At 62.6% G+C, this 57671-nt stretch carries 47 protein-coding genes, 3 tRNA genes, 2 pseudogenes and 1 riboswitch (1 of these 53 running past the window's edge); of the genes and pseudogenes, 21 read left to right on the forward strand and 31 right to left on the reverse strand.

The features are described 5' to 3' along the window. Nucleotides 1–96: 96 nt before the first annotated feature. The 7 genes from GJA_RS23235 to GJA_RS23265 form a co-directional block, all read right to left on the reverse strand. Nucleotides 97–171 (reverse strand) — tRNA-Thr (locus tag GJA_RS23235). 45 nt (nucleotides 172–216) lie between these two features. After that, a tRNA-Gly gene (locus tag GJA_RS23240) sits at nucleotides 217–290 on the reverse strand. A gap of 58 nt (nucleotides 291–348) precedes the next feature. Further along, nucleotides 349–433, reverse strand: a tRNA-Tyr gene (locus tag GJA_RS23245). Nucleotides 434–622: 189 nt separating this feature from the next. Beyond that, on the reverse strand, nucleotides 623–2269 hold the full coding sequence (locus GJA_RS23250; RefSeq protein ID WP_038497165.1) for a tetratricopeptide repeat-containing response regulator: 1647 nt from the start codon (nucleotides 2267–2269) through the stop codon (nucleotides 623–625). 146 nt (nucleotides 2270–2415) lie between these two features. Beyond that, nucleotides 2416–4011, reverse strand: coding sequence for a DUF3369 domain-containing protein (locus GJA_RS23255; protein ID WP_038497170.1), 1596 nt, complete (start codon nucleotides 4009–4011; stop codon nucleotides 2416–2418). Between the two features lie 114 nt (nucleotides 4012–4125). Further along, nucleotides 4126–5109, reverse strand: a complete 984-nt coding sequence (locus tag GJA_RS23260; RefSeq protein WP_038497173.1) for a J domain-containing protein — start codon at nucleotides 5107–5109, stop codon at nucleotides 4126–4128. Nucleotides 5110–5414: 305 nt separating this feature from the next. Continuing rightward, a complete protein-coding gene (locus GJA_RS23265) occupies nucleotides 5415–6566 on the reverse strand; it encodes a class I SAM-dependent methyltransferase (RefSeq protein ID WP_038497176.1) in 1152 nt (383 codons plus the stop codon). A 121-nt stretch (nucleotides 6567–6687) separates the two neighbouring features. Here GJA_RS23265 and GJA_RS23270 point away from each other — a divergent pair, with 121 nt between their 5' ends. From GJA_RS23270 to GJA_RS28020, 4 genes are all read left to right on the forward strand, one after another. Next, nucleotides 6688–7476, forward strand: coding sequence for an SDR family oxidoreductase (locus GJA_RS23270; protein ID WP_038497179.1), 789 nt, complete (start codon nucleotides 6688–6690; stop codon nucleotides 7474–7476). Between the two features lie 57 nt (nucleotides 7477–7533). After that, entirely contained in the window at nucleotides 7534–7932 is a 399-nt protein-coding gene (locus tag GJA_RS23275) for a dihydroneopterin aldolase (protein WP_038497182.1), read from the forward strand. Next, a complete protein-coding gene (ttcA, locus tag GJA_RS23280) occupies nucleotides 7929–8882 on the forward strand; it encodes a tRNA 2-thiocytidine(32) synthetase TtcA (RefSeq protein WP_038497185.1) in 954 nt (317 codons plus the stop codon). The genes GJA_RS23275 and ttcA overlap by 4 nt, the downstream gene beginning before the upstream one ends. 221 nt (nucleotides 8883–9103) lie before the next feature. Beyond that, the gene (locus GJA_RS28020; RefSeq protein WP_156484129.1) at nucleotides 9104–9358 is read left to right on the forward strand and encodes a hypothetical protein; all 255 of its coding nucleotides are present in this window, start codon (nucleotides 9104–9106) and stop codon (nucleotides 9356–9358) included. Between the two features lie 418 nt (nucleotides 9359–9776). Here the strand turns inward: GJA_RS28020 and kefC are convergent, their stop codons facing one another. Beyond that, a complete protein-coding gene (gene kefC, locus GJA_RS23290; protein WP_051781270.1) occupies nucleotides 9777–11639 on the reverse strand; it encodes a glutathione-regulated potassium-efflux system protein KefC in 1863 nt (620 codons plus the stop codon). 142 nt (nucleotides 11640–11781) lie between these two features. On the opposite strand from kefC, the pseudogene GJA_RS28550 reads away from it, so the two are divergent. Then, nucleotides 11782–12114, forward strand: a pseudogene (locus GJA_RS28550) (aldehyde dehydrogenase family protein); the annotation flags it as partial. 36 nt (nucleotides 12115–12150) lie between these two features. Next, nucleotides 12151–12261 (forward strand): annotated as a pseudogene (locus tag GJA_RS28750) (AraC family transcriptional regulator); the annotation flags it as partial. Here GJA_RS28750 and GJA_RS23300 read toward each other — a convergent pair. The 4 genes from GJA_RS23300 to GJA_RS23315 all read right to left on the reverse strand — a co-directional run bounded on the left by GJA_RS23300 (nucleotide 12258) and on the right by GJA_RS23315 (nucleotide 22293). Further along, nucleotides 12258–14024: a M14 family metallopeptidase gene (locus GJA_RS23300; RefSeq protein WP_038497194.1), complete on the reverse strand. Its 1767-nt coding sequence runs from the start codon at nucleotides 14022–14024 to the stop codon at nucleotides 12258–12260. The pseudogene GJA_RS28750 and the gene GJA_RS23300 sit on opposite strands and share 4 nt — an antisense overlap. A 143-nt stretch (nucleotides 14025–14167) precedes the next feature. After that, complete coding sequence (locus GJA_RS23305) at nucleotides 14168–16849, reverse strand: TonB-dependent receptor plug domain-containing protein (RefSeq protein WP_038497197.1); 2682 nt, start codon at nucleotides 16847–16849, stop codon at nucleotides 14168–14170. A gap of 178 nt (nucleotides 16850–17027) precedes the next feature. After that, nucleotides 17028–18560 carry a S41 family peptidase gene (locus tag GJA_RS23310; RefSeq protein WP_051781271.1) on the reverse strand — a complete coding sequence of 511 codons (1533 nt, stop codon included), beginning with the start codon at nucleotides 18558–18560 and terminating at the stop codon, nucleotides 17028–17030. 145 nt (nucleotides 18561–18705) lie between these two features. Further along, nucleotides 18706–22293, reverse strand: a complete 3588-nt coding sequence (locus GJA_RS23315; protein ID WP_038497200.1) for an indolepyruvate ferredoxin oxidoreductase family protein — start codon at nucleotides 22291–22293, stop codon at nucleotides 18706–18708. 303 nt (nucleotides 22294–22596) lie between these two features. Here GJA_RS23315 and GJA_RS23320 point away from each other — a divergent pair, with 303 nt between their 5' ends. Further along, nucleotides 22597–23121 (forward strand): Lrp/AsnC family transcriptional regulator, encoded by a 525-nt coding sequence (locus GJA_RS23320; RefSeq protein WP_038497203.1) that lies wholly within the window; start codon nucleotides 22597–22599, stop codon nucleotides 23119–23121. A 72-nt stretch (nucleotides 23122–23193) separates the two neighbouring features. Here GJA_RS23320 and GJA_RS23325 read toward each other — a convergent pair whose 3' ends face one another. From GJA_RS23325 to GJA_RS23350, 6 genes are all read right to left on the reverse strand, one after another. Further along, the gene (locus GJA_RS23325) at nucleotides 23194–23895 is read right to left on the reverse strand and encodes a GNAT family N-acetyltransferase (RefSeq protein ID WP_051781490.1); all 702 of its coding nucleotides are present in this window, start codon (nucleotides 23893–23895) and stop codon (nucleotides 23194–23196) included. A 181-nt stretch (nucleotides 23896–24076) separates the two neighbouring features. Beyond that, a complete protein-coding gene (locus tag GJA_RS23330) occupies nucleotides 24077–25441 on the reverse strand; it encodes an anthrax toxin-like adenylyl cyclase domain-containing protein (protein ID WP_081905545.1) in 1365 nt (454 codons plus the stop codon). Between the two features lie 16 nt (nucleotides 25442–25457). Further along, nucleotides 25458–26708 (reverse strand): multifunctional CCA addition/repair protein, encoded by a 1251-nt coding sequence (locus GJA_RS23335; RefSeq protein WP_038497209.1) that lies wholly within the window; start codon nucleotides 26706–26708, stop codon nucleotides 25458–25460. A gap of 20 nt (nucleotides 26709–26728) precedes the next feature. After that, complete coding sequence (locus GJA_RS23340) at nucleotides 26729–27445, reverse strand: glutathione S-transferase family protein (protein ID WP_038497212.1); 717 nt, start codon at nucleotides 27443–27445, stop codon at nucleotides 26729–26731. A 28-nt stretch (nucleotides 27446–27473) separates the two neighbouring features. Then, nucleotides 27474–28469, reverse strand: coding sequence for a complex I NDUFA9 subunit family protein (locus tag GJA_RS23345; RefSeq protein WP_242404613.1), 996 nt, complete (start codon nucleotides 28467–28469; stop codon nucleotides 27474–27476). A gap of 43 nt (nucleotides 28470–28512) precedes the next feature. After that, on the reverse strand, nucleotides 28513–30507 hold the full coding sequence (locus GJA_RS23350; RefSeq protein WP_081905546.1) for a lytic transglycosylase domain-containing protein: 1995 nt from the start codon (nucleotides 30505–30507) through the stop codon (nucleotides 28513–28515). Nucleotides 30508–30510: 3 nt separating this feature from the next. Here GJA_RS23350 and GJA_RS23355 point away from each other — a divergent pair, with 3 nt between their 5' ends. Beyond that, a complete protein-coding gene (locus GJA_RS23355) occupies nucleotides 30511–31122 on the forward strand; it encodes a 5-formyltetrahydrofolate cyclo-ligase (RefSeq protein WP_081905547.1) in 612 nt (203 codons plus the stop codon). 18 nt (nucleotides 31123–31140) lie between these two features. Here GJA_RS23355 and metF read toward each other — a convergent pair whose 3' ends face one another. The 4 genes from metF to metK all read right to left on the reverse strand — a co-directional run bounded on the left by metF (nucleotide 31141) and on the right by metK (nucleotide 35185). Then, nucleotides 31141–31971: a methylenetetrahydrofolate reductase [NAD(P)H] gene (gene metF / locus GJA_RS23360; protein ID WP_038497224.1), complete on the reverse strand. Its 831-nt coding sequence runs from the start codon at nucleotides 31969–31971 to the stop codon at nucleotides 31141–31143. Continuing rightward, nucleotides 31958–32314 carry a phage holin family protein gene (locus GJA_RS23365; protein ID WP_038497227.1) on the reverse strand — a complete coding sequence of 119 codons (357 nt, stop codon included), beginning with the start codon at nucleotides 32312–32314 and terminating at the stop codon, nucleotides 31958–31960. Before GJA_RS23365 ends, metF begins: the two co-directional genes overlap by 14 nt. A gap of 81 nt (nucleotides 32315–32395) precedes the next feature. After that, nucleotides 32396–33820, reverse strand: coding sequence for an adenosylhomocysteinase (gene ahcY, locus GJA_RS23370; protein WP_038497230.1), 1425 nt, complete (start codon nucleotides 33818–33820; stop codon nucleotides 32396–32398). Between the two features lie 26 nt (nucleotides 33821–33846). Next, nucleotides 33847–33916, reverse strand: a riboswitch (S-adenosyl-L-homocysteine riboswitch). Between the two features lie 102 nt (nucleotides 33917–34018). Next, nucleotides 34019–35185, reverse strand: a complete 1167-nt coding sequence (metK, locus tag GJA_RS23380; RefSeq protein ID WP_038497235.1) for a methionine adenosyltransferase — start codon at nucleotides 35183–35185, stop codon at nucleotides 34019–34021. Between the two features lie 176 nt (nucleotides 35186–35361). Here metK and GJA_RS23385 point away from each other — a divergent pair, with 176 nt between their 5' ends. The 3 genes from GJA_RS23385 to dapF are packed head-to-tail and all read left to right on the forward strand — an operon-like array spanning nucleotide 35362 to nucleotide 38025. Beyond that, a complete protein-coding gene (locus tag GJA_RS23385) occupies nucleotides 35362–36282 on the forward strand; it encodes a lysophospholipid acyltransferase family protein (protein ID WP_277914426.1) in 921 nt (306 codons plus the stop codon). After that, a complete protein-coding gene (locus GJA_RS23390) occupies nucleotides 36279–37154 on the forward strand; it encodes an LpxL/LpxP family acyltransferase (protein WP_038497241.1) in 876 nt (291 codons plus the stop codon). Before GJA_RS23385 ends, GJA_RS23390 begins: the two co-directional genes overlap by 4 nt. A 7-nt stretch (nucleotides 37155–37161) precedes the next feature. Then, nucleotides 37162–38025: a diaminopimelate epimerase gene (dapF, locus tag GJA_RS23395; RefSeq protein WP_038497243.1), complete on the forward strand. Its 864-nt coding sequence runs from the start codon at nucleotides 37162–37164 to the stop codon at nucleotides 38023–38025. Between the two features lie 64 nt (nucleotides 38026–38089). On the opposite strand, the gene GJA_RS23400 is transcribed toward dapF, so the two are convergent. Continuing rightward, nucleotides 38090–39643, reverse strand: a complete 1554-nt coding sequence (locus GJA_RS23400; RefSeq protein WP_244888332.1) for an SEL1-like repeat protein — start codon at nucleotides 39641–39643, stop codon at nucleotides 38090–38092. Nucleotides 39644–39941: 298 nt separating this feature from the next. On the opposite strand from GJA_RS23400, the gene GJA_RS27905 reads away from it, so the two are divergent. The 10 genes from GJA_RS27905 to GJA_RS23445 all read left to right on the forward strand — a co-directional run bounded on the left by GJA_RS27905 (nucleotide 39942) and on the right by GJA_RS23445 (nucleotide 48588). After that, entirely contained in the window at nucleotides 39942–40115 is a 174-nt protein-coding gene (locus GJA_RS27905) for a hypothetical protein (RefSeq protein ID WP_156484127.1), read from the forward strand. Nucleotides 40116–40185: 70 nt separating this feature from the next. Continuing rightward, nucleotides 40186–41220: a porin gene (locus tag GJA_RS23405; protein WP_038497249.1), complete on the forward strand. Its 1035-nt coding sequence runs from the start codon at nucleotides 40186–40188 to the stop codon at nucleotides 41218–41220. Nucleotides 41221–41406: 186 nt separating this feature from the next. Then, nucleotides 41407–42084 (forward strand): DUF484 family protein, encoded by a 678-nt coding sequence (locus GJA_RS23410; RefSeq protein ID WP_038497252.1) that lies wholly within the window; start codon nucleotides 41407–41409, stop codon nucleotides 42082–42084. Nucleotides 42085–42103: 19 nt separating this feature from the next. Beyond that, on the forward strand, nucleotides 42104–43057 hold the full coding sequence (gene xerC / locus GJA_RS23415; RefSeq protein WP_038497255.1) for a tyrosine recombinase XerC: 954 nt from the start codon (nucleotides 42104–42106) through the stop codon (nucleotides 43055–43057). 138 nt (nucleotides 43058–43195) lie between these two features. After that, nucleotides 43196–44299 carry a CobW family GTP-binding protein gene (locus GJA_RS23420; protein WP_038497258.1) on the forward strand — a complete coding sequence of 368 codons (1104 nt, stop codon included), beginning with the start codon at nucleotides 43196–43198 and terminating at the stop codon, nucleotides 44297–44299. 472 nt (nucleotides 44300–44771) lie between these two features. Then, nucleotides 44772–45224 (forward strand): RNA polymerase-binding protein DksA, encoded by a 453-nt coding sequence (gene dksA / locus GJA_RS23425; protein ID WP_038497261.1) that lies wholly within the window; start codon nucleotides 44772–44774, stop codon nucleotides 45222–45224. Nucleotides 45225–45443: 219 nt separating this feature from the next. Continuing rightward, a complete protein-coding gene (hslV, locus tag GJA_RS23430) occupies nucleotides 45444–45980 on the forward strand; it encodes an ATP-dependent protease subunit HslV (protein WP_038500901.1) in 537 nt (178 codons plus the stop codon). A gap of 35 nt (nucleotides 45981–46015) precedes the next feature. Beyond that, on the forward strand, nucleotides 46016–47353 hold the full coding sequence (hslU, locus tag GJA_RS23435; protein WP_277914410.1) for an ATP-dependent protease ATPase subunit HslU: 1338 nt from the start codon (nucleotides 46016–46018) through the stop codon (nucleotides 47351–47353). Between the two features lie 24 nt (nucleotides 47354–47377). Next, on the forward strand, nucleotides 47378–47572 hold the full coding sequence (locus GJA_RS23440; RefSeq protein ID WP_038497263.1) for a hypothetical protein: 195 nt from the start codon (nucleotides 47378–47380) through the stop codon (nucleotides 47570–47572). Nucleotides 47573–47802: 230 nt separating this feature from the next. Further along, nucleotides 47803–48588 (forward strand): helix-turn-helix domain-containing protein, encoded by a 786-nt coding sequence (locus GJA_RS23445; RefSeq protein ID WP_051781273.1) that lies wholly within the window; start codon nucleotides 47803–47805, stop codon nucleotides 48586–48588. Here GJA_RS23445 and GJA_RS23450 read toward each other — a convergent pair. The 8 genes in view from GJA_RS23450 to gspL are tightly spaced (at most 36 nt apart) and all read right to left on the reverse strand, a layout consistent with a single transcriptional unit that may run on beyond the window. Beyond that, the gene (locus GJA_RS23450) at nucleotides 48558–50810 is read right to left on the reverse strand and encodes a patatin-like phospholipase family protein (RefSeq protein WP_038497265.1); all 2253 of its coding nucleotides are present in this window, start codon (nucleotides 50808–50810) and stop codon (nucleotides 48558–48560) included. The two genes, GJA_RS23445 and GJA_RS23450, sit on opposite strands and share 31 nt — an antisense overlap. Nucleotides 50811–50841: 31 nt before the next feature. Continuing rightward, nucleotides 50842–51417, reverse strand: coding sequence for a type II secretion system protein N (locus tag GJA_RS23455; protein WP_051781274.1), 576 nt, complete (start codon nucleotides 51415–51417; stop codon nucleotides 50842–50844). Between the two features lie 36 nt (nucleotides 51418–51453). Beyond that, complete coding sequence (gene gspF / locus GJA_RS23460) at nucleotides 51454–52674, reverse strand: type II secretion system inner membrane protein GspF (RefSeq protein WP_038497268.1); 1221 nt, start codon at nucleotides 52672–52674, stop codon at nucleotides 51454–51456. Nucleotides 52675–52687: 13 nt separating this feature from the next. Continuing rightward, on the reverse strand, nucleotides 52688–54109 hold the full coding sequence (gspE, locus tag GJA_RS23465; RefSeq protein WP_038497270.1) for a type II secretion system ATPase GspE: 1422 nt from the start codon (nucleotides 54107–54109) through the stop codon (nucleotides 52688–52690). Between the two features lie 10 nt (nucleotides 54110–54119). Next, nucleotides 54120–56348, reverse strand: coding sequence for a type II secretion system secretin GspD (gspD, locus tag GJA_RS23470; RefSeq protein WP_051781275.1), 2229 nt, complete (start codon nucleotides 56346–56348; stop codon nucleotides 54120–54122). Next, nucleotides 56345–57121, reverse strand: coding sequence for a type II secretion system protein N (locus GJA_RS23475; RefSeq protein ID WP_038497273.1), 777 nt, complete (start codon nucleotides 57119–57121; stop codon nucleotides 56345–56347). Before GJA_RS23475 ends, gspD begins: the two co-directional genes overlap by 4 nt. Further along, entirely contained in the window at nucleotides 57118–57639 is a 522-nt protein-coding gene (gene gspM / locus GJA_RS23480; protein WP_038497275.1) for a type II secretion system protein GspM, read from the reverse strand. The genes GJA_RS23475 and gspM overlap by 4 nt, the downstream gene beginning before the upstream one ends. Beyond that, nucleotides 57636–57671, reverse strand: partial view of a type II secretion system protein GspL gene (gene gspL / locus GJA_RS23485; protein WP_038497279.1) — the end only. 1197 nt of this gene lie beyond the right edge of the window; the window shows 36 of its 1233 coding nt (coding positions 1198–1233); its start codon lies beyond the right edge, outside the window; the stop codon is at nucleotides 57636–57638. Before gspL ends, gspM begins: the two co-directional genes overlap by 4 nt.

Below are 57671 nucleotides of genomic sequence, written 5' to 3' on the forward strand. Positions count from 1 at the left end.
GAACTCCTAATGATTTGATTAGATTGCTCAGGCACGCGCCCGACGGTCTGGTTAGATTTGCTGCTTGTTGTAACGTACTGCGCATACTGCGAATTCTGGTGCCCTTGACGTGGATTGAACACGTGGCCTCTCCCTTACCAAGGGAGTGCTCTACCACTGAGCTACAAGGGCTTGTTTGTATTGCTAGCGATGCATACCGAGCATCTGAACGGAAACTGGAGCGGGTGAAGGGAATCGAACCCTCGTCGTAAGCTTGGAAGGCTTCTGCTCTACCATTGAGCTACACCCGCGAGGTATCGTTCATTTTTCTTCACTTGTTACTACTACCCAGTTTTCCTTGCAAAAACTTGGTGGAGGGGGCTGGATTCGAACCAGCGTACTCATAGAGAACAGATTTACAGTCTGTCGCCTTTAACCACTCGGCCACCCCTCCGCGAGGAACCGCAGAGTATGAAGCATCTACTCACAACTGTCAACTCTATTCGCTACTGCTTTTGCGTTAAGAGAAGAAGTTGGCTGCTTCGGGGCGTGATTGTAACCGTACGAATAAACAAAGCGCAAGGGTCGCCGCAAAAATATTTGAAATTTTATGCGCGGCCCCTTTTCACCCCGCCAACGGCCGCTATACCGGCCGCGCCAGGCCGCCGCCGCGCACATTGTATTTACGCAGGATTTGCTGGTGCAAGCCGGCCAGCACCGGCAATTTCGGATTGGCCGGATCGAGCCGGCGCACCCCGCCGATGAAGTTCAGCGCATGCTGGCCGAGCCGGGAATCCCAGCCGCGGTGCTCCAGGCATTTCAGTACCGCCACCGCGGCGTTGAACACCACTTGCGGATTGTCCGGCAGCTTGCCGACCGCTTCCAGCATCAATTCGACGGCGCCGCCGAAATCGCCCTCTTTGGCCCTGGCCGCGCCGGCCGCCACCATGTCGGCCACTTCCTGGCGGCTGAGCCGCGCCAGCGCCAGCGCCTGTTCGCCGCGCCCGGCCGATTGCAGCACCGCCATCGCCTGTTTCATCGCCGCACTGTCCGGCGCATTGCGCATCACGTCGCGCAGCACCTCGCCCGCCTCTTCTTCGCGGCCATGGTCCAGGCAAGTGCGCGCCAATTCCATCTTCATCGCGCTCGACAAGCCGACGCTCTGGCGGCACGCCGCCAGCGCCAGGTCCAGCGACGCGTTCATGCGCACCATATTGCCGGTGTGACCGTGCAGCGCCGCCGACGCGATCGCGCTGCATAGTTCGGTATTCTTTTGGCCGCCCATCGACTTGTCGAGTTCGCGGATCGCGGCGCCCGCCTGCAGCGGGTCGCCCTTGCGCACCAGCATCAGCACCAGCCGCGCATGGTCTTCCGGGTCGCGGAATTCGGAATACTTGGCCTTGGTAACCACTTGTTTTTGCGCCTGCGCGGCGGTATCGATATCGCCGGCCGCCAGCGCCACCTCACCCAGCTTGCGCAAGCGGCGCACCGCATGCGGCGACAGCGCCACCGCTTCCGACAAGGTGGCTTGCGATTGCGGCAAGTCGCCCAGCGCAAAATGGGCCCGCGCCAGCCAGTCGTAGGCGTCGACGAATTTCTTGTTATTTTCCAGCAAGGTTTCCAGCATCTGCCTGCTTTCTTCGTAGCGGCCGCGCATGAACAGCGTCTTGGCCTGGCCCAGTCTGGCCCAGCCGATCGCCTTGCTGTCGTACAAGCCGGCGTAGAGCGGCTCGGCATGCTCCGCCTCGCCTAGCACGATATGCAATTCGGCGCGCAGGCGCATGAAGTCGGTGGCGTAACGGGGATATTGCTGCGCCCCCTCGGTGCAGGCGTCGATCGCGGCACGCTCGCTGCCCACATCCATCAATTGATAGACCGGCATCAGCGCGTTGCGCTTGTCCAGCGCGCGGGCGATACGCTCCAGCATATTGTCGGCGGTGAACGGCTTTAAGATGTAATCGGTGGGCAGCAATTCGGCGGCGCTGACCACCTTGCTGAAACTGCCTTCGCCGGTGACCATGAAAAACATGGTGCTGGCGTGTATCAGTTTATGGTGGCGCAAGTCTTCCAGCATTTGCTGGCCATCCTGGCCGCCTTCCAGGTCGTATTCGCACAGGATCAGGTCGAATGACTTCATGCTCAGCTGGCGGATCGCCTGGCCGGAACTGGCGGCGTCCTCGATCTTGGCCAGGCCGCACAGGTTCAACATATTATGCAGGCTGGCGCGCATGCCCGGATGCGGCTCGATGATCAAGGCGCTCAGGCCGCTCAAGCCATTCAATTGTTTCATGTTTCACTATCTCCGACGCGGCCTCCGGGCAACATTCTCCAGGGTGGTCCGGAAGATAAATGGCACGGCGCCGGAGGTGATGATACTTCCTTCAAGGTCATAACGCTCGCCACGGCGGGAATTTATTACTGCATCGCAACAAGTATTCAGGCTGTCAGCGCGGCCTTTAAGTCGGGGGTCCACGATGCCGGTTCGCTATCGACCAACGCCATCAGCGCGCTCACCACTTCCGGATCGAACTGGCTGCCGCTGCGCTCTTCGATGTACGAACGCACTTGCGGATACGGCCAGGACTCCTTGTATGGCCGTTCATGCAACAGTGCATCGAACACATCGACCACCGCGACGATGCGCGCGGCCAGCGGGATCGCCCGCCCGATCAGCCCCTGCGGATAACCGGCGCCGTCGAAATGCTCGTGATGGCCGCCGGCGATTTGCGCGCCGTAACTGAGGTAGCTGACGCCGTCGACCATATTGGCGGCGCGCTCCAGGATGGTCTGGCCCACGCTGGCGTGCAATTGCATTTGCGCGCGTTCCTCGTCGTTGTGGCGGCCCGGCTTGAGCAAGATGTTGTCCGGCGTGGCAACCTTGCCGACGTCGTGCAAGATACTGGCCAGTCCTATCATGTCCAGCAGCTGCGGCGTCAATTCGTCCGGATAGACGCCGTGCTGCTTCAAGCTGGCGGCGATCGCGCTCGACAGCGTCTGCACCCGCAGCACATGGTCGCCGGTGTCGCCGTCGCGAAATTCCGCCAGCCCGGCCAGCGCCACCACCGTGGCTTCCTGGGCCTTGCGCAACTGGCCGTACATATACAGGTTGTCGAAGGCGGCGGCGATGCGCTGGCAAAACACTTCCAGCAAATCGCGCTGGATTTGCGCCAGCGGCCACGGCGGCGTGACGGAGATCGCCAACTGGCGGTCGCCCTCGGTCTGGATGAACAGGACATTCGCCGGATGCTCGAACTGACTGCGCTTTTCGGCAAACGCCTTGCGGATGGTCGGCGCCAGCGCGTGATCGTCCGGCATGGTTTCCAGTTCGGCCAGGGCGGCGTAACTGCCGGTGGCAGCCACTACCGACGGCTTGCCGCTGCCGCCCTGCATCAGGCACAGCACGCCGTCGGCGCCGACGTCGAGGATGGCGCTGACCTGGTTCAGCACGCCGGACGCGAACTCGCGCAGCGAATGGATCTGGTACAGATTAGTGGCGCCGGCCAGGATCTTGCCCAGCCCGATGCGGCTGCGCTCCAGCATCATCAGGCTTTCATAGGCGCGCAACGCGGAAATGACGGTGGTGAACAGCTTTTGCGTGGTCAGCTCGGTTTTCGCCTTGTAATCATTGATATCGTATTCAATGATCACGCGCTGTTCCGGCGCCTGTCCCGGCTGGCCGGTGCGCAACACCACGCGCACGATCTGGTTATTCAATTCTTCGCGGATGCGCCGCGCCAGTATCAGGCCGGCGTCGTCGGTTTCCATCACCACGTCGAGCAGCACCAGCGCGATATCGGGCGTGTCGCGCAAGATGTCAAACGCTTCGCGGCCGCTGTAGGCGGAAAACAATTCCAGCTCGCGCTCCTTGAACACCACGTTGCGCAACGCCAGCCGCGTCACCGCATGCACATCGACATCGTCGTCGACGATCAGCACGCGCCAGTGGCGCTGGTCGGGTCCGGCCAGGCCGGCGGGAACGGCCATTGCCTCATCCTCTTCTAACAGCCAGTTGTCGTCGTTGGAATCGGTCATGGGTGAAGCTCCCTGGATCACATCGATGCTGATGCAAGCCAAGGATAATCAGATTTTGTCATGCTTACAACCATAATTTGCTGATGTGCCAGCGCCTTACGTCAGTGTCGTAAGTCAGGGTCTTAATGCGGCACGGCAATCATCTGCGCCGCCGGCGATTTTCTGGTAGCGCACTTCATATTTTCCGAAGGCCAATTTATCGACCGTCAATTTATCATTGGGCAAGATGAACAGATAGCGCACATTCGCGCGCCGCTCGATATCGTAGAGTTTGATGAAGGCCGGCCACGGATTGCCGCTGTTATCCAGGGTCACTTCCAGCGCATCGCCTTTATTACCGATCGGGAAGCCCGGCACATAACCGGATTGTTCCGGCCACGCTTCGCCATTCGGCGCCACCAGCGCCTGCGATTCGCGGTCGCGCTCGCAGTTGATATCGGCCGGGCCACTTTGCAGGATCAGCTGCGCTACCGCCATCACCTTGACTTCAGGCGGCCTGGCCAGCGCCGGTTCGGGCGCATACGGCTTGCCGACGGCCCAGCTATCGATGCTGGTGTCGGCTTTCGGTTCGGACTTGACGGCGGCCGGCACGGATAGCATGTCGGCCGGCGGCGCGCCGGCGTGCGCCAGGCTGCCCAGCGCCGACGCCAGCGCGGTGCCGCTCAATGGCGACCTGTCGAGCATCAGCATTGCGCCCAGCCAGCCGAGCAGCAGACACAGCAGCAGGCTGACGCCCCACAGCACGCTACGCCAGGCCGAACGGGCGCGGCGCGGCGGCTGGGCGACATCCCTGGCCCAGCCTGGCTCGGCGCTATCCTGGCGTTTGTTGCGGTTTTCTTCCTGATGGGTGCTTTCCAGCCACGCGATTTCCCACTCCTCGGCGGCGATCCACTCATCGTGTTCCTTGCGCCGCTGCGGATCGGACAGCGTGCCGTAGGCGCTGTTGACGATGGCCATGATGCGCGCCGCCTTTTCATCGCCGGGATTCTTGTCCGGGTGATATTTCTGGCTCAGCGCCTTGTACGCCGCACGTATGACTTCCTGCGGCGCCAGGCGCGCCACTTTCAGGTTGTCATAATGTGTGTGTATCTTTCCCATCGATTTATTTTTACCAAGCAGCGCCGCGACGGGGATTCTCGTTTGCTCAGGCGCTCCAAACCAGCCCGCGCGCCTGTGTAAACATCATATCCGATTTGACAAGTAAAAATCCGTCCGGGACCAGCAAAAACACCCTTATTCCACTTAGAGCCTATCCCAGTAGATGAATACGCCCTGTTCTGGCGCTCCTCAGGAACGGGGACTGCGTTGATCGTCGTCGCGTGGCCCGCCACGCGTCCTCCTCACGCCTGGTCCGCGCTCCTGATGCGCCGCCAGAACAAGACGCTCACTACTGGGATAGGCTCTTACAAGCGGTGACTCCGGTCAGCCGCCAGCAAGACTTCCGGTAACTCGATGGCGCGGCCGACCACCAGCACCTTGAATAATTCGCCCATCTCGGCCGGGGACACCAGTTTTTGCAGCGCGTTCGATTGCGGCAAGTAGGCCATCGCTTCGGATGGATCGGTACGCAGCAGCAAATCGCCGATGCCGGCGCCGAGCAGGAATGCCGCCTGATTCATATAGGCCAGCACATCCAGGCCGGCGTCCTGGGCGGTCAGCGCCATCGCCGTGAAGTCGACGTGAGCGGTGATATCCTGCAAACCGGGCAAATAAAACGGATCGGCATGCGCATGGTGGCGGTAATGGCACATCAGCGTGCCGGCGGCGCGCTGGCCGACATAATATTCATGGGCCGGGAAACCGTAATCGAGCAAGATCGCCGCGCCGGCCTTACCGGCGTTCAACATGCGCGCCAGCGACGCCATGAAACCGCAAGCGACGCCATGGATTTCCGTCACATAGCCTACCGGCAAGTCGTCGGCTTGCGGCACCTGGGCCGCGATTTGCGCCAGCACGGCCTCACCGGCCGGCTGTTCGATAAAGGCAAATGCCTGCTCCTTGATGCCGACAAACAATTCGCACCAGCCATCGGGCGTCTTGCTGATCAGATTGACCGGCATCGCATCCAGCACTTCATTGCCGATCACCGCACCGTCAAAGGCGTCCGGAAAGCCATCCAGCCACACCACTTGCGGGAAATCAGCCAGCGCCAGCTCTTGCCGCGCGCGCAATTCGCCGGACAGCTCGACGATCGCGTATTGCTCGATGGCGACGCCGGAGCGGGCCAGTTCGGTCAGGATATCGCACGCCAGCTTGCCGGTGCCGGCGCCGAATTCGAGGATGCGGGGGGCGCTTTGCGCCATAATAGCGGCTGCCGCATGGGCCAGCGTGGCACCGAACAGCGGCGTGATTTCCGGCGCGGTTGTAAAATCGCCATCTTTGCCGAGCTTGGCGGCGCCGCCGCTGTAATACCCCAGGTCGGGCGCGTACAGCGCCAGTTCCATATAGCGGGCGAAGGAAATGGCACCCGATTGCCGCGCGATCTCGGCGGCGATCAGGTGCTGCAAGGCGAGTGACGCGGCCAGCGCGTCGGGATCAGGTGTAGGGAGAGACATTCCGGCATTGTAGCGAATCGGCGCGGCCCGGCACACATCCGGCGCCCCGATTCAGTAGATTTGCATCAACACTTATCGCATCAACACTTAAATAGAAGCACATATATATGGCGCAACAGACATGACACAGCACACCACGCCGCAACAGAACGCCCCCGCCAAGGTCGCCCTCGTGACGGGCGCCGCGCGCCGTCTCGGCCGCGCCATCGCGCTCGGCCTGGCGCAAGACGGCTGGGATGTCGCCGTGCATTTCCGCTCGTCCGAAGCGGACGCGCTGAGCCTGGTGGCGGACATCGAGGCGCTGGGACGGCGCGCCGCGGCCTTGCAATGCGACCTGGCCATCGAAGCGCAGGTGCAACAATTATTGCCGCGTGCGATAGCCAAGCTGGGACCGGTCACTTGCGTGGTCAACAATGCATCGTTGTTTGAATACGACAATGCCGCCGATTTTTCCTACCAGGCACTGGACGCCCACATGCATGCCAATCTGGCCGCGCCGCTGCTGCTGGCGCAGGCATTGCACCGCGCCACGCCGCCAGACGGCCAGGCGGTGGTGATCAACTTGCTCGACCAAAAACTGTACAATCTCAATCCTGATTTTTTGTCATACACCATGTCCAAGGCCGCGCTGCATACCGCGACGACGGTGCTGGCCCAGGCGCTGGCGCCGACCGTGCGCGTGGTCGGCATCGCCCCCGGCATCACCCTGGTCTCAGGCGACCAGAGCGAAGCGGCGTTTGTCGCGGCGCACCAGGCCACGCCGCTGGGCCGTTCCAGCACGCCGCAAGACGTGGCCGACAGCGTATGTTATGTGGCCGGCGCGCGCGCATTGACCGGCACCACGCTGCTGGTCGACGGCGGCCAGCACCTGATGCCGCTGGTCCGCGACGTGATGTTTCTCGCAAAATAACTAACCGAATAATCCTGCAACCGCATTCCTATCCTGCATCCCCACAAAGGTAAAATTATGTTGTCCGCCCTGTCCCACCCTCGCTTGTCCGACTGCCGCCGCCTGTTCTTGCGCAACTATGAAGTCATGATCAACATCGGCGTCTACGAATTCGAGAAAAAGGGCGAGCAGCGCGTCCTGATCAACGTCGACCTGTATATTCCGTTGGAACTGTCGACGCCAAAGGCAGACAACCTGGAAGAAGTGGTCGATTACGACTTCATGCGCGAAACCATCGCCAAACGCATGACCCAGGGCCACGTGCAATTGCAGGAAAGCCTGTGCGACGACGTGGTGACGGCGATGCTGGCCCACCCGCGCGTGCGCGCGGTGCGCGTCTCGACGATGAAACCGGACGTCTATCCCGACTGCGAAGGCGTCGGCGTGGAAGTCTTCAAGATCAAGGACAATGTATGAACACCGAAGTAATCGAGGCGCCTGAGGCGCAGGATGCTGCAGCCGAGGCACAACAGGCGGCGCGCAAGAAAGCCGACAAGATCGCGCTGGAAAACAACAAGCTGCACAAGCGCCTGTGCCGCCTGGTCGGCCAGGCCATCGGCGACTTCAACATGATCGAAGAAGGCGACAAGGTCATGGTCTGCCTGTCCGGCGGCAAGGATAGCTACGCCCTGCTCGATATCCTGATGACGCTGCGCGAGCGCGCGCCGATCAATTTCGATATCGTCGCCGTCAACCTGGATCAAAAGCAGCCGAATTTCCCGCCAGAGATCTTGCCGGCTTACCTGACCGAACTGGGCGTGGCTTTCCATATCGAAAACCAGGATACCTACAGCATCGTCAAGCGCCTGATCCCGGAAGGCAAGACCACTTGCTCGCTGTGCTCCCGCTTGCGGCGCGGCATCCTGTACCGCGTGGCCGACGAACTGGGCGCGACCAAGATCGCGCTGGGCCACCACCGCGACGATATCCTGGAAACCTTCTTCCTGAATATGTTCTTCGGCGGAAAACTGAAAGGCATGCCGGCCAAGCTGCAATCGGATGACGGCAAGCACATCGTGATACGCCCGATGGCCTACGTCAAAGAAGCCGACACCGAGCGCTACGCCGAAGTCAAGGGTTTCCCGATCATCCCTTGCGACCTGTGCGGCTCGCAGGAAAACTTGCAACGCAAGCAGATCAAGGGCTTGATGCGCGAATGGGACAAGAAATTCCCGGGCCGGGTCGAAAGCATCTTTTCAGCGCTGTCGAATGTCGCGCCATCGCACCTGATGGACCCGAAACTGTTCGGCTTCAGCGACTTGAAAGCGGACGGTATCGCCAATCCGCTGGGCGACATCGCCTTCGACGAAGAGCCATGCTCGACGCCGACCACGTTCGGCTCGACGATTCCGCTGCAGCCGCTGTAACTACGCATAGACTGTTGTATTGCCGCCACCGTCCAGGTGGCGGCATCTTGCCCCTCTCCCTTGCCCAGCGCGCCCCGCTTGCCGGCCGCGGCAGAAACAATAGGCATGGCCGCGCAATCCAGTACCGTGAGCAGCTCAGCTGGCGAGCCGTGTGCCGTCCTGCCCGCATCGCTGCCCCGGCGGACAGTATCCTCTCGATCACCTGACCATGGAACGGAACTATGACGACTCTTGTGCTCCAGCGCCCTGTATTTGCCTTGCTAACCATCAGCCTGGCGATTTCCTGTGCTTTTCCGGCACTCGCTGCCCCCACGCTGGCGGCAGCGGCCGCACAGGGCGCTTCGTCCGATCCGCATGACCTGGTCAAGGCGGCCGGCGTCGACCTGGCCAGCCCGAAACCTTACCAAGCCCTGGCGGCGCGCATGAACAGCATCATGGAGCAGATCGAAGCGATCAAAAGCAAGCGCGGTAAATAAACTGCCGTGCCGGCAAGCAAAACGGGGAGCGCCATGGCGGCTCCCCGTTTTTTCGTCTATCTGTTCTTGGAGCCTATCCCAGTAGATGAATACGCCCTCTTCTGGCGCCCCTCAGTAGCGGGGACTGCGTTGATCGTCGTCGCGTGGCGCGCCACGCTTGCTCCTCATGCCTGGTCCGCGCTCCTGATGCGCGGCCAGCAGACGACGCGCACTACTGGGCCAGGCAGACCAACAGGCGCATCGTGTCGGCGATGCGCAATTCCAGCTCACCCAGCTGGCTGTAAATCAGTTCGCGGTGATCGGCAATGGCAGACATGGAAGCATGCTGTGCTGTGATGGTCAGCACAGCATGCGACTGATGGGGAATCCCGGTTTGATACGCCGCAATGAAGCGGCGCTCTTAAAAGACGGTCAGTTTTCAGGGTTGCCGGGTATCATTTTCCGGCGCCGGGCGTGGCGGTTTATTATCCTGCTCCTGCTCCTGCTCCTGCCCGGCGGCCGCAAACGCGGCGGCGTCGGCCTCGAACATGTCTTCCAGTTCTTCGCGCGCCTGGCGGGTCAGCGACATCACTTTTTGCTGGTCCTGGAAGTGTGGCGCCACGGCCAGCAGCGTCTTCAGATTATGCGTGCGGAAGATGCCGGCCGCGCGGTGCGCGCGCTCGGCGCTGAAACCGGCTTGCAGCAAAGTCTGCTGGCCCAGCAGCAACGCGGCCTCGAAGGTCTCGCGCTCGATCAGCGTCACGCCGCGCTTCATCAATTCATAATAATGCGTGACGTTGCGCGCCCGCGCCAGGATGGTCAGCGCGGGAAAACGATGGCGCACCGCGTCGACCAGCGCCAGGCTGTCGTCCGCATTGTCGATCGCGATCACCAGCGCACTGGCCTTGTCGATGCCGGCCGCCACCAGCAAATCGACGCGGGTGGCGTCGCCATAAAACACCTTGAAGCCGAACTTGCGCAGCAGTTCGATCTGGTCCGGGTCGTGGTCCAGCACCGTCACGCCGATGCGGTTGGCGGCCAGCAGGCGGCCGATGATCTGGCCGAAACGGCCAAAACCGGCGATGACGATGGGGTTGTCCTGCGCCTCGATCCGGTCGTCCGGACGGCGTTTTTTCAGCGCCTGCAAACGCGGCGCCACCAGCTTGTCGTGCAACAGCAGCAACAGCGGCGTGGCCACCATCGACAGCGTCACCGCGACCACCAGGATGGCGCCAATTTCCGGCGTGAAGACGTGCGCGGCGACGGCCGCGGCAAACACCACGAAGGCGAACTCGCCGCCTTGCGACAGCAGCAGCGCAAAGAACAGTTGCTGGCCGCGGGGAATATCGAAGAATTTCGACAAGCCGTACAGCAGTGCGATCTTGACGGCCAGCAAGCCGGCCACCAGCCCCAGTATCAGCAGCGGCTGGGCGCGCAGCACGCCGAAATCGACCGACATGCCGACCGCGATGAAAAACAGTCCCAGCAGCAGTCCCTTGAACGGTTCCAGGTCGCTGACCAGTTCATGCCGGTATTCGGAATCGGCCAGCAGCACGCCGGCGATGAAGGTGCCCAGCGCCATCGACAAGCCGACCGATTCCATCAGCACGCAAATGGCGATCACCAGCAGCAGCGCGAACGCGGTGAAGATGTCGCGCAGTCCGGTTTTGGCGATGAAGCGCAGGATCGGATTGACCAGGAAGCGCCCGCAGATCACCAGCGCGGCCAGCACGCCGGCCAGTTTCAATGCGCGCCACCAGGCCGGTTCGCCGCTATGGGCGTTGATGCCCGCCAGTAGCGGCACCAGCGCGATCATCGGGATGGCGGCGATATCCTGGAACAGCAGGATCGAAAATCCGGCCGAGCCGGCCGGCGTCGGCATCAGCTTGCGTTCGCCCAGCGTGGCCAGCACGATCGCGGTCGACGACAGCGACAAGCCCAGCGCGCCGACCAGCGCGGTGCGCCAATCGACGCCCAGCACCAGCGCAACCGCGCACAGGCCGGCGCTGACCAGCGCCACCTGCGCCCCGCCCCAGCCGAAGATCGGCCGGCGCAGCAGCCACAAACGCTTCGGCTCCAGTTCCAGGCCGATCAGGAACAGCAGCAGCACCACGCCGAATTCCGAAAAGCCGAGGATCACCTCGACATTGTTGATCAAGCCCAGCCCCCACGGACCGATGACGACGCCGGCCACCAGGTAGCCCAGCACCGCGCCCATGCCGAGGCGCTTGGCGAGCGGCACCATGACGATGGCGGCGACCAGGTAAAACAGCAGGTTCAACAAATAACTGTGATGTTGCATGGAAATGTACGAAAAAACGGGTGAAGGGAAACGGAGAGCGCGGCAGGGGACGCCTGTCGCGGATGCCAGCGGCATCGCGCCGTCGGGACAAAAAGGAAGCATAGCATTTCTTTAATTCCCGGTACTGGATTCGAGCACTGCGGTGCGCTGGATCACATCAAGGTTTTGCAGAATCAGGCAGATTTACATCAACGGCCAATTCGTCACGCCGCATGGCACCGACGTGCTGGAATTGATCAACCCATCGACCAAACAGCCAGGCGGCCGGGTCACGCTGGGCGACCGACAGGACAGCCGCGACGCCATCGCCGCCGCCAAGGCCGCCTACCTGACGTATTCGCGCAGCAGCAAGCAGGAACGCATGGATATTTTGCAGCGCCTGCATGATGCGGTGGCCGCGAAAAGCGAAGAACCGACCCGGGTGATGGCCGAAGAATTCGGCGGCAACCTGCAATTTTGCCGCGCCAGCGCCAAGCGCGCCGCCAAGCTGGAAGCGGCCAGCGTGGCGTTCCAGGTCGGTTATGAAAGCCCGTCCCAGTTCAGCCGCGAATACCGGCGCCTGTTCGGCGCCTCGCCGCTACAGGATATCGACTACCTGAAACATCACGAAGCGGTGATTTAAAGTGCCGGCGCCACCGCCGTGCGCATCACCGGATACAGGTTCAGATGCTCGTCCCACGACGAATGGCGGCGCGCAAAAAACTCCAGCCGCGCTTGCGGATTCGCGGCGAAGGCCGGCTCGCTTTCCAGCTTCTTCCTGAACTGCGCCGCCAGCGCAGGATCTGCCCCCAGCTGTTCGCGCGCGACATCCTCGGCCACATAATCTTCCATGTATTCCTTGCGCTCGAACGCGGTGTTGAAGGTGCCCCAGGCCAGCAGCGAATCGGGCGCGCGCGGTTCCAGCAGCGCGATCACCAGCCTGCCCTTGGCTTGTCCGACCGGCACGAACAAGGAACCGGCGCCGACCAGGCGCGCTTCCGGTTTCCAGGCGCCGGTGACGACCGCGGTCTGGCGGCCTTCAAACGACTTGGCGCCGAACTTGACGTCATCGGCGCGGAAAGTTTCGACATCGACCTTGCCCGGCGCGTGCTTCAATACCGTGAACGATACGCCATGCTGCTTCAGCTTGGCCGCCACCACTGCCGCCTGCGCGGCCGGCACCAGGTAGCCGGCGGCCGGCGCATCGACCGCCAGATCGGTTACCACCTCATCGCGCAGCGGCACGCTCCAGGTTTGCGGCGTGTTTTCATCATAGCGCGTCATCAGCGCGCCGGACACGTCGGACAAGGTGCGCGTGTAGGCGTAGCCCTTGAAATCGATCACATGGCTTTTTTCGGTGGTCTTGTAAGTGAGCGGCACGCTGGTGCCGGCCAGTCTGGCGGAGCGGGCATCGGCCTGGTGCGCGATGGCGAGCCACTCGGCGCCATGCTGCGCCACTTGCGACAGCAGCGCAACGATGGTGTTGCGGGTGATACGCACGCGGGTCGGATAATCCTTCCACGAATGGGTTTCGACCAGCATGCCGAAGCGGTTGCGCAGCAAGAAATAGCCGTGCGAAAAACGCGGGTTCGGCGCCGAATCGACAAAGCCCGATTGCGGATTGTCTTCTTCGGCAAACGACATGTAAAACGATTTCGGGTCGGAACCCTGTTTGGCCAGGTCGCCCAGCACATTGTCGCGCAAGGCCGTGCCGGCCTGGCGCAGCGCGCTATCGCCGGCATGCACCGGCTCGACCTGGATCGAGATATCCGGCTGGAACTTGGCGCCGTCGGTGACGTGCAGGTCGACGTAGGCCAGCGGATCCCAGTCATTCACCAGCGCCAGCATGGCCTGCATTTCCGGCGCGTCGGCCTTCATGTAGTCGCGGTTCAGATTGTAATTTTGCGCGGTGCTGCGCCAGCCCATTTCGACCGGGCCGCGCTGGTTCGGGCGGTTCCATTTGCCGAAACGCTCGTGGCCGTCGATATTAAACACCGGCACGAACAGCAACACCTGCTTGTCCAGCGCACCGGGCGCGGCGTGGTTTTCCAGCGCTTCGCGCAGCGCCAGGAAACCGGCGTCCTTGCCGTCGATTTCGCCGGAATGGATGCCGCCCTGCACCAGCAGCACCGGCAAGCCGCGCCGTTTCGCGTCGGCCGCCGTCAACGCGCCGCTGCGCGACACGGCCAGCGCCAGCATCGGCCGGCCTTGCGGCGTGCGGCCGAATTCAAAACAGCGCACCGCCTTCGGATACGCTTTCTGGAACGCGCCGCACAGCTTGGCCACTTCATCGTAACGGCCGGTTTCCAGGAAACCGGAGCGCTCCGAAATGGTGGTCAGCGCAGCGGGCGCGGCATGCGCCAGCGGGGTGGCCAGCAAGGCCAGTAACAAGGCGGAACGAAGCATGGATGGGGCTCCAGTCAATAGGAATCAAGAAGGATCAAGCGGATGATTATAGGATGCGGCCGCAACGGCCGCCATAAAAAAAACCGGGGCAATACGCCGCCCCGGCAAGTGAAACATACTCGTGATAAAGGATTAGAAACGCATCAGAAGTGGTGGTTCAACTCCAGCCACACCTGGCGGCCCAGCGGGCTGTAGCTTCCGATACGGTAGTTTGGCCAGCCGTCGCTGGTGTCGTTCTTGATGGTGTCGAGCAGATTGTTGACGATCAGCGACAAGGTGGTTTGCGGCGTGACCTTGTACACGGTGCTGAAATTGGCCAGGCCGGTCGGCGTCAGGTAGCCGGTCTGGCCGGCGTTCGACACCTTGCCGTAGCGCGTCACGGTCAGCGTATTCGACCAGTCGCCGCGGCTCCAGTTCAGGCTGGCGATCAGCTTGTCCGGCCAGTCGGAGTTGTCCAGCGACGCCAGTTCATCCTTCACGCTGTCGCCTTCGAATTGCTTCGATTTTTTGCTCAAGACCCTGGAGTAATCGGCCTTGATCGAAAAGCTACCGTAGTTCGCGGTACGCAACTGGTATTTTGCGCTCAGGTCGATGCCGCTGCTGCGCTTCATCGCCGCATTGATCGGCATGACATAAATGGTCTTGATTTCGCCCGGCTTGTTCACCGCATCCGCGGCATAACGCTCGACGCGGCTCAGCGCATCGACGCAGGTCGGCGAGGTGATGTCGAGATTGCCCAATCGGCAATTGGCTTCATCGCGCAAGATCTGGTCGTCGTTCAGGTTGGTGACCAGGTCGTCGATCTTGATGTTCCAGTAATCGACCGACAGGTCGAAATTGTTATTTGGCGACCACACCACGCCCAGCCCGAAGGATTTGCCTTTTTCCGACTTCAAGTCCTTGCTGCCGGTCTGTACATAGTCGGCGCCCGGCGATACGCTGGCATACTCGCACTTGGAGAGATCCTGGCCGGCTTTCGCGCAGCGGTAGTAGTCGGTGGTGCTTTCGAAATAACCGGTGCCGCGCGCCTGATAAATATAGTTCATGTCCGGTGCGCGGAAGCTGGTGGCGTAGTTGCCCCGCACCAGCAGTGTTTTGGTCGGGCGCAATTCCAGCCCGCCGTTATAGGTGAACTTGCCATCGCTGCGGCCGGCGAAACTGTAGCGGTCGTAGCGGCCGGCCAGCGTCCCCGTCAAGATCTCGGACAGCGGCAAATTCAGTTCCGCACCCAGCGCATAGCGGTCGCGCGTGCCGGCCGTGACCTGCGCCGTCGGCACCAGGTTGAAATACCCCTGGTTGATACGGTCATCCGGATTATTGCTGAAACCTTGCTTGCCCCATTCGGCGATGGTGGCGACCTTGGCGGTGCCGCCCGGCAGCTGGAACAAGTCGCCGTTGGTGGCCAGGCTCAGCGTGTTGGTCCAGGATTTGTCCTTGCCGTTGGCGGTGCCGGTGATGCTGTTGAACTCTTGCGGCGTCAAGCGGCGCGACAAACGCGACGGATCCGGCGCATAGATCGCGACGCCGTCGGCGTCGACGCCCAGCTTCGGCCCCAGGAAAAAGGCATCGATATTGGCCAGCGGACGCTGGGTATGGCTGTCGCTCTGGTACAGCGACGCGCTGTAGCCCGCTTCGTAATTCCAGCCGGTGCCGGGAATGCGGCCCTTGGCGCCCAGCGAAATGGAGGTGGCCAGGTCATTCCATTGACGGTTGTAACGGCTGGCGCCTCCGATCTCTTCCGGCGAGATGTAGCGGGTCCAGGTTTCGTAGTTATTGGTATTCTTGTTCAGGAAATAAGCGCCATTGGTCGACGACGACGTCCACGACGGACCGCGGGTATTGTTGGCGGTGGCGTTATTGCCGATCAGGATATCGGCGAACAAGGTCTGCTCCGGCGTCAGCTCGTAATTCAGGCTGCCGAACAGGTTCTGGCTTTCATTCTTGGTCTGGGTGGTCCAATAGCTCGGGCTGCCTTTCGGGCTGGCGCAATACGTGCCGGCCTTGCTGGTGTACTTGATCACGCTGTTTTCAAACAGGTCGCCGAAATTGCTGCAAGTGTCGCCCAGGTCGATATATTTGCCGCTGTTCAGGTTTTTGCGCGAGGCGATATTGGTCGGCGTGCCGGAGCGGCTGGCCATGAAATCGCGGTCGCGGCTCCACAGCGGATCGCGCTGGCTCAATTCCAGGCTGAACAAGGTGTTGAGCTTGCCGTAAGTGCCGCCGCCGGTCAATTGCAGACGCTGATTGGCGCCGCCGCCGCGGGTGGTCTCGCCCGCCTTGAGATTGATGTCGAAGCCGTCGGCCTGTTTTTTGAGGATCACGTTGACCACGCCGGCAATCGCGTCGGAACCGTAAATCGCCGATGCGCCGCCGGTCAGGATTTCAACCCGGTCCACGATACTCGATGGGATATTGGCCAGGTTGGTGAAGTTGACCGTGCCGTCGTATGCGACCGGGAAATCGGCCAAACGCCGTCCGTTCAACAGGATCAGCGTGTGGTTCGGGCCGAGGCCGCGCAGGCTGATCGCATTGGCCGATGGCGTGAAGGTGTTGCCGTAATCGGCGCCTTGCGTAAAACCGCTGTTTTGCACCTGGTTGTTGAGCGCATCGAAAACGTTGCTGTAACCTTGCCTGGTGATCTCGTCGCCGGTGATCACGGTCACCGCGGAAGGGCCTTCCAGGCTGGCGCGCGGAATCCGCGAACCGGTCACGACGACGGCGGTCGCGGCCGGCTCTTCCGCCTGCGCCTGGGCTTGCCATGACAGACTCCCGATCAAGGCCAGGATGCCGGCCGTCAGCGGGTTTAACTTGAATTGTGTGAACATTATCAGCTTCTTCGTTTTACAAAGGAACGTCACCATATCAAGTGCTCAATTTTCCACGAACGAATGGATTCTTCTTTCCTTATGCGTTTATTGACATTGACACCAGACCAAAACAGGCAAAAAAATGGCGCCCCGACGGGCGCCATTTCATCGTTGATAACATCCTTCCATCCAGTCGTTACCGCGTTGCGGGGTAGATCGCAATATCCTTGTACCAGGGACGCATCGGCCGCATCGCTTGCGGTCCAGCCGATTGCGAAACCGAGGCCAGCAATTTGGTGGCGCTGCCGGCCGTCGGACACATCTTGTTGTTGCGGTATTGCAACGCCGCCGCCAGCAAGCCTTCGGCCGGATCGCCCAGCGCATGGCTGTAATCGTCCGCCACGCTGCAGGTCGGTGTCATGCCGTCCGCATAATCGCCGTAACCCTTGGCGTTCACGCCCTGGAACTGCACCGCGAAATACGTGGTGCCGCAATTGGGCGCCGGATAAAAACCGTACGGCTTGCCGCAGGTGCCGCCGCCGATCAGGTTGACTTCGATGTCGATGCCGCGCAAGCCGTTGATCACCGATTCGCTGGCCGAGCAGGTGCCTGGCGTGGTCAGCACGGTGACCCGTTTCAGTCCCAGGTAAGGCAGCGCTTGCCCCTTGTTCGCCGGCCTTGGCGCGGCCAGCCCGGCGGCGGTGGACGAAAACAGTATCGGCGCCTGCGGTGCGGTCTTGTCATTGAAGGTCAGGCGTTCGAATACCCTGCCCGCGCTCGCTTGCGGGCCGGCGATCATGTACGCCAGCTGGTTCGCCACCGACAGCAAGCCGCCGCCGTTGTAGCGCAAATCCAGCACCAGGTCGCCGATGCCCGCCGTTTTCAGGTTCTGGACCGCCTCGATCAGCTGCAATTCCGACACATTGTTATGGCTGTTGAACGTCAGGTAGCCGACCTTGCCGGTCGGCGTGTCGATGGTGCGCACGTTTTGCACCGGCGTCACCGGGACATCGGCCGCGTTCAGCCGCACGCTCACCGGCACGCCATGGCGGTTCAAGCCGAAATTGTGCGACTCGCCCGCCTTGGCCGGGAACAGGCCGGCGTTCAGCACGGCGACCGTGGCGCTGTCGCTGCCATGGACCAGGTCCGCGCCATCGACGCTGACGATGCGGTCGCCGCGGCGCACGCCGGCCTGGCCAGCCGGCGAATTCGGCTCGACCAGCGTGACGATCCAGTTGCGCGGCGCGCTGACGCCATTGCTGGCCCATTCCATGCCATAACCGAAATCGACGCCTTGCTGCGACGCTTCCCAGACATCGGTCGGGTAGGTGAAATGGAACTGGTCCTTCGGCTTGCCGGACGCGGTGGTGCCGTAGCTTTTCAGCACCGCGAAATAATCGACCGGAGTCTTATAATCTTCCTGCTTGTAAAAGGTCGGCACATCCTGGTACCACAGGTAGGTGGTGTCGATCCACGCGCGCACCCAGTTCAATTCATGGGTCAACGTGCCCTGCTGGTCCGGAAAGCCGGCGCCGCGCGGCGCCTGGCAGAAATTCTCGGAATTGGCGATGGTCGGCACCAGCGGATTGACGGGCGGAACCGGCTGGCCCGGATTCCCATTGCCAGCGCCCCCCGCACCGCCGGAAACCGCGCCCGGACTGCCGCCGCCACCGCAACCCGCCAGCACCGCCAGCAACACCGAGGCGCCCAATACTGGTAAATACTTCATCAAATCGCTTTCCGCACGATAATAAATATAAAAGAATTATATTCGGAAATATAACGATTTTCTTGTCAGTTTGAGTAAATAAAAAAACACAATCGGCCAATAAAAATGGCGCCCGCAGGCGCCATTCGGTGTCAAACGATGACGTTCAGGCCGCGTGCGAGACGGCCGCGATCGGTATCACCACGGCGGCCGGCGGTGCGTCGAAGGCCGCCAGCAAGGCTGCCTGCTTTTCCATCGCGGCCTTGAGGTGACGCTCCTTGACGTGGCCGTAACCGCGGATGTCTTCCGGAATGCTGGCGATGGCCGCCGCCCGCGCGACATTGTCGGCCGTCAGCTTCGGCAACAGCGCGGCGACAGTCTCGCGGTAGCCGACGATCAGCGCGCGCTCCATCTTGCGTTCGGCGGTGTAGCCGAACACATCGAAGGCGCCGCCGCGCAAGCCCTTGAACCTGGCCAGCATCGAAAATGCCTTCATCATCCACGGGCCGAATTCCTGCTTGACCAGATGGCCGGCGGCGTCGGTCTTGGCGAACAGCGGCGGCGCCAGGTGGAACTTCAGCTTGATATCGCCTTCGAACATGCCGGCGATTTTCTCCTTGAAGGCGCCGTCGGTGTACAGGCGCGCGACTTCATACTCGTCCTTGTACGCCATCAGCTTGTAGAAATAACGCGCCACCGCTTCGGTCAGACGCAAGTGCTTGTTACCCAGCCTGCTTTCGGCCGTGCGCACCTGCTCGACGAACGCCTGGTATTGCTGCGCGTACGCGGCGTCCTGGTAAGCGGTCAGCAAATCGATGCGCCTGGCGATGATGTCGTCCAGCGTCTGGTTGCGCTTGAATTCGATCACCTTGGCCGGCGTGACCAGTTTGGCCACCGAGGCCGCATCGTGCGCCGCCGCGCGGCCCCAGTTGAAGGCGGTCTTGTTGAAGCCGACCGACACATTGTTCAAGTCGATCGCCTTCATGATGGCCGCTTCGCCGAGCGGCACGCGGCCTTTTTGCCAGGCGTAGCCGAGCATGAACATATTGGTCGCGATCGAATCGCCCATCAGCGCGGTGGCGATCTGGCCGGCGTCGATAAAATCGACCCGTTCGGCGCCGCACGCCTTCTGGATTTCCTGCTGCGACGACGCGCCCGGGAATTGCCAGTCCGGGTTTTTGACGAACGCGGCGGTCGACGAACCGGTCGAATTGATCATCGCCCAGGTGCGTCCCTCGCCCATGCGCGACAGCGCGTCGCGGCTGGCGGTGACGATCAAATCGCAGCCGATCACCAGGTCGGCCGCGCCGGTGCCGACGCGGGTCGAATGGATGTCGGCCTGGCTGTCGGCCAGGCGCACATGCGACATCACCGGGCCGCCTTTTTGCGCCAGCCCGCTCATGTCGAGCACCGAACAGCCCTTGCCTTCGACGTGCGCCGCCATCGCCAGGATCTGGCCGACGGTGACCACGCCGGTGCCGCCGATGCCGGTCACCAGGATGCCGAACGGTTCGGCGGTCGACGGTATCAGCGGCGTCGGCAAGGCCACCGGCGCATTGCCGGTCCCGGCGGCGGCTTTCTTCGGTTTTTTCAGCGCCCCGCCTTCCACTGTCACGAAGCTCGGGCAGAAGCCGGTGGTGCACGAAAAGTCCTTGTTGCACGACGATTGGTTGATCTGGCGCTTGCGGCCCAGTTCCGTTTCCAGCGGCTCCACCGACAGGCAGTTCGACTGCACCGAACAGTCGCCGCAGCCTTCGCAGACGGCTTCGTTGATGACCGCGCGCCTGGCCGGGTCCGGGTATTCATTGCGTTTGCGGCGGCGGCGTTTTTCCGACGCGCAGGTCTGGTCGTAAATCATCGCCGACACGCCCGGCTGGTCGCGCAATTCGCGCTGCACGTCCATCAATTCGGAACGGTGGCGCACCGTGACGCCGGGCGCCCAGGCGTAATCGGACGGGTATTTTTCCGGTTCGTCGGTGACCACGATGATCGGGCCGACGCCTTCGGCGGCGATCTGGCGCGAAATGATGGCCGGCGACAGCGGGCCGTCGAATTCCTGGCCGCCGGTCATCGCCACCGCGTCGTTGAACAGGATCTTATAGGTGATGTTGACCTTGGCCGACACCGCCGCGCGGATCGCCAGAATACCGGAATGGAAATAAGTGCCGTCGCCGAGGTTGGTGAACACGTGTTTCTCATTGGTGAACGGCGCCTGGCCGACCCAGGTCACGCCCTCCGCGCCCATATGCGTGAAGGTCGAGGTTTCGCGGTCCATCCACAGCACCATGTAGTGGCAGCCGATGCCGGCCAGCGCGCGCGAGCCTTCCGGCACCTTGGTGGAACTGTTGTGCGGGCAGCCGGAACAGAAAAACGGCGTGCGGTCGCGGTTGGCATCGGGCTTGACGCTGATCGCCTTGAGCACGTCTTCCTTCGCTTCCAGGTAGGCGATGCGCTGCTTGACGCGCTGCTCGACCGGATGCCCTGCGTAGTAGCGCGAAATGCGGCTGGCGATCGCGCGCGCGATCATGGCCGGGTTCAATTCATAGGTCGCCGGCAGCAGCCAGTCGCCGTGGCCGGTGCCCTTCTGGTTGCTCCATTCGCCGGTATCGTCGAACTTGCCGACCACCCGCGGCCGCTCGCCATCCTTCAGGTTGTACAGCTCTTCCTTCAGCGCGTATTCGAGGATCTGGCGTTTTTCCTCGACCACCAGGATCTCGTCGAGTCCCTTGGCGAATTCATGCACGCCGTCCGCTTCCAGCGGCCACGTCATGCCGATCTTGTACAGGCGGATGCCGATATCGGCCGCCACTTGCTCGTCGATGCCGAGGTCGGCCAGCGCCTGGCGCGTGTCCAGATACGATTTGCCGGCGGTAATGATGCCGATGCGCGCCTTCGGGCTGTCCCAGATGATTTTATTGAGCTTGTTGGCGCGCGCATAGGCCAGCGCGGCATACCATTTATAGCTGTTCATCCGCACTTCCTGCTCCAGCACGGTGTCCGGCCAGCGGATGTTCAAGCCGCCCTGCGGCATCTCGAAATCGGTCGGCAGCTTGATTTGCACGCGCTCCGGATCGAAATCGATCACCGCGCCGGACTCGATGATGTCGGTCACGCATTTCATCGACACCCACAGGCCGGTATAGCGGCTCATCGCCCACGCGTGCAAGCCGTAATCGATGTATTCCTGCACCGACGACGGATACAGCACCGGAATGCCGCAAGCGTTCAGGATATGGTCGCTCTGGTGCGCCGTCGACGACGATTTGGCCGCGTGGTCGTCGCCGGCCAGCACCAGCACGCCGCCATGTTTGGCGCTGCCGGCGTTGTTGGCATGCTTGAACACGTCGCCGCAACGGTCGACGCCAGGCCCCTTGCCGTACCACATGCTGAACACGCCGTCGTATCTGGCGTCTTCGAACAGATTGGTTTGCTGGGTGCCCCAGACCGCCGTGGCGGCCAGGTCTTCATTCAGGCCGGGATGGAACTTGACGTGATGTTCATCGAGGTATTTCCTGGCCTTCACCGCCGTCATGTCGACGCTGGTGACCGGTGAACCGCGGTAGCCGGTGATGTAGCCGGCGGTGTTCAGGCCGGCTTTCAGGTCGCGTTCGCGCTGCAGCATCGGCAGCCGGATCAGCGCCTGGGTGCCGGTCATGAAGGCGCGGCCGCGGGCCAGCGTGTATTTATCGTCCAGCGAAATGTCGTTCGCGGGCAGTCCCGGCTCCAGGTGCGAGCCTTTGATTGGTGCATTCATTGCTTGTCTCCATTTATTCTCAGTTGCCATGCGTGCAAAGTCTTGTCTGCGCACACGAACCGGCATGCCTTGTGGGCGTGCCGATGCGGGAAAAATGCCGGCCTGTCTGGCGCACCGTTCTATGCGGTACTGCCGGTCCGTGCCTGGACCTTTTGTTTTTTATAACTATTTATTTTGGCGGATACTTGACCACCTGATAGCGCACAGTATAGTCCTGGCGGCCCGGCAGTAAATGCCAAACATCTCCCTGCCTTTGATGATTTGCGCAATAATATTGCGTGAATGTGCCTGAATGAGGGAATCATGACCAAAATTACACTGGATAAAACCGACCGCAAGATTTTGTCGGTATTGCAGGCCGATGGCCGGCTGTCGAACCAGGACGTGGCCGAGCAAGTCAGCCTGTCGCCGTCGCCGTGCCTGCGGCGCATCAAGCGGCTGGAAGAGGCCGGCGTGATCCGCCAGTACGTGGCGCTGCTGGACCCGGAAAAAATCGGCCTCGGCTTGCTGGCTTACGTCAACGTGCGGCTGGAACGCTCCAGCGACGCGGCGACCCAGAGCAACGCCCGGGTGCTGGTGCCGGCCACGCCGCCGGCCGCCACGCCGCGCGCCAACTTCGCGGTATCGGTGGATCAGTGGCCGGAAGTGGTGGCCTGTTATGCGATGACCGGCGAAATGGATTATTTGCTGCGCGTGCACGTGGAAGACATGGAACACTTTTCGCGCTTCATGATGGGCACCTTGCTGCGCCATCCGGCGGTGCTGGACGTCAAGTCGAGCTTTGCCCTGCAGCGTATCAAGGATACCACCGCGCTCCCGCTGGTGTAGCGCATGACAAACCCGCCCATGGCGGCGTTGCATCGCTTTGCCCTGAACGGTTCTGTCATGCGCTCTTGAAAACTAACTGCCGCGGCGGCCCGGCAAACGGTCCAGCAGCTTGACGGCGGCGCGGGTATTCGCCTTCAGCGTGTAGTCGAGCATGGCGAACTGCTCCTGTACCGCCTCTTGCAGCATGCTGGCCGGATTCGGCGGCAACAGTTTCAGATAGGCGTCGGCCTCGCCATAATCGCGCTGGATTTCCATGCCGGCCTTCTTGGCGATATGCATCATCGTCTGGTTCGACGACAAGCAATGCATGTACAGGGTATCGACATCGTTGTTGCGGCAATGAATCGCGGCGCGCTCGAACAGTTTCGAACCGACCCCCATGCCGCGCATGGTGGCGGCGACCGACACGCCAAACTCGGCGACCCGGTCCTTGGTCGTCACCGCATGGCGGGATGGCGCTTTTTCCTTCGGCGCGAAGGCCAGGTGGCCGACCGCGACCAGCTTGAACACGCGGTTGTACACGCCGTACACCATGTCGCGCGAGAAATCGATCTTGTTGACATAGGCCATCACCAATTCATCCGGCAAGGCGCTGCCGAAACGCAGCAGGCGATCGCTTTTTTCCAATGACAGGAAATGCTTCATCATGCGGACCCGGTCGCGTTCATGCAATTGCTTGACCAGCACGGTCGGACGCGACTTGGCCGGACTCGGCCCGCCCAGCAAGCGCCGCAGCGGATGGGCTAACAGATTCGGCAAGGAAGACAGGGGCATGATCGACTCCGGATTAATCATCGGTGCAGCGCAGGGGGATTGTGCAGTGCACCATGCGCATGATTGTAGCCGATCATGTCCTTCCGTTTGGAATTATCCTTCTAATCTAATAACAAATTGTTCTCGAACAAACTATTTTGCGACACATGTGTTAGCGGATGGATAATTTCACATGTTAAATCTAACCATTTTCAAAACGATTGCGGTTAGCGGTAAATTGCGCGCTCGGACGCCGGCCCCAGGTGTCATTGCCGATAAAGGTGAAGTGGGCATCCTTGATGCTCGCCAGCACGCTCTTCACTTCCTCGTGCGTCCTGGCCATGATCACGCCACTGCCATTGGCGATTGTCTTCGGCAAGAAAAACACGGCCTCCGATGCCGCCAGGATGCTGGTGGCCGGATTATTAATTTCCGGGCCATGTTGTACCGCTGTGACACCCAGTTCAAGATTGATGGCATTGATCAATTCATGATCCGATTCGGACGCCACGCCGGCGCTCGATTTGCGCGGTGCCGACGGCGTCCACGACATGCCGCCGCGGCTGTTGAAGACGGAACCCCGGCGTTCAGGATTGAAGCCGGACGGTGGCGGCGGTACTGCCTGCGAAAACGAAGCGGGGGTGGCGTTGCCAAAACTAAAGGCGGCGAAACCACTCTCGATATACGCCGTGTCTGCCGCGGCTGGGCGGGCATGCACATACTGGTTTCGCAGCGCATTTTCGAACGTGCCTCGTCCGCTATGCGCCTTGGGAATGCTGCGCTCGCCAAAATTTTCAAAAGGCGTACCGGTCATCAGCATGTCGTAGTCGGCCACCAACTGGTGGACCGACCTTACCGGCCCCTGTTGCGGCTTGGCTGTCAGCACATGCAGCGGCGTTGTCGATACACGGCTATGGGCTCCTTTTTTCCGCTCGCTTACAGCGTAAAGTTGTGCTTTGCCTTGCGCATTCAGCGGGCCCTGCGGCGTCAGCAGGTATTCGCCGGAACGCGATCTGGCCAGCGTCTCGCCCTTATGGTCGGTGATCTGGATCTCTCCATCCGAACGTAACTTTTCCAATTGTTGTGCCGTGAGCATCAACTGGGTGCTGATCACGCCGGAATTCGGGTCGCTGAGCAGGCTATGGATGTTTCTTTGCGATGACTCGGTCAACTCCCTGTTATCCGGCCGGGACAAACCATCGGAACGAATGCGGGCGCGCGCAATGCCGGACTGGCAGGTCTTGGCCTTGACGTTCAACGGTTTGGTATGGTGGCCCAGATCCATATCCTCGGCCGCGCCGCGGGTCGTAAAACGCACCGCGTACGGGGTGTTGCGGCTTTGCGCCACCCGTTGCATCTTCTGCAAATGGTGGGACGGAATACCGTGCGTGGCCGTGTACAGGGCGACGTTGGCGAGGCCGCACACAGGGACGCTGGCAGGCGCGGTCCCGATGTTCGACGGTCCGGCATGCGAGGCTGGCGTCGATGAAGAGTAATATGCCGGGGTATGGGGAGGGATAGAAGATTTCATGTCCCCTGAGTGGCGCCGGCCCGCCGCAAGTTCCATTCAAGTCATCAGCACATCATGCGCACGGCTCCTGAGCGGTACCCGGCAGCAAAACCCGCACCGCCGCCACCCGCGCCTGATGCACCGCTTCCGGTATCCGCGCCGGCTGGCCGGCGCAGCTTTTGGCGATCGCGCCGGCGTTCACGCCGCGCGCCGCGCCCAGCGCCGCCAGCAGGTGCGCCGTTTGCGGAAACGGCTTGTCGCGGAAACCGTCGGCCGCGCCGCCGCGCCCGCGCGCATCGCATTCGGTCGCCAGCAGCATCTGTTCAAAGCGCTGCGGCTTGCGGAAGGCGTCGCAACGTTCGAACAGCGTGACGATGGTATTGGCGCGCAAGCTCAGCGCGCGGCCGATATTGCCGTGTTCGCGGGCGGTCATCACGGCCAGCTCGCGGCAATCGTTCGGCACTTTCAGGCGCGCGCATAATTGTTCGATCAGCTTGACGCCCAAGCCTTCATGGCCGTGGTGTTTCGGCCAGTGTTCGGGCGGCGTCACGCCCTTGCCCAGATCGTGCATCAGGCCGGCGAAGCGGACCGGCAGATCGAAACCGCGTTCGGCCGCGTAATCGGCCACCAGCATCATGTGCGCGCCGGTATCGATTTCAGGATGGTGCAGCGCTGGCTGCGGCACGCCCCACAAGACGTCCAGCTCGGGCATGATGCGGGCCAGCGCGCCGCAATCGCGCAGCACCGCCAGCATGCGCGACGGCTTCGCTTCCATCAAGCCGCGCGCCACTTCCTGCCAGACCCGCTCCGGCACCAGCGCATCGACTTCGCCACCGGCCACCATGGCCCGCATCAAGGCCAGCGTTTCCGGCGCGACCGTGAAATCGCCGAAGCGCGCGGCGAAACGGGCCAGCCGCAAGATGCGCACCGGGTCTTCGCCGAACGCTTCCGATACGTGGCGGAACACGCGCCGCCCGATATCGCCGATACCGCCGAACGGGTCGGACAGCGTGCCGTCCTCGGCCTTGGCGATGGCGTTGATGGTCAGGTCGCGCCGCACCAGGTCTTGTTCCAGCGTGACGTCGGGCGCGGTGTGGAACACGAAGCCGCGATAGCCGGGCGCGGTCTTGCGCTCGGTGCGCGCCAGCGCATATTCTTCCTGGGTGCGCGGGTGCAAAAACACGGGGAAATCCTTGCCGACCGGCCGGAAACCGTTGCGCAGCATATCGTCCGGCGTGGCGCCGACCACCACAAAATCGTGGTCCTTGACTGGCAAGCCCAGCAACTCATCGCGCACGGCGCCGCCGACCATGTAAATCTTCATCGCGTTCCTGCTGTTTATATTCAATCCGGCAATTCGGCGTCGTGCCTGGCCGCCACTTCGGTTTCGGCCAGCGCTTCCTCTATCCAGCGCGCCACCGCCGGATGGGCCCGCACCCGCTCGCAATAGGCGTTCAGCGCCGGCGCCAGCGATACGCCATAAGTGTGGAAACGCATCACCACCGGCGCGAAATAGGCGTCGGCGATCGAGAAATCGCCGAACAGGAATTGATGGTGGCCAAAGCGCGACAAGCACTCTTCCCAGATTTCGCTGATGCGGCCGATGTCGGCCTGCGACGCCGCATTGCGGCCCCGCCCCGGCAGGCTGACCCGCAGATTCATCGACATCGCATTGCGCAAGCCGGCAAAACCGGAGTGCATTTCGGCGCAGATCGAACGCGCCGTGGCGCGCGCCGCGACGTCTTGCGGCCACATGTGCTTGTCGGGGAATTGTTCGGCCAGGTATTCGCAAATCGCCAGGCTGTCCCAGATCGTCATTTCTCCGGCCAGTAACACCGGCACCCGGCCGCAGGCCGAATATTCGGCGATCTTGCTGGCCGTGTCGGGCTGGTCGAGCAGCAGCCGCACTTCCTGGAACGGAATGCCGAACGCGGCCAGCGCCACCCACGGCCGCATCGACCACGACGAATAATTCTTGTTGCCGATGATCAGGGTCAGGCCGGGTTGACGCGCGGCCGCCAATGCCTGGGTCAGGGTAGGATCGAGTTCGATTGTGTGCATAAGTTACCTGTCATAGTTAGTTCGCGCGTCAACGTCCGGCGCGGCTGCGAAAATCATCCAACTGCCTCTCGGCCTGCCCCAGGTAATGGCGGGCGGCCGCTTCCAGTGCGGTCAGCTTGATGCCGAGCGCGGCGGCTGTCAAGGCTCCCGGCGATGGCCCCACCACATTATCGGCCGCCATCGACGCCAGGTTGTCGCGGCTCATCAGCTTGCCGGGCAGGCATTCCAGGACCAGCGCCTGCAAATACGCCAGGCCGTGCGGCAGCTTGACGATGGTGCGCGGGTGGCCGCCAAACAGCCCGGCCAGTGTCACCAGTTGCTGCAGGGTATAAATTTGCGGCCCGCCCAGCTCGACCACCTGGCCACGGGTGGACGGCTCGGCCAGCGCCAGCACGAAGGCGGAGGCGACGTCTGCCACATGGACCGGCTGGAACCGCGCGTCGGCGCCGCCCAGCGGCATCACCGGAAAGTAGCGCTGCAGGCTGGCGAACAGATTCAAAAAACGGTCGCCCGGCCCGAATACCACCGAGGGCCGGAAGATCGTCGCGGCCACCGCCGGATTGGCGCGGGCGGCCAGTTCGCCGGCAGCTTTCGAGCGCAAATACATCGACGGCCCGCTGGCCGACGCGCCCAGCGCGCTCATGTGCAGGTAGCGCGGCACGCCGGATTCGGCGCAGGCGGCCACCACGCGGCGCGGCAAGTCGACATGGTCGCGTCCGAATTCGCGGCCGTAAGGCGTGCCGGCGCTGGAATGCAGCCGCCCGACCAGGTTGATCACGGCGTCGAACCGCTGGCCCCGCATCAGCCGCTGCAACTCGCCCTCGCGCTGGATGTCGGTTTCCGTCACCTCGACCCGCGGCAGGAAAATCAGGTGCTTGCTGCGTTCGTAATGCCGGGTCGGCACCACCACCCGCGCACCGCTGGTCGACAGCTTGGCCACCAGGTGGCTGCCGATGAAACCGGAACCGCCCAGCACCAGCACGGCTGGCGCGTCGGGCGGGACTATCGGTAAAGCTGTCGTCACATGCATGGCGTCCTCGCGGGTGGCGCGGCGGGCCGCGCGGCGGTCATGGCAAATCGGCCGGCGCCGTATTCGCCGTATTCGTTCCTTTCGGGCCGACCGTCCCCAGCCGCATCTTCAGCGACTGCGGCCGGTTTTCAAACAAGGCGGCATAATAGGTCGCATTCGTCATCACGTTCTTGACATAGGTCCGGGTTTCCGCGTACGGAATGGTTTCCGCAAAGATCGCGCCCTCCAGCGGCCGCGTCATCGTCGCGCGCCAGATGCGCAAGCGCCCCGGCCCGGCGTTGTAGGCGGCGCTGGCCAGCACTTGCGAACCGTCCAGGCCGCCCAGCACCATGTTCAGGTAATTGGTGCCCAACAAGACATTGGTGCGCACGTCGCTCAGCATGTCCTGCACAAAATCGGTCAGGCCGATTTTCTTGGCGACATAGCGCCCGGTCGACGGCATCACCTGCATCAGGCCGGACGCGCCGACATGCGATTGCGCATCCATGATGAAACGCGATTCCTGGCGAATCAAGCCATACACCCACGCCTTGTCCAGGCCCAGCGTCTGGGTCGCCGGGCTCATCACGTCGTCATGCGGCGATGGATAGCGCTGGGTGTAATCGACTTCGATGCGGGTCCGGTCGGAGGTGTTGACCATGCGGTCGAGGATATTGTTTTGGCGCGCAAATTCGGCAGCCGCCAGATGCTGGCGTTCGCTCATCTTGCGTAACTCCCAATTCCACTCGCGCGTGCCTTCGAAGCGCAAGCGCATGCCGAAAAATTTCAACGCGCGCTGGAAGCCGGGATTGGCGGCGACGGCGGCGATTTCAGCCTGCGTGATCGGCCGGCCGGCTGGCGGGATGCTGACTTGCCGCCCCAGTTCTTCCAGCGACAGCAAGCCGTAGAAATTATTTTGATCGGAAATGCTGCTGAACAGCGCGGCCGCGTCCGGCGTCACCTGTCCGCTGCCTTCGGCTTTCAGCGCGCGGCCCAGCCAATACACCCAGGCCGGGTCGTTGCGCAGCGTATCGGGCATGGCGCGGATGCTGGCCATCACTTGCGGCCAGTTTTCATCGCGCAGCGCGATGCGGGTCTTCCATAACATCTGGTCGATCGACAGCGGCGCGCCCTCCGATTTGAGCCAGTAATCGCTCGCTTCCGGCGCCAGCGACTGCGACGCCGGCAAGGCGATGGTGGCCCAGGCGATGGCGCGTTCCTGCGCGCTCAGTTTCGACGCAGCCTTGTCGAGCGCCAGCACCGCCAGTTTCAGGCTGCTGCGCGCCATCCGGCCCAGCGCGACGATATAGGTTTCATGTTCGGCGCGGCTGATACCGGCGCCCTTGGCCAAGGCAAGCGCCGGCAAGTCGATCGCCTGCGCGATCCTGGCGTCCGAACCGCCCAATAACAGCATGGTGCGGCGCGCCGGGCCGGTGGCGTTGGTTTCGCCGGCCAGCCTCAGTTGGGCATACAAATCGTTGCTATCGAACTGGCCGCTTTGCGCCAGCGCCGTGATCAGGCTGCCGCACGCCTCGCCATAACCGGGCGGCGCGACCAGCAAGGCGCGCGCATCGGCCGCGACCCGTTCGCCTTTTTGCACGCGCGACATCAGCGCGTAGCATTTCAGCTGCGTATCGTCGTTCAACACGAATTGCGGGTATTGTTCGTCAAAGGTGGCCCAGTCGCGCTTGCGGCCCAGTTCCAGCAGCCAGTCGTTGCGGAAGCGGTCGGCGATCGCGCTGCCTTGGTAGCGGTTCAGGAAATCGCGGAACTGATCGTCGTTCAACAGCTTCAGGCGCGGTTTCAGCCGATAATAGTCGACATACGACGGGATAGAATACGACGTCAGCCGGTCGGCGTAGAAATCGGCCTTGGCGACGTCGTCCTGGCGCGCGGCGTCGCGCAGCAGCAGGAAGGCGTCGTCATCGGCGCGGCTGTCGGCATCGGCGGCCACGGCAAAGGAGGAGAAGGCGCATGCGGCCAGCACAAACGCGCCGGCGATCCATTTCGATGGTGAAATCAATGTACGGCTCTCAATTCTAACTTGATTCATGATATGACCATTAAACCTAGAATACCACGCGATAGCGCCGCTTCGCCAGACGCGGACGCCTTGAATGTCCCGAATCCGAAAACCTTATTGCGCAAGAGCCTGTTGAACATGCGGCGCGCGCTGGCCGATGACGTGCGGGCCGGCTGGGATAGTCACATCAGCGACCATGTGTCGGCCTGGTGCCGGCAGCACGCCATCCGCGCGCTGGGGGTGTATTGGCCGCTGCATGGCGAGCCGGACTTGCATGGGCTGTATGCGCTGCTGGCGGCGCGCGGGGTAACCCTGTATTTGCCGGTAGTGCTGGAAAAGCATGCGCCGCTGGCATTTTCCGAATGGACGCCTGGCGTAGCGATGGTCAAGGATGGCATGGGCGTGGCGGTGCCGCAAGACTTGCGGCTGCAAGCCTGTCCGCCGGCGATACTGGTGCCTTGCCTGGGATTTAATGCACAGCGCTTGCGGCTCGGTTATGGCGGCGGCTTTTACGACCGCACGCTGGCCCGGAGACCGCGGCCGCGGACACTGGGCGTCGCGTATGCCTGCCTGGCCGCCGCATTTACCGGCGGCGTGCACGATATCGCCCTCGACGACATCGTTACCGAGGGCGGTTTGCTGTAGCAATAGCGGGCGGCTACTTTACCCGGCCAGCCGCTGCCACAGCGCGCTGGTCGGTCCCGCCTGGTTCATGCTATAAAAATGCAAGCCAGGCGCGCCGCCGGCCAGCAGCCGTTCGCACAATTGCGTCACCACGTCGAGGCCGAAGGCCTTGATCGAGGCGCTGTCGTCGCCGAAACTGGCCAGCTTCAAGCGCACCCAGCGCGGGATTTCGGCGCCGCACATATCCGAAAAACGCACCAACTGGGTGTAGTTGGTGATCGGCATGATGCCGGCCACGACAGGCACGTCCAGGCCCAGTTTGCGGGTCTGCTCGACAAACTGGAAATACGCATCGGCATTGTAGAAATACTGGGTAATCGCCGCATTCGCGCCTGCTTGCACCTTGCGCGCAAAATTTTGCAAGTCGTCTTGCGGCGAACGGGCTTGCGGGTGCACTTCCGGATAGGCCGCCACTTCGATGTGGAACCAGTCGCCGGTTTCGGCACGGATGAATTCCACCAGTTCATTGGCATAGCGGAATTCGCCGGACGCGCCGTAACCGCTCGGCAAGTCGCCGCGCAAGGCGACCACGCGCTGGATGCCGTCCGCCTTGAATTGCTGCAAGATGCTGCGGATCGACTCGCGCGAGCCGCCGATGCACGACAGATGCGGCGCCGCTTCTTCGCCGGCCGCCTGGATTTCGCGCACGGTATCGAGCGTGCCTTGCTGGGTGGTGCCGCCGGCGCCGAAGGTCACCGAAAAATACTTCGGATGCAATGCGGACAGCTGTTGGCGCGTCACGCGCAGCTTTTCCGCGCCTTCCGGCGTTTTCGGCGGAAAAAACTCAATGCTGAAGTTAGCGGTGTCCATCGGATTTTTTCAAAAGTAAAGTCGACAAAGCCCAGGAAATCACACTGTAGAGCAATGCGCCGCCGACCGCCGCCCAAAAACCGGTGACGTGGAAACCATGCACCATTTGCGCCACCAGCCAGAACATGAAGCCATTGACGATCAAAATAAACAAACCCAGCGACAACATGGTCACCGGCAAGGTCAGCAAGATCAGGACTGGACGAATCAGGGTATTGACCAAGCCCAGCAGCAAAGCGGCGACCAGTGCGGCGCCGATGCTGGTGATGGACACCGAATGCATCAGGTAAGGGACGGCAAACAAGGCTGCCGCATTGATAAACCAAGTCAGTAGCAATCGCATTTCTTGAGCCTGTCAAAATAGGAAGCGGGCCGGCGGCGCACGCCGGCCCTCGGGGACGCTAGCCCCAATCGTTATTGGGGATTAATAACGGTAATGGTCTGGCTTGTACGGGCCTTCGGTTTGCACGCCGATGTAGGCGGCTTGTTCCGCGGTCAGTTCGGTCAGCTGCGCATTCAACTTTTTGAGTTGCAAGCGAGCGACTTTCTCATCCAGGTGTTTCGGCAGCGTGTAGACCCCGACCGGGTAGTTTGCTGTGTTGGCGTACAGTTCGATTTGCGCGATGGTCTGGTTGGCGAACGACGAGCTCATCACATACGATGGATGGCCGGTGCCGCAACCCAGGTTCACCAGGCGGCCTTCGGCCAGCAAGATGATGCGTTTGCCGTTAGGGAAGATCACATGATCGACTTGCGGCTTGATGTTTTCCCACTCGTATTGCTTGAGCGACGCGACATCGATTTCATTGTCGAAGTGGCCGATATTGCACACGATGGCCTGGTCTTTCATGCGGCTCAGGTGATCGTGGGTCAGGATGTGGTAATTGCCGGTGCAGGTGACGAAAATGTCGCCATGCTCGCAAGCATAATCCATGGTCACCACGCGGTAGCCTTCCATCGCGGCTTGCAGGGCGCAGATTGGATCGATTTCGGTGACCCATACTTGCGCCGACAGTGCGCGCATGGCCTGGGCCGAACCCTTGCCGACGTCGCCATAACCGGCGATCACGGCAACTTTGCCGGCGATCATCACGTCGGTGGCGCGCTTGATGCCGTCGACCAGCGATTCGCGGCAGCCGTACAGGTTATCGAATTTCGACTTGGTGACGGAATCGTTGACGTTGATCGCAGGGAAAGCCAGCTTGCCCTCCTTATGCATCTGGTACAAACGGTGCACGCCGGTGGTGGTTTCTTCGGTCACGCCGAGGATTTCCGGCAAGCGCTTCGAGTACCAGCCCGGTTGCGTGGCCAGGCGTTTCTTGATCGAGTTGTACAGGCAGATTTCTTCTTCGGAAGTCGGATTGTCCAGCACCGACGCGTCGCTCTCGGCGCGCACGCCCAGGTGCAGCAGCAGCGTGGCGTCGCCGCCATCGTCGAGGATCATGTTGGAATACACTGGCGCGCCAGCGGCTTCCGGCCATTCAAAGATGCGGTGGGTGTATTCCCAGTAATCTTCCAGGGTTTCGCCCTTGACGGCGAAGACCGGGGTGCCGGCGGCGGCGATCGCGGCGGCGGCGTGGTCCTGGGTCGAGTAGATATTGCACGACGCCCAGCGCACTTGCGCGCCCAGCGCTTCCAGGGTCTGGATCAGCACGGCGGTCTGGATCGTCATGTGGATCGAACCGGTGATGCGCGCGCCCTTCAATGGCTGGGCGGCGGCGAATTCTTCGCGGATCGCCATCAGGCCAGGCATTTCGGTTTCGGCGATCTTGATTTCCTTGTCGCCCCAGGCGGCCAAAGTAATGTCGGCGATGGAATAATCGTGTTGCGGTTTGAGTACGGCGTTCATCACGCCCTCCTTTCAGTGAGAAAAAAGTAACGTGAGCGCGGTTGCTGAATAGCCCGAGCCTGGCGAATGTTCTTCGTCGCAACGCTCCTCGGGTCTGGTATCTTACCATCCACGGCGGCAATCGCCAACCGGAATAAGAAAAGACGCCCGCGGCGGCGGGCCGGGAGCGTCTTGTCCGTCATGCTGCAGGGACTGCGATTATTTCAAACCGGCCGCATCGCGCAGCAGCGCGACCTTGTCGGTACGCTCCCACGTGAATTCCGGCTCTTCGCGGCCGAAATGGCCGTAGGCAGCGCTTTTTTGGTAGATCGGACGCAGCAAGTCCAGCATGTGCACGATGCCTTTCGGACGCAAGTCGAAATGCTCTTGCACCAGCGCGGCGATTTGCGCATCGGGAATCACGCCGGTGCCTTCGGTGTAGACAGTGATGTTGATCGGCTTGGCGACGCCGATGGCGTAGCTGACCTGCACCTGGCATTGGCGCGCCAGGCCGGCGGCGACAATGTTTTTCGCCACGTAACGGGCCGCGTACGCCGCCGAACGGTCGACCTTGGATGGGTCCTTGCCCGAGAACGCGCCGCCGCCGTGCGGCGCCGCGCCGCCGTAGGTATCGACGATGATCTTGCGGCCGGTCAAGCCGCAATCGCCTTGCGGACCGCCGATGACAAAACGGCCAGTCGGGTTGACCAGGAATTTGGTGTCGGCCAGCCATTCGCGCGGCAAGATCGGTTTGATGATTTCTTCAATCACCGCCTCTTCGATTTGCTTGTGCGAAATTTCCGGCGCATGCTGGGTCGACAGCACGACGGTGTGCACGCCAACCGGGCGGCCATCGACGTAGCGCAAGGTGACTTGCGATTTGGCGTCCGGACGCAGCCACGGCAAACGGCCATCCTTGCGCAATTGCGACTGGCGCTCGACCAGGCGGTGCGCGTAATGGATGGCGGCCGGCATCAATTCAGCCGTTTCATCGCAGGCGTAGCCAAACATCAGGCCCTGGTCGCCGGCGCCCTGGTCCAGGTCGATACCCGCGCCTTCATCGACGCCCTGGGCGATATCCGGCGATTGCTTGTCGTAACCGACCAGGACGGCGCAACCGCGGTAGTCGATACCGAAGTCGGTATTGTCGTAGCCAATACGTTTGATGGTTTCGCGCGCAACTTGAATATAATCCACGTTGGCGTGGGTGGTGATTTCACCCGCCAACACCACCAGGCCGGTATTGCACAAGGTTTCAGCGGCAACCCGCGCTTTGGGGTCCTGGGTCAGGATGGCGTCCAGGATCGCGTCCGAAATTTGGTCGGCAACTTTGTCCGGATGGCCTTCAGAAACGGATTCGGAAGTGAAAAGATAGTCGTTAGACATCGCAAGCTCCTTGTTTTTACTGTGCTTTGGTGAATGTTCTGTCGCAGTAAAGAGGGGTCCGCCTGCGACGCTTTAGCGATATTTATATTCCGCTTCGCAAGTTGTCTATTAACTCAGCGGATACTGCATACGTGTTATTTTACGCTTCTTAAAAAATTTTGGCTAAGCAACACTTTATTTCTTACTTATTTCTTGGTCATTTATTAAAACCGGTCCGATACATGTTAGTTCATATTTTTCGTTTTTTATCCATGTTTCCCTTATGGATTTTACACTCCCTAGGCGCAGTGCTGGGATGGCTGGTGTATCTGCTGTCGCCGTCTTATCGGCGGCGCATGCGCGACAACATGGCCCGTGCAGGGTTTTCGCAACACTTGTCGGCCGCCATCGCCGAATCCGGCAAGAGCGTGCTGGAATTGCCGTTTATCTGGTGCGCGGCGCCCGGGCGCGTGGCGCGCCATGCGACGGTGGACAACTGGGAACTGGTGCAACAGGCGCTGGAGCGCGGCAAGGGCATCGTGTTCCTGACGCCGCACCTGGGCTGTTTTGAAATCGTCGCGCAGCAAATCGCGCTGCGCACGGCGCTGACGGTGATGTACCGGCCGCCGCGCCAGGCGGCGCTGAAGCCGCTGATCGAAGGCGCCCGCGCGCGCGAAAACCTGGCGCTGGCGCCGGCCAATATGTCGGGCGTGCGGATTTTCGCCAAATGCCTGAAAAAAGGCCAGCCGATCGGCTTGCTGCCCGACCAGGTGCCGCAAGAAGGCGAAGGCGTGTGGGCCGACTTTTTCGGCCGCAGCGCCTATACCATGACCTTGCCGGCCAAGCTGGCCCTGATGGGCGACGCCCAGGTGATCGTCACCTACGCCGAGCGCTTGCCCGGTGGCAAAGGGTACAAGGTGCATTTTGTGCCGTTCGAGGCGTCGCTGGAAGGCGATTCGGCCAGCCAGGCGCGCACCATCAATGCCGCCATGGAGCAATTGATCGCGCGTTGCCCGAGCCAGTATTTCTGGAGCTACAACCGCTATAAAGTGCCGCGCGGCGCGCCGCCGCCGGACGCCGCCGCCAACGCCCCGGCCTCGGCCAGGGAGCACGCATGAGGATCTTGCTAGGCATCATGTGGCTGCTGCATTGGCTGCCGCTACCCTTGCTGGGCCGTTTCGGCAAGGCCGTCGGCAGCCTGCTGTTCATCGTCATGGGACCGCGGCGCCACATCGCGCTGACCAATTTGCGGCTGTGCATGCCGGAATTGTCGGAAGCCGAGCGGGTGGTACTGGCGCGCCGGCATTTCCAGGCCTATTCGCGCAGCGTGTGGGAACGCGGCATCCTGTGGTGGGCGTCGGAAGCGCGGCTGCGGCGCCTGATCAAGGTGGTGCCGGCGTTTCCCGGCGCCGCCATCGCCTCCGGGCCGACCATCTTGCTGTGTCCGCATTTCGTGTGCCTGGACGTGGCCGGCGTCGCCACGGCGATGGAAATCAGCGCATCGTCGATGTATGTGCAGCAAAAGAATGATGTCTTCGACCAGGTGCTGCGCAAGGGCCGTTCGCGCTTCCGCCCCGTCAAACTGTTCACCCGGCAAGACGGCATCAAACCCATCATGCGCGCGCTGCGCGACGGCTTGCCGTATTTCATGCTGCCAGACATGGATTTTGGCGAAAAAGACGCCGAATTCGTGCCATTCTTTGGCATGCCCGCCGCCACGCTGACCGCCACCGCCCGCATCGCGGTCGCCGCCAAGGCGCAACTGATGCCGGTGATCGCCACCTTCCTGCCCGATTATCAGGGTTGGCAAGTGACATATTATCCGGCATGGGACAATTACCCCGGCCCGGACATCACCGCAGCGACGCGGCGCATGAATCAATTCATCGAAGAGCAGGTACGCCTGACTCCAGAGCAATATTTCTGGACCCACAAGCGCTTCAAGACGCGCCCGGAAGGCCAGCCCTCGTTGTATGACAAGAATGAATAGACCCCATATGAAACTGAAATTCAGCAAGATGCACGGCGCCGGCAATGACTTCATCGTCATCGATGCGATCCACCAGGAGATCGGGTTCAGCGCGCGGCAATGGCAAGCGCTGGCCGACCGCCGTTTCGGCATCGGCGCCGACCAGATCCTGGTGGTCGAAAAACCGCGCACGCCGGGTTGCGACTTCCGCTACCGCATCTACAACAACGATGGCGGCGAAGTCGAGCAATGCGGCAATGGCGCGCGCGCCTTCGTCAAGTTCGTCAGTGAAAAAGGCTTGTCGCCGAAAACCAGCATCACGGTGGAAACCATGGCCGGCATCATCACGCCGCGCCTCGAAGCGGATGGGTCGGTCACGGTCGACATGGGCGCGCCGGTGCTGGAGCCGGCCTTGGTGCCGTTCGATGCGTCCGGTCTCGACGGCGTGCGCCAAGGCACCGACACGGTGTGGCCGCTGGACCTGGCGTTGCCGGGCGCGGCGGCCTCGGTGCTGGTGTCGGTGGTGTCGATGGGTAATCCGCACGCGGTGCACGTGGTGGCCGATGTCGACACCGAGCCGCTGCAGCAGAGCGGGCCGCTGATCGAACATCATCCGCGCTTTCCGAAGCGGGTCAATGCCGGCTACATGCAAATCGTCGGTCGCAACGAAATCAAGCTGCGCGTGTATGAACGGGGCGCCGGCGAAACGCTGGCGTGCGGCACCGGCGCCTGCGCGGCGGCCGTGGCCGGCATCCGCCGCGGCCTGCTCGACTCGCCGGTGAAGGTCAACGCGCGCGGCGGCGTGCTGTCGATCAGCTGGGCCGGCGTGGGCCAGCCGGTGCTGATGAGCGGTCCGGCGGTCACCGTCTTCGACGGCGAAATCGAAATCTAGAGCATCTGAAAAACGTCCATGGCGGTGTTGCATCGCCTTGCCCTGAACATTTTGTCAGGCGCTCTTAAGCCGCTAACAAGCTACGCTCCGGCAACACCGCGCCGGCCGGATGACTGGCCAGCAAATACGTTTTCAAGCGGTACAGGCGCTGGCGATAATTGCCTTCCGGTCCATCCAGGCTGCAATCGACGCCGTCGAACAGCCGCAGCAGCCGGTCCAGCGCCTGCCGTTCCTGTACCGTGCGCAGCAACACCAGGCGCCGCTTGCCGCGGCCATGGCTGGCGCGGATATCGACCACCAGGCAATGGCCCTGGTCGGCGCCATGCACATCCAGCAACAACGCTTCGGCGCGCGACAGCTGGAAACGCCGGCCCAGCTCCAGCCGCGCCGCCAGCAAAGGCTGGCGGCCCGCCAGTTCCAGCGCCGCCAACGGTCCGATGGCCTGGCCCCAGTACGGCGCGGTGGCCGGCGGCGCGATCTTGCGCAATGCGCGTTCCGCTTCGACACTGCCCTGCGCGGCCGCTTTCAGCAACCAGTACGCGGCGCGGACATCGCTGTTTTCGGCATCGCGCCGGTTGCGCCACGCCAGGATGCCGCATTCGAGTTGCGCCGCGCTATGGCCCATGCCGGCCGCCCGTTCCAGGCAAGACTGCGCTTCCTGCACGCTGCGCTGCGAAAATTCCGGCTTGATATAAATACGCGACAAGGCGAACCACGCATCGGCCAACCCTTGCTCGCCGGCCTGGGTCAGCCAGCGGATCGCGCGCTTGAAATTGACGCCCCGGTTGACCACGGCGCCGCAGCCGGCTTGCAAGCGGGTGCCCTGCGCATCCATGCGGGCAAACCACAGCCCTAGCGCCAGTTGCGCGGCGCGGTCGCCGCCGCGCGCCGCCAGTTCAAAAAAGCGTACCGCCTCGGCTTGCTCCGCGCCGGCTCCGCCCAGACCCAATACCTGGCCGCAGCGCGACAACAGCAGCAAGTCCGGCAGCGCCAGCGCAGCCTGCGGAGGTTTGCGGCCATGGCCGGCCGCTTCGTGCCGTTCCAGCAGCCGCCGCGCCATCGGCAAGGCGCGCGCCAGGAAGGCCGGCCGGTCGCCAGCCGACCAGGCCTGTTCCAGCACTTCCTGCAAAGCCGCGCCGACGCCGCTGTCGGCGGCCTGGGTCAGCCAGCTCTGCCCCTCCGGCAAGAAAGTGCAAGCGGCGACGCCGGGCGCCGCGCCGCCATGCCGCGCCAGCAGCCACAAGGCGTCCGGCAAGCCGGCCCGGGCCGCCTCTTCGAGCGCCCGCAACGCGTCCGCCTGCAGTGCGGCATCGGCCTCCGCTGCGCAAGCGCTGTCGCCGAACACCAGTTGCGCCAGCACCAGGCCGGCCGGCCTGATGCCGGCGCGATAAGCATGCCGGTAAAACGGCATCAGCATGGCGGCGCCCGGGTACGCCAATTCATAGGGTATGTGGGCGCCGATTAATAACTTCGCTTCGGAATTATTTTGTAGCGCGGCGCGCTGCAGCCAATGCAGCGCGGTGGCTAAGCTTTGCGGTAATCCGGCGCGGCCAAATAAATACAGCTTTCCCAGCACCAGCTGACATTCGCCGTCGCCAGCGCGCGCGCCCTTAATCATTCCTAACACTTCACGATTTGCCATTGATTTACTTAATGTTAATTCAGCGCATGCCCATGTATGCAAGCTCATATAGGAATAAGCCAGGCACTGCCGAATGCAATATCAATTCCCGTTCAGGCATCACAACAAAGCTGACAGGCACAAATAAATCCGTGGAAAGCGGAATTCCGGCGCTTCCTGACTGGTCAGTGTAGCGCTGGCAGCGGACGCAGCGATAGATAAGTGCAGCAGAAGGTTGAGCTAGCTCAAAGACTGAAAAATATCCGCTCTCCCCTATGACGGGCCATAGGGCTGTATGAAAACAAAGCTTGCCGCAAGGAAATGTTTTCGTCAAATTGACGCGTTACAAAAATACAACAACAAGCTTGGATTATTTGGTTTTTTACCAATCTTGGCATGCACAATCAACCAAGCCGCCGATCTTGACGCCATCAGCGTTTATGGTTCAGCTCATCCAAGCGCTGAATAAAAGCATCAGATAAAAACAGCACTGCTGCTCCATGGATCTTTGAGCGATTTACCTTTATAAGGAACAAGAAATGAAAAAATCATTGCTAGCCCTGGCATTGTTCAGTGCATTTGCCGGCATGGCGCATGCACAGTCGTCTGTGCAAATTTACGGTACCGTGGATGCGGGTATCGCCAAAGCAACCGGCAACACCACCATCGTTACCAAACGCGACAACAATAAATTGGGTTTCAAAGGCGTGGAAGACCTGGGCAGCGGCTTGAAAGCATTGTTCCAACTGGAAATCCGTTACGAATCCGATACCGGCACCATCGAAAACACCTCGGGCGTCAACTCGCGGCCGCTGTTCCAGGGCCAAAGCCGGGTCGGCTTGCAAGGCGACTTCGGCACCGTGCGCCTGGGACGCGGCCTGACCGCCTACCAGGAAACCAGCACCGCCTTCGAACCCTGGTCCGGCATGCCGACACCGGCCGGTTTCCAGACCGACTTGCAAGTGGCCGGCTACACCAGCGATCCCTTGAGCGCTCCAGGCAACTCGCGCAACCGTTTTTCAAACGCGGTGTTTTATAACACCCCGGTGTTGTCCGGCTTCCAGCTGAACGTCACTATCGCCAGCAAGGAAGGCAACAATGGCGCGCTGGTCGGCACCGGCACCCCGGCCACGCCGCAATATCCGCTGAACGCGACCGCCAGCGTCAACCCATATTCGTTGTCGGGCACCTATACCAACGGTCCGTTCGCCGGCATGCTGGCGTACGAACGCAATGCGGTCGAATCAAAACTGTGGTCGATAGGCGCAACGCTGGTCGCCGTGCCGGACTTGAAACTGTTCGCCACCTATCAGCGCCAGGACGAAGGCCATACCCGTCCGGTCAATCCTAAAACCAAGGCCTGGGTGCTCGGCTTGAACTATGACGTCGGCCCAGGCAAGGTGCGCGCCGGTTATGGCCAGAAAACCCCGGACGGCGTGGTCAAGACCAAGCAGGCGTCGCTCGGTTATGACTACAACCTGTCGAAACGCACCTATCTGTACGCGGACATTTCGAATCGCAAGGATGCCACGTCGCGCACCTATTATGGGGTCGGCGTGCACCACAATTTCTAACCTGTGAATCGCCCGATCGATACATAGTCGGCGGCCATGGTCACCCATGGCCGTTTTTCTTTGCTGAATCATCGCGCGCGCCGCGATACATCCGTTTGCGCCACGGCGCGGCGCGACTCGGTTAGAATTGGCGTTACGGTTGCCGGCCCGCCGGCAAGCTCATTCCTTTACTGACCGAAGCCATCAATGACCGCCACCCTGGATTCAAGCACCGTCGCACAATACCTGACCGATCACCCGGGCTTTTTTGAAGAGCACGCCGGCCTGCTGGGCGACGTCAAACTGAGCAGCCCGCTGACCGGACGCACCGTGTCGCTGCAAGAACGGCAAATGGAAGTCATGCGCGACAAATACAAGGCGCTGGAATTGCGCATGTCCAACCTGTCGCGGCTGGCCGATGAAAACCTGGCCATCGCTAATAAATTTCACAAGTGGAACCAGATCCTGTTGCAGGCCGGCAAGGACGCCGACTTGCCGCGCACCTTGGCCGATGGCTTGCAAACCACGTTCGACGTGCCGCAAGTGACCGTGCGCCTGTGGCAAACCGCCGAGCAATATGCCGGCGCGTGGTTCACCCAGGAGGTCTCGGGCGACGCCAGGATGTTCGCCAACAGCTTGCTGGCACCTTATTGCGGCAGCAACCACGATTTCGAAGCCGTGCGCTGGCTCGATGACGCCGGCAAAGTGCTGTCGACCGCGATCCTGCCCTTGCGCGTACCGGGCAAGGGCGGCCCCGCGTTCGGCTTGCTGATCCTCGGTTCGCCGCAGGCGGAACGCTTTACGTCCGAGATGGCGACCGATTTCCTGGTCCATATCGGCGAAACCGCCAGCGCCGCGCTGCTGTCGCTGCGCGCGCCGGCCTGAACCGGTTCGGCAGCCGGCCATGAGCGACGGACACGGCAAGCGTGGCAACAGCGAATGGCTGGACGCCTACCTGGCCCAGCTGACCGTCCAGCGCAAGCTCTCGCCGCACACGGTCAGCGCCTACCGGCGCGACCTGCTTGAATTAGCCGCGCTGAGCGAACGGCGCGGCTGGACCGACCTGGGCCACCAGGATATCCGCCGCTACATGTCGAAACTGCACGCCGGCGGCCTCGATCCCCGCTCGATCGCCCGCAAGCTGTCGAGCTGGCGCGGATTTTTTGACTGGCTCAGCGGCGAAACGGCGCTGGCCGCCAATCCGGTCGACGGCATGCGCGCGCCGAAACGGGCCAAGACGCTCCCCAAGGCATTATCGGTCGACGATGCGGTGCACCTGATGACGCCGCCGCCGCACGCCGGCACGGCGCCGCCGCCGGACCAGCTGTGCAACCAGGCCATGTTCGAACTGCTGTATTCGAGCGGCTTGCGAGTCTCGGAACTGGCCGGACTGGACTTGCATTACACCCAGAACGCCGACGGCGGCACGTCGCTGGGCTGGATCGACCTGGCCGGCGCCGAAGTCACGGTCACCGGCAAGGGCAACAAAATGCGCAAGGTACCGGTCGGCAAGGCCGCGCTGGCGGCACTGCAGGCGTGGATCGCCGTGCGTCCGGCCGCGCAGGACGGCAGCATGGCCTTGTTTTTAAGCAATCGCGGCAGCCGGGTCTCGCCGCGCCTGATCCAGCTGCGCCTGAAAACCCATGCGCTGAAGGCTGGCACGCCCGTCAACGTCCACCCGCACGTGCTGCGCCATTCGTTCGCCTCGCATGTGCTGCAATCGTCGGGCGACTTGCGCGCGGTACAGGAAATGCTGGGCCATTCCAGTATTGCCTCGACCCAGGTATATACCGCGCTCGACTTCCAGCACCTGGCGCAGGTGTATGACAAGGCCCATCCGCGAGCCAAGCTCAAGTAGCGTAAAGGCGCAGCGCCAGACTGATACACATCAAGCGTTGGCACCGTGTTTGCAAGGATTTCTGAAAATCCGGCATAATCGTCCGGATTCGCAGGACCGGCAGACACACTTTCATCCTTTTACAGCAACGGCATATCCATGGCACTGATACCCACCACCATCCTGACCGGCTTCCTCGGCGCCGGCAAGACCACCCTGCTCAACCGCATCTTGCAGGAAGACCATGGCTTGCGTATTGCCGTGATTGAAAATGAATTCGGCCAGGAAAATATCGACAATGAAATCCTGGTGCAGGACAGCAAGGAACAAATCGTCGAAATGAATAACGGCTGCATTTGCTGCACCGTGCGCGGCGACTTGATCGTCGCGCTGACCGAGCTGGCGCGCAAGCGCGACGCCGGCCAGCTGGCGTTCGACCGCATCGTCATCGAAACCACCGGCCTGGCCAATCCCGGCCCGGTGGCGCAAACCTTCTTTGTCGATGAAGCAGTCGGCAGCCACTACATGCTGGACGCTATCATCACGGTAGTGGATGCCCGTCATTCCATGCAGCAACTCGACGAACATGAAGAAGCCCAGCGCCAGGTCGGTTTCGCCGACAAGCTGCTGCTGTCGAAAACCGACCTGGTCAGCAGCGACGAGGTCGCCATCCTGACCCGCCGCCTGAAGCGCATCAATCCGCGCGCGCCGATCGGCAGCGTCGATTTCGGCCGCGCGCCGCTGGCTGAAGTGCTCGACATCCGCGGTTTCAACCTGAATGAAAAGCTGGAACTGGACCCGGACTTCCTGGCCACCGAAACCGGCCATGTGCATGATCACGACCAAGCGCACGATCACGCGCACGATCATCAGCACGGGCACAGGCATGAGCACGGCGCGGACTGCGCCAGCGATTGCGGCCACCAGGATCACGACCACCACGACCATCATCACGCCCATCACAGCGACGATATCGCGGCCTTCGTGTTCAAGAGCACGCGGCCGTTCGACAGCGCCAAGCTCGATGAATTCCTCGGCGGCCTGGTGCAGGTATTCGGGCCGCGCATGCTGCGCTACAAGGGCGTGCTGCTGATGCAGGGCGCCGAGCGCAAGGTGGTGTTCCAGGGCGTGCACCAGTTGATGGGCAGCGACCTCGGCGCCAAATGGGGCGACGATGAAGTGCGCGGTAGCAAAATGGTATTTATTGGTAAAAATCTGCCTAAAGACATTTTTATTAGCGGACTAGAACAATGTCTGGTATAAACTACCCGGGTTTTGCGAAAGACAAGGATAAGCAAGCCGCTGATGCGCTGCATGGCGGTGGTAACATGGCCTGGTAGCGATTCCCGGCTGCGTCAGCGACATGCGCGCCACGCCTGATCGGCTGGCCGGTAAATCGGGATGGCAATATGATACAAAGCATGACAAAATCGGCAAAAGAAACGGCGCATGTCGTGAACGCGTCATCAAGCGCAGGCACAATGCCCGGCGCACCGGACCAAACCGAACCATTACCAGGCAGCAGGTCGATAGTACGTCAGGCAACAGGCGAGACCGGCGCATAGCAGTGAAAAGTTGCCAATCTGGCAAAGGCATGCTGTATGCCCGCCAGTGTTGCAAGCAGTAACATCCGGCAAGCTGAAAAGCGCCAAAGCGGATACCGGTGCAGTTGACGGCCCAGTGCCGCACAGCTGATCAATTTGAAAACTCTGTCGTATCGAAGGTAAGCGAAGTCATGACCAAAACTAATAAATCGACCCCCGCCGTTAACACAGAAGTCCCGCTCATTTCCGAAGACGAAATCCGTCAGATGGGCGAGAACGACTATATGAACCCGGCGCAGTTGGCATTTTTCAAGGCGCGCTTGCAGCAGCTTGAAAAAGACTTGTTGAAAAATGCCGGCGAAACCACCGAACACTTGCGCGAAACCGTGCTGGTGCCGGACCCGGCGGACCGCGCCACCATCGAAGAAGAACACGCGCTGGAATTGCGCACCCGCGACCGCGAGCGTAAATTGTTGAAAAAAGTACAGCAATCGATCGCCAGCATCGACGCCGGCGACTACGGCTGGTGCGAAGAAACCGGCGAACCGATCGGCATCCCGCGCCTGATCGCCCGTCCGACCGCCACGCTGTCGCTGGAAGCCCAGCAACGGCGCGAACTGAAACAAAAACTGTACGGCGATTAATCGCCCTCGGTAACCATGCCGCCACTGGCGGCAGCGATGTGAAAGCATGCGTCTTGCAAACGCATGCTTTTTTTTCGCCGCTTGCAAAATTCCCGGCAAGAATCTACTCCTATCCTAGACTGTAGCCAATGCAACAGATGGCAACGGCGCTTGCAATTGCTTGTTCCATCCCCATTTTTGAAGCATGCGGCGCTTTCGCATGAATCTTTTGAGGTCAATATGGAACAATTTCACGGTACCACCATCCTGTGCGTGCGTCGCGGCAAACAAGTCGCCCTCGGCGGCGATGGCCAGGTCACCCTGGGCAATATCGTCATGAAGGGCACGGCCCGCAAAGTGCGCAAACTGTACCAGGGCAAGGTACTGGTCGGTTTCGCCGGCGGCACCGCCGACGCCTTCACCTTGCTGGACCGCTTCGAAGGCAAGCTGGAAAAACACCAGGGCAATCTGTTGCGCGCCTCGGTGGAGCTGGCCAAGGATTGGCGCACCGACCGCGTCTTGCGCCGCCTCGAAGCGATGCTGCTGGTGGCCGACAGCGAATCGACGCTGGTGATCACCGGCAATGGCGACGTGCTGGAACCGGAAGACGGCATCGGCGCGATCGGCTCGGGCGGCAGCTACGCCCAGTCCGCCGCCAAGGCGCTGCAGGAAAACACCGATTTGTCGCCGGCCGAAGTCGTCAAGAAATCGCTGACCATCGCCGCCGAATTGTGCATCTATACCAATATGTCGCACATCATCGAAACGCTGGATTGAATCCGCATACGCATACAACAGGCAAGAATATGATCATGAACATGACTCCGCTGGAAATCGTCGCCGAACTCGACAAGCATGTGGTGGGACAGGGCCGCGCCAAGCGCGCCGTCGCCATCGCCTTGCGCAACCGCTGGCGCCGGCAACAGGTGGACGAACCGCTGCGCCACGAAATCACGCCGAAAAACATCCTGATGATCGGTCCGACCGGGGTCGGCAAGACCGAGATCGCGCGCCGCCTGGCCAAGCTGGCCGACGCGCCCTTCATCAAGATCGAAGCGACCAAGTTCACCGAAGTCGGTTATGTCGGGCGCGATGTGGACACCATCATCCGCGACCTGATCGATATCGGCATCAAGCAAACCCGCTCGGCCGAAATGAAAAAAGTGCGGCTGCGCGCCGAAGACGCGGCCGAAGACCGCGTCATCGACATCCTGGTGCCGCCGGCGCGCGACTTCGGTTTCGCGACCACCACCAGCGCGGCCGAACAGCCGGCCGACAGCACCCGCCAGACCTTCCGCAAGCGGCTGCGGCAGGGCGAGCTGGACGACAAGGAAATCGAGATCGAACTGGCCGAGGCCGGTCCGCAAATGGAAATCATGGCCCCGCCCGGCATGGAAGAAATGACGGAGCAAATCAAGAGCATGTTTTCCGGCGCGGCCGGCGCGCGCAAGAAGGCGCGCAAGGTCAAGATCAGGGAAGCGCTGAAACTGCTGGTCGAGGAAGAAGCGGCCAAGCTGCTCAACGAAGACGAGCTGAAACAGAAGGCGATCCAGAACGTCGAACAGAACGGCATCGTGTTCCTCGACGAGATCGACAAGATCGCCTCGCGTTCCGAATCCGGCGGCGCCGACGTGTCGCGCGCCGGCGTGCAGCGCGACCTGCTGCCGCTGGTCGAAGGCACCACCGTCAACACCAAGTACGGCATGATACGCACCGACCATATCCTGTTCATCGCGTCCGGCGCCTTCCACCTGGCCAAGCCGTCGGACCTGATCCCGGAACTGCAAGGCCGCTTCCCGATCCGGGTCGAACTGGAATCGCTGTCGATCGCCGATTTCGAGCGCATTTTGACCAGCACCGACGCGTGCCTGACGATGCAATACGAAGCGTTGCTGGCGACCGAAAACGTGACGCTGGCATTTGCGCCGGAAGGCATCACGCGGTTGGCCGAAATCGCGTTCTCGGTCAACGAGCGCACCGAGAATATCGGCGCGCGCCGCCTGTACACGGTGATGGAAAAGCTGCTGGAAGAAATCTCCTTCAGCGCCAGCGAAAGCAACGGCAGCGTGCTGACCATCGACGCGGCCTACGTCAACACCCGCCTGGAAGCGTTGTCGGTCAACGAAGACCTGTCGCGCTACGTGCTGTAAGCATGGCCTGGGGGAGAGAAACTGATGGCGAACAAGGCATTGGCGACGCGGCAAAAGATGCAATTTCGCGTAGAACCCTCGCAAAAGCCGCGCAACCCGGTTGCCGCCGCGGCAAAACAGCGCTCGGCCGGGCCGCATGCCAAACCGGTGTCGGCCCGGCGCCAGGCTGAAAAACGGGCGCTGGCCAAACTGCCGCTGAAGGGCAATCCCGAGGATTGAAGTGCCGGCCGCCTGCGGACGCCCCGGCGGGCGCCCGCGATCAGGCCACTGGCATGCAGGGCGGTGGCTGGATTGCGGAGTTGCGACTGCCCTGTCATCAAAAACTGTCGGGCGCGCGGCGCGTCTAGTCCACAGTGTCGCAAACTCTCTTCCAAAGTACTATCCACTTGTGCGGAGTGCCGTATCAGGCTACATTTAGCATCATTATTCGATACTAAACAGGATAGGCCTTGAGCTCACCGGAACTGATCGTGCGCGTGCTGCGCACCGAATTGCGCGCCGCCGGCGTCACCTATAAAACGCTGGCCGAACGGATCGGCATGAGCGAATCGAGCATCAAGCGCATGTTCGGACAAAAAGACATGTCGCTGTCGCGGCTGGCGCAGATTTGCAAGGCGGGCGGCATCGCGATGGAAGACGTGCTGCGCGGCGCGGCCGACGTCACGCCGCACGCCGATACGCTGACGCTGGTGCAGGAAAAGTCGCTGCTGGCCAATCCGCGCCTGCTGCTGATGGCGATTTGCTGCCTCGGCCACTGGAACCTGGAGCAGGTGCTGGAAACCTACAGCCTGACCGAAGCCGAATGCATCGGCTGCCTGGCCGAACTGGACCGGCTCGGCCTGATCGAATTGAAGCCGCTGAACCGTTACAGCCTGCGCGTGTCGAATACCTTCCACTGGCTGGCGGACGGGCCGGTGCAGCAGTATTTCCGCGATCACGTGGTGGCCGATTATTTCAGCGGCCATTTCGACGGCCCCGGCGAAACGCTGATGTGCATCCCGGCCCGGCTGTGCCTGCCCAGCGCGCAAGAGCTGGTGCAGAAAATCCGCCAGCTGGCCGAAGAACTGGCCCGGCTGCACCAGGGCGACCGCCGCCTGATGCCGGCCGAGCGCGACGGTTTTACGCTGATGCTGGGGTTCCGCTCATGGGAATTCGCCGCCTTCACGGCCTTGCGCCGCCAGCCGCCGCCAGCCCAGGGCCAACCTCATCTCCATACCGGGCCGAGGAATAAATAAAGCGTGCCGGGCACGCCCTTGCTGGAGCCGGCGCCGAAATACACCGGGCCAAAACGCGTATCGACCGCGACAAAGGCGCTGCCGGCCTGGGTGAACACGCTGCGCCGCCACGGCTCGCTCTGGTCGAAACCGCCGCCGGTCTCCAGCGAAAAGCCGACCCGCACCGCGCCGCCCAGCGTGCTCGGCAAGGCGCCGATGCGGCGCGCCATCACCAGCCGCGCCAGCGCGATGCTGCGCCCGCTGATGGAATCGGCCGGCGTGCCGGACAGCCGCAAAAAGCCGCCCAGCGTCAGCGGCGCCTGGCCGCTCTGCGCGCGCGCCCATTCGCCATATACATGGCCGGCCCAGTTATCGGTATGAAACGCCCCCATCGCCGTCACCGACAGCGCGGTGTTGGCCAGCGCGGTCTGCTCGCTGACGCCCGACAGCGTGCGCACCCAGCTGGTATCGAGCAAAAAGCCGCGCGTCGGCAAGCCGGGCGAGTCAAGCGTATCGACCCGGTAGCGCACGAACTGGTTGGTGCTCAGCTGGCGCACTTCGGGCACGCCCGGCTGGGCCGGAATCTCGACATGGCTATTGTATTCCCAGCGCGCCGCACCAAACTGGATGTCGCCCCAGTTGCCGAGCTCGCGGCCCAGCACCAGGCTGCCGCCCTGCTGGCTGACGGCGGCGCGTGAAGAACGCGCGCCCTTGTCGAAGATGTCTTGCGCGGTGGATGCGTATTGTATCGACGGCGCCAGGTACCACGGGCTGCCGGCGCCCAGCGGCTGGAACCATTGCACGCCGAAATTGCGCTCGGTGCCGACCTGCGCGATACTGCGCAACTCGCCGCCCCAGTCGTTCAGCGACGAACGCACGTGCATCAGTTTCAGCGCAAAGCTGTTGTTGTCCTTGAAGTCGCTGGCCAGTTCCAGGCCGACCCGCAAGCGGTTGCTGGCCCATGGCGCTTCAGTGGCCTTGATGACGACCGAGCGCTGGTCGCCGGCGTCGCTCACTTCGGTTTCCACCCGCGCCACGTCGCCGCGGCCATACAGCCTGGCGGCCGCCTTGACCACGTCTTCGCGGTTGACGGCCAGCCCTTCGGTCAGGCCGGATTGCCTGCGCAGCGCCTGCGGATTGATCTCGCCGTCGCTTTCCACGTCCAGCCGCGCCAGCGGCAGCGCCACGTCGAGCAGCGCCGGCGACGCCAGCCGGATCTGTTCCAGCGCCGCATATTGCGCATCCGGCAGCGCCAGCGGCGCCAGCCGGGCGGCCAGCGCGCTGGCCGCCTGTACACCGGCGCGCATCGCCTTGGCGTAATTCCCGAAATCGAGGAAGCTGACGCCGTCCAGGTTCGGCGCGACCAGGATGTCTTGCGGCCGCAATTCGCGGATCGAGCGCTGCACGTTCTGTTCGGTCAGGATTTGCAGCATCTGCTGCGCCACGCCGATCGCGCTGCCGAGTTCCTTTTCCGGCGCCAGCGGCGTGCCGACGTTGACCGCGATGACAATGTCGGCGCCCATCGCGCGCGCCATGTCGACCGGCAGGTTGCGCACCAGGCCGCCATCGACCACCAGCCGCTGGTTGATGCGCACCGGCGCAAACACGCCCGGCACCGCCAGCGACGCCCGCATCGACAGGAACAGCGGCGTATCGGCCAGTTCCACCAGGTCACCGTTGACCAGGTCGGAAGCCACCGAACGGAACGGCAGCGGCAATTTGTTGAGCGGCCGGTCGCGCGTGCCTGGCGGCAGCAGCCGGTTCAGCGCCATTTCCAGCGCCGCGTTGCCGGCCGCGGCCGGCGGCAGCGACACGCCGTTGCGGCTGACGCCGAATTCGATCCGCGACGGCAGCAGCAAATCCTCTTCGCGGCGGCGGAAGGCCAGGTCGTCGCGCGCCGGCCGGTCGGCGATCACGCGGTCCCAGTTGGTGTCGCGCGCCATCTGCTCCAGTTCATCGACCGAGGCGCCGGCCGCGTACGCGCCGCCGACCACCCCGCCCATGCTGGTGCCGACCACCATGTCGACCGGGACATGCATGTCGCGCAACACCTTCAGCACGCCGATATGGGCAAAACCGCGCGCGCCGCCGCCCGACAGGACCAGCGCGATGCGCGGCCGGGCCGCCGGCGCCGCTGCCGCCGCAGATAACGCCGGCACGGCATCCTGGGCCAGCGCGGCGCCAGCCCGCAAAAAGGCCAGCGCAAAAAACCCACGCGCCGCGCAGGCGCGAAATGACATCATGGCGACTCCCTGCTGGCGGCGGCGTATCAGTTCAAATGGACGGCATGCCCGGCGCCGGCACCACGTTGACGCGGCCGGCCGCCGGCATTTGCACGCCGCTCGGCTGCGGCTGCGGCTGCGGTGTTGCCGGCGGCGGCGGTGGCGGCGGCGACACCTGCGGCGTCACGACCGGCTGTCCCGGCGTGACGCCGGCCGCGCTCTTGTCTTCCTGCGCCAGTTCGACGCGCTTGGACACGCCGTTTTCCGACAGCAGCACGAACAGCGGCTGCACTTCCTTGACCGTCACGCCCGGCGAGACTTCGGCGCCGGCCGGGAAAGCCTTGGCCGGCTGGCCGTCGGCCGCCAGGATCGCCACGCTGCCGCGGCCACTGCCGGACGCTACCACGCCCTTCAACTGGTAATTGCTGGCGGCGGCCACCGCGATGCGGCCGCCGAACAGGCCGCCGGCGGCGTCCATCGCCGCGTCCGGCTTGACATGTTCGGGCGCGGCGCTGATCGGCCGTTGCGGCAGCTTGAACAATTGCATGGCCCAATAGGCCAGCGACGCGGACAGCGCCACGACGACGATAAAACTGACAAGATTGACTAACAGGGACAAACGCTTCATCGGATTCCTTAGTTACCGCATTATGTATTGCAGCAGTTAGCGCACCAGCTGGTTGATTTCAATGATAGGCATCAGCACCGCCAGCACGATCAGCAAGACCACCACGCCCATCGCCAGGATCAGCACCGGCTCCAGCAAGCCGGCGATGGTCAGCGTGCGCCGCTCCAGGTCCTGCTCCTGGGCGCTGGCCGCGCGTTCCAGCATGGCCGGCAATTCGCCGGTGATTTCACCGGCCCGTATCATATGGATCAGCATCGGCGGAAAGTGCTTTTGCGCCGACAGCGCGCGCGCCAGGCTGACGCCTTCGCGCACATTGTTGCTGGCCTCTTCGACCAGCTCCTGCATCGCCACGTTGGTCAGCGTGTCGCGGCTGGTTTCCAGCGCGCGCAGGATCGGCACGCCGGAACCGGTGGTGATCGCCAGCGTGCTGGCGAAACGCGCGGTGTTCAGGCTGCGCTCGAACTTGCCGAACATCGGCGCCGTCAGCAGCCAGGTATGCCAGCGCCGCTTCAGCGCCGGCTGCTGCAAGGCCTTGCGCCACAAGTACCAGGCGCCGGCCAGCAAGACGCCGACCACGATGCCGTACTGGCGCACGAAGTCCGACAGCGCCAGCATGATCACCGTCAGCAGCGGCAGCTTTTGCTTGGTATTGGCGAATACCGAGACGATTTGCGGCACCACGTAGGTCAGCAGGAAGATCACGATCGAAAACGCCACCACCGTGACGATGGCCGGATAGGTAAACGCCAGCTTGACCTTTTGCACCAGCGCGTTGCGCCGCTCGATATAGTCGGCCAGCCGCGACAGCACGCGCGACAGATGGCCGATCTGCTCGCCGGACGCGACCAGCGCGCGATAAATCTCGGCGAAGTCGCGCGGATGGCGCGCCAGCACGTCGGAAAACGCCGCGCCGCCGATCACTTCCGAGCGGATCGACGCGATCAGGTCGCGCAAGTACGGCCGTTCGGCCTGTTCCAGCAATGCCGAGAACGCCTGTTCCAGCGGCAGGCCCGCTTCCAGCAGGCTGGCCAGCTGGCGCGTAAACAGCGCCAGCTCGGTATTGCTCAGGCGTTCGCCGAAACCGCGGCTCCTGGCCACGCCGGCGGCGTCGACCTGGGCCGCGATGGCGTCCACCGTCAGCGGCACCAGGCCTTGCTGGCGCAACTCGGCGCGTGCCGAACGCGCGCTATCGGCGTTCAGCACGCCTTTCTTGCTGGCGCCGAGGGCGTCTACGGCTTCATAACGAAATGCGGGCATGGGCTGGCTGTTCCTAGTCTTTGGTCACGCGCAGCAGCTCGGCCGGCGTGGTGACGCCTTCGCGCAGCCAGCGTTCGCCGTCTTCGCGCATGGTCAGCATGCCGCCGCGCTGCGCCGCTTCGCGCACTTCCGCTTCCGACGCGCGGTTATGGATCTGGGCGCGGATCTGGTCGGTGGTTTGCAGCAGTTCATAGACGCCGACCCGGCCCTGGTAGCCGGTATGGCCGCAATGCTCGCAGCCGACCGCCTTCCAGTGCTGGCCGTCGAAGGTCTTGCACGAGCCGCACAGCTTGCGCACCAGGCGCTGCGCCAGCACCCCCAGCAGCGACGACGACAGCAGGAACGGTTCGATGCCCATGTCGAGCAGCCGCGTCACGGCGGCCGAGGCGTCGTTGGTATGCAGCGTGGCCAGCACCAGATGGCCGGTCAGCGACGCCTGCACCGCGATCTGCGCGGTTTCCAGGTCGCGGATCTCGCCGATCATGATCACGTCCGGGTCTTGCCGCAGGATCGCCCGCAGCGCCTTGGCGAAGGTCATGTCGATGCGCTGGTTGACCTGGGTCTGGCCAACGCCGACCAGGTCGTACTCGATCGGGTCTTCCACCGTCAGGATATTGGTGGTGGTGGCGTTCAGCAGCGACAGCGCGGCGTACAGCGTGGTGGTCTTGCCGGAACCGGTCGGCCCGGTGACCAGCACGATGCCGTGCGGCTGCTTGATCAGCGCATCGAACTGCGGCAGCATGTCGCCGCTCATGCCGAGGTGCTGCAAGTCGAGCCGGCCGGCTTCCTTGTCGAGCAGGCGCAGTACCGCCCGTTCGCCATGGCCGGTCGGCAGCGTCGAGACGCGCACGTCGACCGGCTTGCCGCCGACCCGCAGCGTGATGCGGCCGTCCTGCGGCAAGCGCTTTTCGGCGATGTCGAGCTGGGCCATGATCTTGATGCGCGAGATCAGCGAACCGTGGATCGCCTTCCTCGGACGGACCACGTCGCGCAGGCTGCCGTCGATGCGGAAGCGCACCACCGAAGTCTGCTCGAACGGTTCGATATGGATGTCGGACGCGCCTTCGCGCAGCGCCTGGGTCAGCAGCGCGTTGATCATGCGGATCACCGGCGCGTCGTCCGACGATTCCAGCAAGTCCTCGATCGCCGGCACGTCCTGCAGCAGCTTGGTCAAGTCCAGGTCGGCGTCGAATTCGTCGGCCATCTGCGACGCGTCGCCGCCGCCGCCCGCATAGGCCGCGGCGATCGCCGCGTCCAGTTCCGGGCGCGCCATCACGGTCAGCTGGATGCGGCCGAAACGGCGCGACACTTCGGCGATCGCGGCCGGCGCGGTGCTTGCCGCGACCAGCACTTCGACGGTGTTCTCGACCTGGTCGCTATGCCTGGCCAGCAGCGAGAAATCGCGCGCGAAGGCGTAGGGTAAGAGGTTACTCATCGCCGTGCGCTCACTTGCTCGCCGGCGTGGCGGCGTTTTCCGGCGTGTCCGGCGCGCGCGGCGGCGCCGGCGGCACCGGATGGACCACCATGCTGCCGCCGACCGGCTGGCCATTTTGCAGCGACGGCAACAGCGGCGCGCCGAGATTTCTCAGCATCAGGTTGCCGTCCTGCGGCACGGCGCTGGTTTCGGCGTCGCGCATGTAGTCGTAGCGGTCGGTCGCCAGGCTGGTGCTTTGCTCCTTGCTGCGCACCACCACCGGGCGCAGGAAGATCATCAGGTTGGTCTTCTTGCGCGTGCGGGTCTGGTATTTGAACAGGTTGCCCAATACCGGAATGTCGCCCAGGCCGCGCACTTTTTCGGCGCCGTCGCCGGTGGCGTCCTCGATCAGGCCGCCCAGCACGATGATCTGGCCGTCGTCGGCGACCACATTGTTTTCGATCACCCGGCTATTGATGGTGATGCCGGCCTGGTTGGTCAGGGTGCCCTGGTCGACGCTGGAGGTTTCGTGGTAAATCGCCAGCTTGATGGTGCCGCCTTCCGAAATCTGCGGCCGCACCTTCAGCGTCAGGCCGACGTCCTTGCGGTCGATGGTCTGGAATGGATTCTGGTTGTTGCCGGATGAGTTAGTAAACTGGCCGGTCAGGATCGGCACGTTCTGGCCGACCCGGATGGTGGCCAGCTCATTGTCGAGCGTGATCATGTTCGGCGTCGACAGGATGTTGGTGTTGTTGTCCGATTCCAGCGCATGCACCAGCGCGCCCAGCCCCAGCGCGCCGTTGATCTGCTTGAAGATGCCGATATTCAGGCCGCTGCCCGGCAGCTTGCTGCCAAGCGTGGTGGCGTTGCCCGCCGCCAGCGTCAGCAGATTGTTCGGGCCGGCGGAAGTGAAGGTCTGGGCGCCGCCGATCCGGTAATTGCTCTTGTTGTCGCCGGTCAGGCCGAGCCACTGCACGCCGAATTCGGACGCCTTGTCCGACGTCACTTCGACGATCAGCGCTTCGATGTAGACCTGGGCCCGGCGCACGTCGAGCTGGTCGATCACCGCGCGCAGGTTGCGGTACACCGCTTCCGGACAGGTCAGGATCAGCGTGTTGGTCGACGCGTCGGCCTGGATGAAGCCGGCCGCGCCGCCGGACGACAGTTGCTGCGGGCCGCTGGTCAGCGCCGCATTATTGCCGCCGCCATTGCCGGTGCCGCCGCCGGCAGAACTCTGGCTACTGCCGAACGAGCCGCCGCTGCCGCTGTTGTTGTTGGCGTTATTGACCGTGTTGCCGCTGTTGGCGCCACCTTGCTGGGTGTTGTTGGCCGAACCGTCCGACGCGACCACCGCGCGCAGGGTTTGCGCCAGCTTGGTGGCGTCGGCGTTTTTCAGGTACACCACGTGCACGTTGCCGAGTTGCGCGGTAGGCTGGTCGAGCTTGGCGATCAGCGACTTGGCCAGGTTGGCGCGCGCCAGCGACGGCGCGCGCAGCACCAGCGAATTGGTGCGCGGATCGGCCAGCACCGAGACCTTGCCGGATGTGTCGGCGCCGACCGACGGCTCCATCAATTTGTTGACCATGGTGGCCAGGTCGGAAGCGATCGCGTAGCGCACCGGGATCACGTCCAGGTCGCTGGTGGCCGGCGTATCGAGCGCGGCGATGATCTTGCCGAGCCGTTTCAGGTTGTCGGCGTAATCGGTGATCACCAGCGAATTGTTGCCCGGGTTGGCGTTGATGGTGTTGTTCGGCGAAATCAATGGGCGCAGCGCCGTCACCAGGTTGGCCGACGATTCATAGTTCAGGTAAAACACTTGCGAGGCGATCTGGTCGCCCTTGACCGTGCTGGCGCCGCCGCCGACCTGGGTCGGCACCGATTGCAGCTTGGCTTCGGCTTCCGGCACCACCTTGGCGTAGCCGTCGCCGCTGACCACCGCAAAGCCTTGCAGCCGCAACGCCGACGCCAGCAAGCCGAACGCCTGGGTCTTGGTGATCGATTTTTCGGAGACCAGCGTGATGGTGCCCTTGACCCGCGGGTCGATCACAAAATTGATGTTGGTGTAATGGCCGACCGCCTTGATCACCGATTCGATGTCGGCGCCGACGAAATTGAGCGCGGCTTCATCGCCGGGCGCGGCCCAGCTGACGGCGGGAGCGCCGGCCACGGCGCAGCACAGCAACGCGGCGGCGCTCAGGCGGCGCAGTGCGAACGAGGAGAATGCAGGAAATTTAGGTGTGCTCACGGATGATTTTTTCATTGTCTGAACTCAAGGGCGATAATGTTTTTGTCGCTATCGTTACGGCGCTGTCCCAGCAAATTCAACAAACTCGCCAAGGTCTCTTCATATCCTGCTGCTGCCTGCGCCTGGCCGGAAAACTGCAGGCGGCCGTGGTTCAGCGCGCCTTTCCCGTCCAGCAAAAGCGGTCCTTTGACGGAGCGCAAATTCAGCGTCGCCTGCTGGCCAGCCCAATCGAACGCCAGTTCGTAGCTGCCCAGCGGACGGATCGGCGACAGGCGCGAAGCCATGTCTTCCATTTCCAGCGTGGTCCTGCCGTTGGCGGAGAACTGCCGTTCGGCCAGCGCCAGTTCCAGCGTGGTCCACGACAGCCGCATCGCGCCGCTGGGCGCGATGGTGTTCAGCGGCGCGCCCAGCCCGGCCAGCCCTTCGGCCGGCAGCAGCAAGGCGGCCGGACTGACTTGCCACTGCGACCAGGAACCGCGCAAATTGACGACCTGCGACAAGGCTTCCGGGTTTTCCAGCTGCAGGTCGACCGATCCGACCAGCACCAGCGGCGAGATGCGCCACGTAAAACGGCCCGGCAGCAATGGCGTCACGGCGCCGCTGCTGGTGGCCGCGCCGCCGACAAAGGCGGAACCGCGCCACAGCGTACCTTGCGCATCGCCCAGCGTCAAACGGCCGCCGGTCTGCTGTTCGACCATCGCCGCGACCCAGCTGGCCGGAAAGAACACCAGCAGCGTCAGCGCCACGCTGGCGGCGATCGCCAGCAACCACAATACGGCGCGCCTCATTTGACCGCGTCCGCGCTCTGGTGCAAGGTCAGCGCCGCGTCGACGATGCCTTCCTTGGCTTGCGCGCTGATCACCGCTTCGCGCACCACGATGCGGTTTTCGCGGCGCAGCGCGTCGAGCCAGGCCACCAGGCCGGAAAACGCCACGCCGTTCATTTGCACCTTGGCGTATTCGCCGCTCAGCGACAGCGATTGCGCGCTCAGGCCGCGCGACGCCAGCGATTGCGCCAGCGCGTCGCGGCTCATGGCCGGCACTTGCAGCGGCGCCTGGCGTTTCAGCTCATCGGCCTGCTTCGCCAGCGCCTGCAAATCGGCGGCGTCCTGGCGCATCAGCGGCAATTCCTTTTGCAGCTTGGCACGGCCGTCCAGCGCCGGCGCCAGCAGCACCGCATACACCAGCGCCAATCCCAGCGCCAGCGCGCAGATCTTCAGCAGCTTGCGTTCCTGCTCGCTGCGTTCGGACCAGAAAGTGAGCGCGGCCAGCTTGTAGCCAGCCAGCGCCTGTGACGATTGTTTCATGATTGAGCTCCGCTATTCGGGCTGGCGGCGCG

Source organism: Janthinobacterium agaricidamnosum NBRC 102515 = DSM 9628 (assembly GCF_000723165.1).
GTDB lineage: Bacteria > Pseudomonadota > Gammaproteobacteria > Burkholderiales > Burkholderiaceae_D > Janthinobacterium > Janthinobacterium agaricidamnosum.

Bases quoted from the DNA above. Each gene is read 5' to 3' on its own strand.
- GJA_RS23250 (WP_038497165.1), bottom strand. From the start codon at position 2,269: ATGAAACAATTGAATGGCTTGAGCGGCCTGAGCGCCTTGATCATCGAG.
- GJA_RS23255 (WP_038497170.1), bottom strand. From the start codon at position 4,011: ATGACCGATTCCAACGACGACAACTGGCTGTTAGAAGAGGATGAGGCA.
- GJA_RS23260 (WP_038497173.1), bottom strand. From the start codon at position 5,109: ATGGGAAAGATACACACACATTATGACAACCTGAAAGTGGCGCGCCTG.
- GJA_RS23265 (WP_038497176.1), bottom strand. From the start codon at position 6,566: ATGTCTCTCCCTACACCTGATCCCGACGCGCTGGCCGCGTCACTCGCC.
- GJA_RS23270 (WP_038497179.1), top strand. From the start codon at position 6,688: ATGACACAGCACACCACGCCGCAACAGAACGCCCCCGCCAAGGTCGCC.
- GJA_RS23275 (WP_038497182.1), top strand. From the start codon at position 7,534: ATGTTGTCCGCCCTGTCCCACCCTCGCTTGTCCGACTGCCGCCGCCTG.
- ttcA (WP_038497185.1), top strand. From the start codon at position 7,929: ATGAACACCGAAGTAATCGAGGCGCCTGAGGCGCAGGATGCTGCAGCC.
- GJA_RS28020 (WP_156484129.1), top strand. From the start codon at position 9,104: ATGACGACTCTTGTGCTCCAGCGCCCTGTATTTGCCTTGCTAACCATC.
- kefC (WP_051781270.1), bottom strand. From the start codon at position 11,639: ATGCAACATCACAGTTATTTGTTGAACCTGCTGTTTTACCTGGTCGCC.
- GJA_RS23300 (WP_038497194.1), bottom strand. From the start codon at position 14,024: ATGCTTCGTTCCGCCTTGTTACTGGCCTTGCTGGCCACCCCGCTGGCG.
- GJA_RS23305 (WP_038497197.1), bottom strand. From the start codon at position 16,849: ATGTTCACACAATTCAAGTTAAACCCGCTGACGGCCGGCATCCTGGCC.
- GJA_RS23310 (WP_051781271.1), bottom strand. From the start codon at position 18,560: ATGAAGTATTTACCAGTATTGGGCGCCTCGGTGTTGCTGGCGGTGCTG.
- GJA_RS23315 (WP_038497200.1), bottom strand. From the start codon at position 22,293: ATGAATGCACCAATCAAAGGCTCGCACCTGGAGCCGGGACTGCCCGCG.
- GJA_RS23320 (WP_038497203.1), top strand. From the start codon at position 22,597: ATGACCAAAATTACACTGGATAAAACCGACCGCAAGATTTTGTCGGTA.
- GJA_RS23325 (WP_051781490.1), bottom strand. From the start codon at position 23,895: ATGCCCCTGTCTTCCTTGCCGAATCTGTTAGCCCATCCGCTGCGGCGC.
- GJA_RS23330 (WP_081905545.1), bottom strand. From the start codon at position 25,441: ATGGAACTTGCGGCGGGCCGGCGCCACTCAGGGGACATGAAATCTTCT.
- GJA_RS23335 (WP_038497209.1), bottom strand. From the start codon at position 26,708: ATGAAGATTTACATGGTCGGCGGCGCCGTGCGCGATGAGTTGCTGGGC.
- GJA_RS23340 (WP_038497212.1), bottom strand. From the start codon at position 27,445: ATGCACACAATCGAACTCGATCCTACCCTGACCCAGGCATTGGCGGCC.
- GJA_RS23350 (WP_081905546.1), bottom strand. From the start codon at position 30,507: ATGAATCAAGTTAGAATTGAGAGCCGTACATTGATTTCACCATCGAAA.
- GJA_RS23355 (WP_081905547.1), top strand. From the start codon at position 30,511: ATGACCATTAAACCTAGAATACCACGCGATAGCGCCGCTTCGCCAGAC.
- metF (WP_038497224.1), bottom strand. From the start codon at position 31,971: ATGGACACCGCTAACTTCAGCATTGAGTTTTTTCCGCCGAAAACGCCG.
- GJA_RS23365 (WP_038497227.1), bottom strand. From the start codon at position 32,314: ATGCGATTGCTACTGACTTGGTTTATCAATGCGGCAGCCTTGTTTGCC.
- ahcY (WP_038497230.1), bottom strand. From the start codon at position 33,820: ATGAACGCCGTACTCAAACCGCAACACGATTATTCCATCGCCGACATT.
- metK (WP_038497235.1), bottom strand. From the start codon at position 35,185: ATGTCTAACGACTATCTTTTCACTTCCGAATCCGTTTCTGAAGGCCAT.
- GJA_RS23390 (WP_038497241.1), top strand. From the start codon at position 36,279: ATGAGGATCTTGCTAGGCATCATGTGGCTGCTGCATTGGCTGCCGCTA.
- dapF (WP_038497243.1), top strand. From the start codon at position 37,162: ATGAAACTGAAATTCAGCAAGATGCACGGCGCCGGCAATGACTTCATC.
- GJA_RS23400 (WP_244888332.1), bottom strand. From the start codon at position 39,643: ATGATTAAGGGCGCGCGCGCTGGCGACGGCGAATGTCAGCTGGTGCTG.
- GJA_RS27905 (WP_156484127.1), top strand. From the start codon at position 39,942: ATGAAAACAAAGCTTGCCGCAAGGAAATGTTTTCGTCAAATTGACGCG.
- GJA_RS23405 (WP_038497249.1), top strand. From the start codon at position 40,186: ATGAAAAAATCATTGCTAGCCCTGGCATTGTTCAGTGCATTTGCCGGC.
- GJA_RS23410 (WP_038497252.1), top strand. From the start codon at position 41,407: ATGACCGCCACCCTGGATTCAAGCACCGTCGCACAATACCTGACCGAT.
- xerC (WP_038497255.1), top strand. From the start codon at position 42,104: ATGAGCGACGGACACGGCAAGCGTGGCAACAGCGAATGGCTGGACGCC.
- GJA_RS23420 (WP_038497258.1), top strand. From the start codon at position 43,196: ATGGCACTGATACCCACCACCATCCTGACCGGCTTCCTCGGCGCCGGC.
- dksA (WP_038497261.1), top strand. From the start codon at position 44,772: ATGACCAAAACTAATAAATCGACCCCCGCCGTTAACACAGAAGTCCCG.
- hslV (WP_038500901.1), top strand. From the start codon at position 45,444: ATGGAACAATTTCACGGTACCACCATCCTGTGCGTGCGTCGCGGCAAA.
- hslU (WP_277914410.1), top strand. From the start codon at position 46,016: ATGAACATGACTCCGCTGGAAATCGTCGCCGAACTCGACAAGCATGTG.
- GJA_RS23440 (WP_038497263.1), top strand. From the start codon at position 47,378: ATGGCGAACAAGGCATTGGCGACGCGGCAAAAGATGCAATTTCGCGTA.
- GJA_RS23450 (WP_038497265.1), bottom strand. From the start codon at position 50,810: ATGATGTCATTTCGCGCCTGCGCGGCGCGTGGGTTTTTTGCGCTGGCC.
- GJA_RS23455 (WP_051781274.1), bottom strand. From the start codon at position 51,417: ATGAAGCGTTTGTCCCTGTTAGTCAATCTTGTCAGTTTTATCGTCGTC.
- gspF (WP_038497268.1), bottom strand. From the start codon at position 52,674: ATGCCCGCATTTCGTTATGAAGCCGTAGACGCCCTCGGCGCCAGCAAG.
- gspE (WP_038497270.1), bottom strand. From the start codon at position 54,109: ATGAGTAACCTCTTACCCTACGCCTTCGCGCGCGATTTCTCGCTGCTG.
- gspD (WP_051781275.1), bottom strand. From the start codon at position 56,348: ATGAAAAAATCATCCGTGAGCACACCTAAATTTCCTGCATTCTCCTCG.
- GJA_RS23475 (WP_038497273.1), bottom strand. From the start codon at position 57,121: ATGAGGCGCGCCGTATTGTGGTTGCTGGCGATCGCCGCCAGCGTGGCG.
- gspM (WP_038497275.1), bottom strand. From the start codon at position 57,639: ATGAAACAATCGTCACAGGCGCTGGCTGGCTACAAGCTGGCCGCGCTC.